Consider the following 57671-nt stretch of genomic DNA (forward strand, 5'->3'; position numbering starts at 1 on the left):
GCACCGCTGAGGTCCAGCTCCACGGCCAGGTTTTGGTGACGCAGTTTTTGGGCGAGCTGGAGGGCGTTGGCTTCGGCCGCTTCCCCCCGGGAAACCAGGTAGAGATCCGGGGTTGTGGGAGCGGAGGGCTGGAGGGTCTCCAGCAGCAGGGTGAGGCGCTCCAGGCCGATCGCCCAGCCCACGGCTGGGGTAGCGGGGCCGCCCAGTTCCTCCACCAGGCTGTCGTAGCGACCGCCGCCGCATACGGTCGCCTGCGCCCCCAGGTCCTGGGACTGAATTTCAAAGGCGGTGTGGGTGTAGTAGTCTAGCCCCCGCACCAGGCGCGGGTTGAGTTCAAAGGCGATGCCCAGGGCGCTGAGCTGAGCCAACACCTGATCGAAGTGACGCTTCGACTCGGGGCCAAGGTAGTCCAGAATGCTGGGTGCGGAGGCGGTAATGGCCTGGGTTTGCTCGTCTTTGCTGTCGAGAATGCGCAGGGGGTTACGGCTGAGGCGATCGCGCGAGTCGGCATCCAGATCTGCCGCGTAGGGAGTCAGGTAGTTGACCAGGGCTTCGCGGTAGCGGGCGCGATCGCCCCTGTCGCCCACCGAGTTCAGGTAAAAGGTCAGGTTCTGGAGGCCCAGGGCCTGCAAAATGTCGGTGGCCAGGGCAATCACCTCCACATCGGCGCGGGGGTCGGCGCTGCCCAGCACCTCCACCCCAAGCTGGTGAAACTGCCGCTGGCGGCCCTTTTGGGGGCGCTCGTAGCGAAACATGGGCCCGGTGTACCAGAGCCGCTGCACGCCGCCCTGGGCATAGAGGCTGTGCTGAACGTAGGCCCGCACCACCCCGGCGGTGTTCTCGGGTCGCAGGGTGCAGCCGCGATCGCCCTTGTCTTTGAAGCTGTACATCTCCTTGCCCACCACGTCGGTGGCCTCGCCGATGCCCCGCTCAAACAGGGCGGTGGCCTCAAAGGTGGGGGTGCGGATTTCGCGGTAGGCGGCTCGGCCCAGTAGCTCGCGCGCCGCCGCCTCCACCCGCTGCCAGGTGTGAATGTCGGCCACCTTGATGTCCTGGCCCACAAACTGCGCCTTGGGCAAAATGTCTTCGGTTCCGGGTAGGGATTGAATTGGCTCCATAGCTGAACAGGCGCTCTCAGTGGGCAATTACAGAATCCCCATCATAGCCCCTGTTGGGGGCAGGCCTCAGGCCTCCTGGCTTTCGGGTTTGGCTTCGGGCAGCACGCAGCAGTTGACCTCATCGATGCAGACCTTGCCCGACTGCAGGGCCCAGCGAAACAGCGCCACCCGATTGCCCGTCGCGGTCTTGGTCAAAATGTTGCTGATGTGGTTGTCCACCGTGCGCTTGCTGATCTCAAGCTGTTCAGAAATTTCCTGGTTGGTTAGCCCCGATGCCACTAGCTCCACGATCTGTAGCTCCCGATCAGAAAGGCTTCCCTGACCGGGCACCGGAGACATCTCATCGCTTGCCATGGCGGTCTATGTCCTTTGTCGTTATGTATATATGCCTATGTCTACTACCACTATAGGCGATCTGGTTTCGGGTAGGCTCTTAGAACGCGTTCTTGGCAGGGCTGTTATGAATTACGGTTGGACGGCGATCGCGGCCCGTCTGTTGCGGCGGTGGCAACAGGGTTTGATTGGCGGCCTGGTGGCAATTCTGCTGCTGACTGGCCTTCCCGCCGCGGCCGTAGCCGTTCCCATACCCGACGAGCCTGTCCCCCTCACCACCCCGGCCGCCCCCGATGCCAGCGACATTCCCTCGGAGACCGTCAGCCGCTTTGTCAGAGCCTATATCGCCGTAGTTAAGCTAATCGAATCCCGCGAGCTGAGTCTCCAGCGGGTCGAAACCGATACTGAATCGCGCCAGATGCAGCAGGAAATTCAGGCCGCTGCCCTGGAGTTAATTCAGGCCAACGGGCTGACCCTGTCGGCCTACTGGGAACTGCTGGGACTGGCCAACAGTGACCCAGAATTTCGCGATCGCGTCCTGGCCCAGATCGACGAAGCCAGTACCTAATCCCAAGCCCTTACGGCTGCACAAACTCCGACGGTCGGCGGAAGTTCTCCACCGGCACATTGACGAGCGCCCGCTGCATGAAGTCCTTCCACACCGGGGCTGCGTAGGTTCCCCCCGTGGTTCCCCCCCGCATCGGTCTGTAGTTGTCGTTGCCGATCCACACCGCCGTCGAGAGCTGGGGCACATAACCCACAAACCACACGTCCCGCTGGGAGTCGGTGGTGCCGGTTTTACCGGCAGCGGGGCGGCCAATCTGGGCGGCGGTACCCGTACCTCGGGCAATCACCCCCTGCATGACGTCGGTCAGCGAAGCCGCAGCCCAGGGATCCAGCACCAGCTGGGGCTGGGGCGTATTGTCCAGCAGCACGTTGCCGCTGCTGTCGCTCACCTGCACAATAAAGGTCGGCTCAGAGTACCAGCCATTGCTGGCAAAGGTGGCATAGGCTCCGGCCATCTCCATCGGCGTCAGGTCTACCGCGCCCAGGGGCAGTGAGGTGACGGGCTGCATGGGGCTCTTGATGCCCAGGGTGCGGCACAACTCAATAATTTGGTTGACCCCGACGGCCTGGCCCAGCTTCACCGCCGGCACATTGCGCGACACCTCCAGGGCGGTGCGAATGGGAATGTTGCCCATAAAACCACCGTCGTAGTTTCTGGGGCTGTAGTAGCGATAGCCGTCAGGATAGCTCACGGGTGTATCGGCAATGGAGCTGGCGGGCGTGTAGCGACCGGTGGCAAACGCGACGTAGTAGACAAAAGGCTTAAAGGCCGATCCCGGCTGCCGATAGGCCTGAATAGCCCGATTGAACTGGCTTTGCTGGTAGTCGACCCCGCCCACCATCGCCTTCACGAAGTGGGTGCGGGGGTCAATGGCCACCAGGGCCATCTGGTCGGCCACGTGGCGGATGCGGGCATTGTGCCGCTGCACGGTTTCCTCGGCCATCTGCTGCATGGCCAGGTCAACGGTGGTCTGCACGCGCATACCGCCCTTCAACACTGCCTCGTTGCCGAAGCGCTGCTTCAGCTCCTGCACCGCCGCATCTGTCACGTAGGGGGAGATGCTGTTGCGGAACGATTTGACCTCACCGATCAGCAGGGGAGCCTCGCGGGCCGCCAGCTCCTCCTCAGGGGAAATCCAGCCCAGCTGCCGCATCCGGTTGAGCACAATCGCCTGGCGCTCTTTGGTGGCCTGGTAGTTTTGGAAGGGGCTGTAGTTCTCCGGTGCCTGAATCAGCCCTGCGATCATGGCCGCCTCGGGCAGGGTCAGGTCTTTGGCCGACTTGTTGAAGTAGCTCTGGGCCGCGGTTTCGGCCCCATAGTTGTTGTGCCCCCAGTACACCTGGTTGAGGTACATCTCCAGAATTTCGTCTTTGCTGAAGATCTGCTCCAGGCGCAGGGCCAGCACCGCTTCGGCCACCTTGCGGCTAATGGCGCGCTCGGGGGTCAAAAACAGGTTTTTCACCAGCTGCATGGTGATGGTGGAGCCCCCTTCCACCGTCGAGCCCGCCGCAACGTTGGCCAGCATAGCCCGGCCCACGCTGCTGGGGTTAATGCCGTTGTGGGAGTAGAAATAGCTGTCCTCCACCGCCAGTACGGCCCGCTTCAGGTGGGGAGACATGTCATCAATATCGATGACTTCGCGATTGGCCTCATCGTGGAGGCTGTGGAGCAGGGTGCCGTTGATGTCGTAGATGTAGCTGGTTTCGCTGGGGACGTAATTGCGCAACACCCGCACATCGGGCAGGTTACGAAAGCTGATGGCCAGTCCCACCAGTCCGCCCGCCAGCACGGAACTGGCGATCATGGTAGTGCCCAGGAGCGCCGCGGCGGCTACCTGGCCCACATCCTGCACGTACTTGAGCACGTGGGGAGCCTGGCGCAGGGGCTGCGGCTGAGATCGGCTTTTGTGGCTTTTATGGCGAAGGGTGTTGGTTGACACGTCGGCTATTCAGGTCTGCTAAAGATGATTGGGCTGCGTAATGATAGATGCTGGAAGCGACTTTTTAACGGGACTGCTTTTAAAGCGTGGGTAGGCAGCGGCTGGTGACAGTTAGGCCATTATAATGACCCTCTAGGCAAGTGAACCTGCCTCTGGGCTGACGCTCTATATTAAATGGCCTACGACAGACGGCTGGGGGGAATCGGCTGAGGGCGATAACCCAGGCCGTCAGCCGGCAGCGATGCCGAGGACGGGCTCGGCGGTCGGGCTCAAAGCGTCGTTTACCCTATTACCCGTTGCCCAGAGTTAGCGATCGCAGGCACGCTTATCCTAGCCTCGCAGGTGGTTATAAGGAGAAGCTAAGGGCCAGTTTTGCCAAAATCTATAACATTTGGCCGCGATCGCCCCACCTCTGCCCCAACTGTCCAGCTCACCCACCCTTCTGCCCACCGATCAACTCGTCTGTACTCACCATGCCCCAGGCCCACCCCAACCTTCCCCCGGCTCAGTTTGAGAGCATCTACCGGGGCATTAGCGAGGTCTTCCCGGATCAGCCCAGATCCAGCGACCCTGAGCAAAACCTGGTTCAGCGGCTGCTCCAGAGCGATCGCCCGCTGCGGGTCAAGCTGGGCATCGATCCCACCGGGGCCGAAATCCACCTGGGCCACAGCATTCCGGTGCGCAAGCTGCGAGCTTTCCAGGATGCGGGCCACACCGCTGTGCTGATCATCGGCGACTTTACCGCCCGCATTGGGGACCCCACCGGCAAGTCGGAGGTGCGCCGCCAGCTCAGCGAAGCCGACGTCCAGGCCAATGCCAAAACCTACCTGGAGCAGGTGCGCCCCATTCTCGATTTTGATACCCCAGGGCGGCTGGAGGTGCGCTACAACTCCGAGTGGCTTTCGAGCCTGGATCTGGGCAAAATTCTGGAGCTGCTCAGCACCATGACCGTAGGGCAGATGCTGGCCAAGGAGGGGTTTTCCGAGCGCTACGGCAAGGGCGACCCGGTGTTCCTCCACGAGTTTCTCTATCCCCTCATGCAGGGCTACGACTCGGTGGCGGTGCAGTCGGATGTTGAGCTGGGCGGCACCGACCAGAAATTTAACATTGCCGTTGGCCGCGATCTACAGCGGCACTTTGGCCTGCGGCCCCAGTTTGGCCTGCTGCTGCCCCTGCTGCTGGGCACCGACGGCAGCCAAAAAATGTCAAAGTCCCTGGGCAACTACGTGGGCCTACAGGAAGACCCGCTCAGCATGTACTCCAAGCTCGAAAAAGTGCCCGATGCCCTGATTGGCGACTACGTTGAGCTGCTGACCGCCTTTGACCTCGCCACGCTGCCCGAAAATCCGCGCGATCGCCAAAAGATGCTGGCCCTGGAGGTCACTCGTCAGTTCCACGGGGCGGCGGCGGCCCAGCAGGCCCAGCAGGCCGCCATCAGCCTGGTGCAGGGAACCGGCGAAACAGCAACCGGCGTACCCGAGTTTTCCCTGGCCGGGATCAACTTCCCGGCCAAGCTGTTTTACCTGGTGGGGGCCACCGGGCTGTGTGCCAGCAGCAGCGAGGCCCGCCGCCAAATTCAGGGAGGGGCGGTCAAACTGGATGGGGAAAAGGTGACCGACCCCAACCAGGAACTGGCCGACCCCGAGGCCCTGGTGGGCAAAGTGGTGCAGGTGGGCAAGAAAAAGTTTGCCCGGCTGGTTCCCTAGGGGCTGTCATCAATTGGCTTTGAGAAGTCCCAGCACTAACCGTTACAGCCCCTAGCGGGCGGGCTGCATCAGCAGATGGCGGAGCTTGTCGCGATCGGCGACGGAGAGCGTGGAGGCAAATTTTTCTAAGTCCTGGGGTCCCATGGTGCTCAGCACCTGGTGCAGCGCGTCTAGCCCCGGAGTCGCTGCCGAGGACGCAGCAGTGGAGCCAGGTAAACTACAGCTGCCGCCATCGCAGTTCAGCCTCAGATCGTGCCAGATCATCGTGGGGACAATCCAGCCCCGCCGTCCGTGCAGCTCGTGGAGCAACACTTCGGTTTCCCAGAAGGTTTTGGGTGAGGGATAGCTTTCCTCGGCCCAGGCGTGGGGCACCGTGAAGCAGCCGAAGTGGCGCAGGTAATCCTCAGAATCGAGCAGGGCCGTAATCATGGCTTTTACGCCCTGGCGCATCAAAATGTCGCAGTAATCGTGCATTTCATTCTGGCCGCTGGGAGCACGGCCAATAAAGTGTTTGAAGCAAAGCTCGATAAATTTAGGGTTTGAAGAGTTGTAGTAAAACTCGTTGAGATAGACCTCGGAATGGCCCAGTTCGCGCAGAAACCGCTTGACGCCAATTTTATTGCGCAGAAATTCCGATTCAATTTTGGCCAACTGCTTACGCTCAAATCCGTAGGGCTGCCGTTCTAAAACCTGGGCGTAGATCTGGTGCAGAGCCGCCTGGCGTTCTTCCCCCGCAGACTGCCGACTCACCGTAATTTCTCTAATTGAAAACTCATCGTTAGACGTCATGGCAAACCTTCCTGCAACAGAAAAACATCAACCAACCTGTGGCTTACTCCCAGACTGCCCAGGTATAAAATCATGCCAAAGGTTTTGATGTTTTTCTTAACTAAAGCCTGAAGGCTGATACCGCTGGGGCAGAATACAAAACGTAAAAATCTTAGCCGTTCAGGGTCTCAAGCGTCCTGAACGGCAGGCTTCTCTCCACCGTGCGGCCCTGGTTCGCTTTGGCCGACGGGCCGAGTCTGCGCTGGGCGGTGGAGGACAGGGCGGGCGATCGCAGCCGTTCCGGACGTTTACAGAAATGCGGCCTGCTGGGCCGCCAGCAGTTGTTTTACGCCTCGTTCACCCACCTCTAAAATCTGGTTCATCTGCTGACGGCTAAAGCTGCCTTCCTCGGCGGTGCCCTGCACTTCAATGATGCTGAGGTTCTCGTTCAGCACCAGGTTGAAGTCCACTGCCGCCGCCACGTCTTCGTCGTACTGCAGGTCGAGAAAGACCTCGTCTTCAATCAGGCCTACAGAAACGGCGGCGACGCCGTGCACCAGGGGCGATCGCGCCAGGGTTCCCTGGGCGACCAGGCTCTCTACGGCGTCCTTGAGCGCTACGTAACCGCCGGTAATGGAAGCGGTGCGGGTGCCCGCATCGGCCTGAATCACGTCGGCATCCACCAGCAGCGTCCGCTCGCCCAGCAGCTCAAAATCCAGGGTCGATCGCAGGCTGCGCCCGATCAGCCGCTGAATTTCCTGGGTGCGGCCTGACAGTTTGATCAGCTCACGGGGCTGGCGCTGGGGGGTAGCACCGGGCAGCATGCGGTACTCCGCCGTCAGCCAGCCCCGGCCCGACCCCTGCAAAAAGCGCGGTACGCCCTCTTCGATGGCAACGGTACACAGCACCTGGGTATGGCCGCACCGGGTCAGCACCGACCCTGCTGAAAAGGTCGTAAACTGGCGCTCAAAGCTCACAGGCCGCAGTTGCTGCGGGTGCCGACCGTCTGGACGTTGCCAAGCCATACAAGGTGCCTAACATAGATACTGAGGTGCCCGGTTGCCAACCCCGTGTGCCACCAGAATACAGCAACCGACTGCGGCTGGCCTGGTTTTTCAGCTTCCCTCCAGATTGATCCCGGGGGCAGGGCGCGATCGCCTTCCCGCTCGAAGTACGCCCGTACTCTGCAATACATATAGAGTAATTTGACGATTCATCTCCGGGAAATCACGCTATATTTAGCCCAGCCATCACGGCTGCCCAACATCCTTGCTCTGCTCCAGGCTATTCCCATGCGGGTAGTTTAGGGCGGTCACCTTTCCTGGCCTCTGCTGTAATTGCCCATGGTCTCTCAGCTCAAACCCGTTTCCCTCAGCTCAGCTCCTGCCTCCCTTGTGCGCCATCCCCTACTGCAAACGGTGGAGGGGACGGTCCAGGTCTTTACCGCCGTCCACCGCAATTTTTTTACCAACGTCATGGTGCAGGCCCTGCGCATTGCCGATCAGGGAAAAGCCGTGCTGATTGTGCAGTTTCTCAAGGGGGGCATTCACCAGGGGCCGAATCAGCCCATGCAGTTTGGCCAGAACCTGGACTGGATTCGGGCCGACATGCCCCGCTGCATCCACGACCCGGCGGTGAGCCCCAGCGAGGGGGAGGCGATTCGAGAACTGTGGGCTCATACCAAAGGGGCGATCGCGCGGGGGCGCTACGGTCTAGTGGTTTTAGATGAACTCAGTCTGGCCGTCAACTACGGCCTCATCCCCACCCAGGAGGTGGTGGAGTTTATTCAGCAGCGCCCGCCCCAGGTGGATGTGATTCTGACTGGGCCTGATATGCCCGACGCGCTGCTCAACGTGGCCGACCAGGTGACCGAATTTCGTCGTAATATTTTGCCCTAACTCCTCAAGCACCCACTGCCATGATTAAAAACGACGCCTGGATTGCCAAAATGGCCGACGCGGGCATGATTGAGCCCTTTCAGCCCTCCCTGGTGCGCCAGCTAGAGCCCGGCGAAAAGGGGCTGGGGCAGCCGGTCATCAGCTACGGGCTATCATCCTACGGCTACGACATTCGCCTCTCTCCGGCCGAGTTTAGAATTTTTCGCCACATCCCTGGTACCGTGGTCGACCCCAAAAACTTCAGCCCCGCCAACCTGGAGCGCACGGAGATCAAGACCGACGATAGCGGCAGCTACTTCATTCTGCCGGCTCACTCCTACGGGCTGGGGGTTGCCCTGGAAAAAATTTCGGTGCCCAACAACATCAGCGTGATCTGTATTGGCAAGTCCACCTACGCCCGCTGTGGCATCATTGCCAACCTCACCCCCGCCGAGGCCGGCTGGCGAGGGCACCTCACCCTGGAGTTTTCCAACTCCTCCAGCGCCGACTGCCGCATCTACGCTGGCGAAGGCGTCGTGCAGCTGATCTTCTTTGAGGGCGAGCCCTGTCAGGTCAGCTACGAAGCCCGGCGTGGTAAGTACCAGGACCAGGCCGAACAGGTTACCCTGGCCCGAGTCTAGGTGGGGGAAGGCTGGGTTTTCCCCAGGCAGGTCAAGCGGCCAGATCGCTGTCGTTTAGGCTGAGGTAAATCAGCACCAGGCCGACGCAGCCGATGAAGCGAAAGGCGGGCTGCTGCCCGTTCCAGTCCAGGGACTGCCACATGGTAAACCACTCGCCAGCCACCACCATAAAGCCCACAAACCAGAACAAAAAGGCTAGGGTCAGCCCATAGATCGCGGTGGCCTTGGCCCGGTTGAAGGCGTCCCCACTGCTCCCCAGATCCTGAGCTAGCCGCACCGCCCCCAGCAGGCACAGGAGCGCGATAGCAAATTCTGTGGAGATGATAATGGCGTAGACCGCCCTTTGCAGCGGGGAGGAGGTGATCGCCCGCCAGGTCAGTTGGCTATCGGCAAACACCGTATCCATGCTCATCACGTGCTGAATGTACTGGAAGTTGGCGTTGTAGTCCGTCAGGTTGTTGAGCACAATCACCAGCGCCAGCAGGCCAATGGAGCCCACCAGCAGGGTTTTCGAGATCCGTACCGCCATAGAATGAGATCAGATTTGGGTCAACGCTCAGGTGAGCACTACTGTAGGAGCACTTTCCATTGAAAACGATTCTGAAGGCGTTGCAGGGTGGACTGGTGGTGTCCTGTCAGGCACCGGCAAATTCCCCCCTGCACGATGCCGAGGTGATCGCGGCGATCGCCGCTGCCACCCTCAATCGAGGAGCCGTTGGGGTGCGCATCGACAGCCCTGGGCATATTCTGGCGGTGCGATCGCGCTGTAGCAGCCCCATCATCGGCCTGTGGAAACAGGTCATGCCGCCCTCACCCGTCTACATCACTCCGCAGTTTCACCACGCCGAAGCCGTGGCCCAGGCCGGTGCCGACATCATTGCCGTCGATGCCACCCAGCGGCCCCGCCCCGGCGACGAAACCCTTTCCCTGCTTATCCACCGCATTCGCGAACAATTGGGAAAACCGGTCATGGCCGACGTTGATACCCTCGATAACGCTCGCCAGGCCGTAGCGGCCGGGGCAGACTGCGTCGGGACCACCCTGTTCGGCTACACCGAAGCCACCGAGAACCAAACCCCACCAGGGTTTGACCTACTCCGAGCCATGGTCGCCGAATGCCCGGTTCCCGTCATTTGCGAAGGGGGCATTGCCTCCCCCGCCCAGGCCCGGCAGGCGCTGGATCTAGGGGCCTACGCCGTGGTGGTGGGAACGGCCATTACCGGCATCGATAGCCTGGTCATGAGCTACCTGCAGGCCGTTAAAACGTCTGACACTTGACCCCTTAATAAAAATAGGGGTAACCCAGGTCAACCGGCTTACCCCCACTGTTCAAACCTGAGTGCTGCAACCGCACTACATGGCCGAGCCTACGCCCGCATAGGCCCCGTAGAAAAATAGGCCAACCACCACCAGCACACCGGTACCAGCAACGGTAGCGACAATCCACAGCGGAATCCGTCCACTCTGAAGCATGATCTCAACCTCCTACTAATCTGGTAAAGAACTCAACACAGCCTGAGCACACGGCTAGCGCCGCTTCAGCAAAATGCCCAGCTTAGTTAAAGAAGTAGCTAGAAAACAGCAGACCCAGCACAAAAACGCAAAGCAGGCCCAGGTATAGGGACGTGCGATTGAGTTCTACGGGCTGCTTATTGGGATTTGGAGTACGGTCCATGGGTTTCTCTTATCGTTGAATAAACTGCATTGCCGCGATCGCCCCTAGGAAAAACACGCTGGGCACTCCCAGGGTATGGACAGCCAGCCAGCGCACGGTGAAGATCGGGTAGGTAATCTGCTCGTTAGGAGAATTGCTTTGCATAGGTTCAATCAAACGTTGGAATAACTAAAGCCTTATCGATTGGAGAACATGTCGATCTGATCCTTCGCCTCAAAGCGATCGGTCACAATCGGCAGCTGCATTTGGTTATCGGGATAATAATCGTTGGGTCGGGGCGTCCCAAAGGCATCGTAGGCCAGACCGGTACTGACAAACAGCCAGCCCGCAATGAACAACATGGGAATAGTGATGCTGTGAATAATCCAGTAGCGAATACTGGTGACAATGTCGCCGAAGGGGCGCTCCCCTGTAGTACCTGCCATATCAACGTCTCCTCTCTGAACACGAAGAATCTAATTCAATCATAGAGAACCCCGGAAACCCTAACAAGCTATTTCAGCCAAGATCTCCGATTTTTCTTAGGCAGTTTCAGGCCTGTATCTGAGAATAGTGCCCTGCTGCCCTAGAATGAAGCCCTTCTCAGGACCGACAAACTTCACTTTATAGAAGTTAGACGGCACATCCTCCACAGCCTTGTCCTTGTACCAGGTCTGACCACCGTCAAAGCTACAGAGCAGATTGCCCCCGCCCCCAGTCACCCAAACCTCATCGGCGGTGCGGAAAGCCATATCCAGCAGCCCCCAACTGGTCCCAAACTCAGGGTTGAGCGCCTCAGTGAAGTCGTCAGAAGCCCGGGAGTTAGAAAACCGTACCTGGCCACCTCGAGCAATCACCCAGAGCTTCCCATCCTTGTCAAAGCCCATGTTTTGAAGGCGTCTGGAGTTCTGGCGATTGTGGGGGATCCACTGATCCTGGCCCAGAGCCCAGGTCGAGTAAAAGTTGCCTCGCGAAGACACCGCCACATAGCGGCCATCCTCAGAGCGCACCATATTTCGCACCACCCCCACAGCCCCCTGCACGAGAGCTTTCCAGGTTCGTCCACCATCCTCAGTACGATAGATCGCGCCAATGTCAGTGGCGAGTTCAGCTGCATTAGAGCCAGTTGCCGTAATCAAAAAGGGCGAACCTGGCAATTCCTTGCTCAAAGGCACATTTTCCCAAGTCTTACCCCCATCACCGGTGTGCAAAAGCAAGGTCGGAATACCCGTCACCCAACCCTCATTGCCTGCAAAGTCAATGGAGGTAAAGGTATAGGGCTGATCCCCTAGCGCCAGCTCTCGCACTTGCCACGTATCGCCGCCATCCTGAGTCTCCAGAAGTGTATTGCGGCTGCCCACGATCCAACCGTGACTGGGGTCCTGGGTAAAGGCCACGTCCGATAGGGTAGACTCAACCGGCACCTGGATGGTCTCCCAGGGATGCACCTCTGCGTCCGCCAAAAAATAACCAGAACAACTGGTTGCCAGGGCCATGACCACCAGCATCACCAGTCCTCGCTTTAACCAGTCAAACGCAGCATGCATAGGTTACTCAAATCCGTACTTGCAAAACAACACTACAAATCCTAAAAGACCAATGGGATGGTCAGATCGGGAATAGGCCAAGGGCAGCGCAGCAATCCCTACCTCAAGCCTCGGTACCTCAAGCCTCGGTGTGCCTGGCCTGAGCACTATACCCCTACTTCAGCCCATACAGACTGATGAAAAACAAGAAGCCAAGACCTAGGGCGCTAAAAATCAAAATATTCTTTTGAGCAGGCGTTAAACGATTAACCCCTAAGCCGTAGTTCAAGTTTTCCTTAAATCCCGAAGGAGCCCCGGCAGGCCCAATATTGCTAAACCGCTTCTTCGGGGCACTACACACCGGACAACGCCAATTGACAGGCAAATCTTCAAAAGCAACCCCCACAGGAATCCTGGCCTGGCTATCTCCTTTGGTCGGTTCGTAGGAGTAGCCACAGGCCAGACACTCGTATCGATCCATCTCTTGAGGCGTTAGCTCTACTACCTCAGTAGATTCGCCCTCAGACGCTACATCTGAGCCTTGAGCAATCCTTGCATCCACTGGCTCCGGCGAGTTAGCTGTAGGCTCCGATTCAGCGCTCATAGACTTAAAGCCCCTAAAATCATCAAACAAACATCAGGGCAATCAGCACTAACCCCGTAGATCCAAGCAGCCCTTACCCTAACGGGAATGGAAAGCTTGTTGTAAATAATTATGACACAGTCAGGTCATCACTCTCATATTCCACGTCTACGCGCCTGAAATGCTGCTGGCCTCCTTTGCTATGCCCAATCCCTCCCCTTGCACCAGTTTTTCCGTTAAAGTGACGTAAGATAACACCTGTAAACTTGACTGCTCGGGTTAATACCCGTGTACCAGCCTTTCCCGGAGTCAGCTTGTGTTCGTTTTATCCGGCTATGAGTACTTTCTAGTCTTCCTGTTGGTGTCCTGTCTGGTGCCAGTAGCTGCCTTGACAGCCTCTAAGCTGCTGCGTCCAGTTACTCGGGGTCCAGCTCGTAGAACCACTTACGAGTCGGGCATGGAGCCCATCGGCGGAGCCTGGATTCAGTTCAACATTCGCTACTACATGTTCGCGCTGGTCTTTGTTATTTTTGACGTAGAGACCGTATTTTTGTACCCCTGGGCAGTAGCTTTTAATCAACTGGGCCTGTTAGCTTTTGTTGAGGCGCTGATCTTTATTGGCATCCTGGTGGTTGGTCTTGTGTACGCTTGGCGTAAAGGAGCCCTGGAATGGTCGTAAACCCCGCTACAGCTAGCGATAAATTTTCCCTGGCACCTGGAGAAAAACTGCTCCATCCCTCAGCCCCTCCTGCCGTTACCCATGGGCTGTCGGAAAATGTCATCTTGACAACCGTAGACGATCTTTATAACTGGTGTCGCCTGTCCAGCTTGTTTCCTTTGCTGTACGGTACCGCCTGCTGCTTTATCGAGTTCGCTGCACTAATTGGTTCTCGATTCGATTTTGACCGCTTTGGTCTGTTACCCAGGGCTAGTCCTAGGCAAGCCGATCTGATTATTACGGCTGGCACGATCACGATGAAGATGGCTCCAGCCCTGGTACGCCTCTACGAACAGATGCCTGACCCCAAGTACGTCATCGCCATGGGTGCCTGCACCATTACTGGCGGTATGTTTAGTAGCGACTCCCCCTCTGCTGTGCGGGGGGTTGATAAGCTAATTCCCGTAGATGTTTACATCCCTGGCTGTCCACCTCGGCCTGAAGCCATCATTGATGCCATCATCAAGTTGCGCAAAAAGGTTTCTACAGAATCCATGCAGGATAGGGCTTACACGCTGCAGACCCATCGCTTTTATGAGCGCAGCCATGCCCTTAAGACAGTACCCCCGATTCTAACTGGGCAGTACCTGCAAACTGGAGCCCACGTCTCCCCACCCAAAGAACTGATGGAGGCTATGGGAATACCAGTTTCAGAAACGGTTGCCGAACTTGCACCTGAAGAGAAGGAAGTTTAGCCATGTCAGAAGCAGACTCTAAGCCTTCTCCCGATCAAGAGCCGATGTCAGATGCAGAAACTGGTGCCTCCTTGGCAGAAGCCGGAGCTGTGTCAACTTGGCTGACAGAGAATGGGTTCGACCACCAATTGGAACCCCGCGATCACCTGGGTGTCGAGATTATCTCCGTGGCGCCGCAGTTTCTGATTCCGATTTGTACAGCCCTGTATGCCTACGGATTCAATTATCTCCAGTGTCAGGGTGCCTACGACGACGGACCAGGCAAAGATCTGGTGAGCTTTTACCATCTGATCAAGCTGGACGACAACGTCGATAGGCCAGAAGAGGTTAGGGTAAAAGTCTCTCTGCCCCGCGCCAACCCTCGCGTGCCCTCCGTTTACTGGATCTGGAAAGCGGCTGACTGGCAGGAGCGGGAAAGCTACGATATGTATGGCATCATCTACGAAGGGCACCCCAACCTTAAGCGTCTGCTGATGCCGGAGGACTGGGTGGGTTGGCCCCTCCGCAAAGACTACATTTCCCCCGACTTTTACGAACTCCAGGACGCCTATTGACACTGATCTGTCGTCCTACCTGGTGAAAAGCTAACCAAATGAGTTGACCATGTATAGTTGACTTGTCTGGTTAGCTTTTCTTTTAAGGGATTGGCTTTCCTGGGACGGGGTTTATCATGGAGTCGAGCATTATGCCGAGCCAGGCCTGGGATTTGCGAGTGCGATCGCAACATCCAGCAGACGCTTACTGCTGCTGAGCTATCTCCTACACAGCCAGTGCGGGAACGCTCCGCTGCATCCACCCAGCAAGAATCCTAAGTTTTGGGTTGCTGCTGCACCAAAAAGTTTCTTTCAGCTGCTGTGTATGGCTGCTGTCCTCACCTGGGTACCCTGGTGTTTTAAGGAGCGCTTCTTTCAAATATCACAGAAACGTCATTATTGTTAAGACAAGGCTAGGTGATTCCACGAGCTTCCCCTGCTCTCGCGTTCATAAGATATGCTGACCTAAAGGTTGTGCATCTACATTAAATTAGACAGACAGTACACAAGTCTTTGACTCATATTTGATCTCTACCTGCCATTCACCTATTTGCAACGGGGAAATCTGGTCAAGGCTTACCCACTGATGCTTTCGAGCAAGCTTCGGGGCACTGCCAGAGCAGACCTAGGCAAGTTGGACCTCCCAACCCCGCCGTCGTAAGCAGACAGACCGTTCTCAGGCGTATTTCATTTCTACCCGTCTATGACTAACAAGACCTACCAAGACTACGTTGAAGAAATTGACCTGCAACGCTACTGGCTGGTACTCAAACGGCGGTGGCTGCCAGCGACTCTTGTGCTAGGTACCTGTGTAGCAGGTTCGGTATTATATGCCATAGCACGGACGCCATCCTTTGGCGCTACAGGTACTCTACTAGTCAGGCCAGACCTGACGCCAACGCTCACTGGAGTCGGTAGAGACCTGCGCGAATTACCGATCTCCATAAACAATCTGCAAAACCAAAGCTCCGTTGTATTGTCAACCGCAGTTATGCAATCTGCCATTGACAATCTAAACCTTACCGATGATGACGGCTTGCCGCTTAAGCCATCAGCACTAAGTAGCATGATAGAAGTAGAACCTGCGGAGCAGGCAGATATTTTACAGGTTTCTTACCGCTCAAATAATCCAGAAGAAGCTGCGGCCATTGTCAATGCGGTAATGGATTCCTATCTAGCTAGGGATGTTCTCAGCAACCGTCTGAAGGCGGCCACAGCCCGCGAATTTATTGAGCGGCAGCTTCCTATTGCTGAGGCCGACCTCGATCGGGCCGCTGCTGCACTTCAGCAATTTAAGGATGCTAATGGAATTGTTGCGCTTGAGAATGAAGCAAGTGTTGCAGTTGAGGAGATTGCTTTGCTAGATTCTCAAATTCGCACCGTGTCTTCAAATCTTGCCAGTGCTACCACTCAGACCAGTGAATTGCAAGGACAACTGGCCATTCCTTTACCTCAAGCTAGACAAATTGAGACATTAAGTCAATCTACGGCTGTTCAACAGGCTTTGGCAGACCTGCAGTTAGCCCAGGCCGAGTTGGCCACCCAACGTAGCCTCTACCGGGAGACTCACCCTACGGTTATGAACCTGGAGCGCCGGGTTGAGTCGCTGCAAAACCTCCTTAATACCCGAGTCGAGGAGGTTATTGGTACATCTGCTTTGGCCAGCATTGGCAACCTGCAGATGAGTCCCCTAGGGCAGCAGTTGACGACGGAGTTGGCTACCGCAGAAGTCAACCGCTCCAGTTTGGCCAGTCAACTTCAGAGCTTGGTTGAGTCGCGGAACCGTTATGCTGAAAGGATTCAAGCTTTCCCTGCCCTTGAAAAACGCCAGTTGGAGTTAACTCAAAGGCTACAGGCTGCTCAGTTGAACTATGACAACCTTCTAGCTGCCCTGCAACAAACTCAACTGGCTGAAAATCAGACTGTTGGTAGTGCTGAAATTCTGGAACGGGCAGAACCGGCTGGGGATGCTGGAAGTTTGCTAATCCCTGCTCTCATAGGTGGTATTTTTGTTGGGACTCTCCTTGGTGTTGCCTGTGCATTCTTCCTAGATCTAGTTGATAGATCCGTCAAGACAGCCAAAGACGGTGAGATGTTGCTTGGTTACACGCTGCTCGGTTTAGTACCTAAGTTTCGACCAAGAATGAGTAGTGACAGTCCTTTGTATCTATCAGATAGGCTGTCTTCTTCGGGTTTCTCTAGCTACATTCCTTCTCTAGATCGAGATCAACCCATGGTGTCTGCTGCTTTCCAGATGTTGCAGGCAAATTTAAAGTTCACTAGCCCAGACATTTCTCATCGCATTATTGCTATCACTAGTTCTGTCTCTGAGGAGGGCAAGTCCGAGGTATCGGCTAATCTAGCAGCGACCTTGGCCTACTCAGGCAAAAAAGTTTTGCTGATAGATGCTGATTTACGATCGCCATCTCAGCACCATCTGTGGAATGTAGTCAATCGAGCTGGACTGAGCCAGGTTCTTATTCGAGAGGAAACTCAGCAGGACGCAACTCATCAGGTCTTCGAAAATCTTACCGTGATGACGGCAGGGGCTCTGCCACCTAATCCTCTGGCCATTTTGGATTCTGAAAGGATGGCCGATCTGCTTCAGCAGCTAAAGCGACAGTACGATTACATCCTCATTGACACTCCTCCTCTTTTAGGAGCAGCAGATGCAGCGGTAGTCGGACGGATGTCAGATGGCGTTCTGCTTGTTTTACGGCCAAGAAAAGTAGACTCGTCTAGTGCTTTAGCCGCCAAGTCATTCCTAGAACGCTCCCAGGCAAATGTCTTGGGACTAGTTGCCAACGGAGTAGATATCAACAACGAACACGGCGACTATGTATCGCGTATTCGAGCGGGTGAGTATGGCAAAGCCTCTATCTCAGAAATGCAAACAACGGCCCGGTAGGATTATCTAAAGACTATGAAACTAGATAAATGCTCGGTTGCAATTGTCTCGCTCTCAATTGCATTGACTCAACAGTCCTGGTTGGGTTTAGATATAGCAAAAGCACAACAAAGTGCTCCACTGAATGCTCCATCGGCAACTGAAGTTCCACTAAGTACTCAAACGGCTGGGAACTATATCTTAGGTGCTGGTGATCAAGTTGCGGTTATTGTTTTTGGCTATGAGGAATTTACCGGCGCAAGAGTAATTCTGCCCGATGGCACCATTCCCTTCCCGTTCTTAGGGTCTATCCAAGCTGCCGGTAAGACCGTAGATACTTTGTCTAATGAAATTACCCAGGGGTTGGATGCCTTCTTGGTGAATCCAGTTGTAAATGTAAGCTTAACTGCTCTACGCCCAGTGGTGGTAGATGTGGCAGGGGAAGTTTATCGCCCCGGTCCCGTGCAGCTAAGTAGTTTAACCACAGCTGAAACACAACTTAATGTCAATGCAAGAATCACACAGGCCACAACTACGCCAACCCTTTCTGCAGCTTTAATTGCGGCAGGTGGGATAAGGCGTTCAGCAGACATTCGCTCGGTTGTTGTTAGACGACAGTTGCCCAATGGTGTGGTTCAAGATGTCTCTGTGAACCTTTGGGATGCTATCGCCAATGCTGGACAGGGCAATAATCTTGTACTCAGAGATGGCGATGCCATTTTTGTGCCTAGAGCATTACCAGATGCTGAGATTGATCCCACTTTAATCGCAAGTTCGAGCATTGCTCCTGACAATGTTCGAGTGCGTGTGATCGGAGAAGGTGTGGTTCGCCCTGGAGAAGTGCAAGTCCAGCCGAATAGTTCTGTGTCTAGCGCGATTGCTGCGGCAGGGGGGCCAAACTCTGACGCAGCCCTTGGCGAAGTTCGTCTCGTTCGACTTACAGAAACTGGACAAGTAGAAGAGCAAAGGGTTGATCTGTCCAGCTTGGTAGATAGCTACCAAATTCAAGATGGGGATGTAATCTTAGTGCCGAAGAAAGGCTATTTAGTAGGCATTGACAATATTGGGCGCGCTCTAACACCAATTCTTGGCCCGTTTGGAGCCATTCTCAACATCTTAGACGTTTTCAACATATTTGATAATAATTAGGATAGCCAGAAATTCCTTGGACCAATTATGTTTTCAGAAATTGGAGGTGAAATTGGATCAGTTTAACCCATGCTGCTTACTAGGCATGAAAGTAGATAAGAATAACGCTAGGGACTAGTGGCCTGTCAAGTTCGAATTTGTGAGTGCTTTGATCTTGTGATCGACTGCCAGCAATGCTCTCAAAAGTAAGTCATTTACACATAAAATCAAAGCTGACGAACCACTAGTAAACCAACTAAATTTGGCGATGTTTGAGCCTGTGAACCGCAGACTTGAATATAAGACAAAACAAATGCTGGAGATTTGAGCTAAGTGGTTTTAAAGTCTACTGATGGAGATTCCAAGGCTAAATATAGCCTTCCTTATCCAGTTAACTTTGTGCTTAAGTATCCAGAGAAATGGCCTGAGCTATTTTCTACGTCAATTATTCCAGACCCCGCTTTATTACACTCACGAATTAAGACGAATGAGGATTGTTGGATAGTCACTACTTACCTGTATCTGAAGAGAAAGGGCCTTAACGTTTCAATTTCTGATAAATTTGTACCGGGTCAAATCAATGTAGTTAGCTCGTTGGATTATAGTGCTAAAGATCTAGCCTTCAATTCTTTTGTAGTTGGGACTCGCAGTGATGGATTTCAACCACTTCTTTGCGATTTTGTAATAGTTCAAAACAGGTTCCAACTAGGTTCTGAGACGGACGCATTTATTCCCCACTGGCCTCAACCTGGCCTAATTCCTAGGAGGCAGGAAAGAGGCAATACAATTAGCAATATTGTTTTCAAAGGCAATGAAAAAAACTTGCATACCCCATTTCGTTCCTTTGAATTCAAAAAAGAATTAGAGAACGTTGGCCTAAAGTTTAGAATTAACATTGCTTCTGCAGAAGGGATTGTTGCTTGGAATGACTATAGTGCAGATGATCTGGTTTTGGCTGTTCGAAATCTTACTGAACAGGATATTTTGGTTAAACCTGCAAGCAAACTAGTTAACGCTTGGATCGCTGGGGTTCCGGCTTTACTTGGTCCCGAACCTGCTTTCCAGGATCTCAAATTGTCAGATCTTGATTACATTGAGGTTAGGTCTACGAAGGAGGCCATTGAAGCCATCCGACGACTTAAATCAAATCCTGAGCTGTACCGAAAGATGGTTGTCAATGGACTGAATCGGGCCGAAGACTTCACGGTAGAAAACATGATCAAAAGGTGGGTTGAAGTGCTGGCAGGCCCTGTAGTTAAACAGTACAGTCAGTGGAGGAAAAGAACAAAACTTGAACGTGCAGCTAGTTTTTCATTGAAATTTCCTCGGCATAAACTTTCGATGAAGAAAGCAGCTTTTCATCGTTCCAACGGGAAATATATTATTCCAGATCACCATACGTAACTTATTATGCAGCGTTGGAAGAAAGGAAGTTGAAATTCTAAAGTTGTTCGGCTCTACGGGATTCACTATGATAGGAAGCTGCTCAAACTGGTTGAACCTCTTGCTCAGAGAGGCTTTTAGCCATTTTCACGTGTGCCAGCATACTAGATCCGGTAGAGCCAGTTGTTTTCAAGTCTTTAACGGGCAATTACAATTGAGCAAAGTGCGCAGAACAGCCCAAGAAGGCACCACAGAGAATTAATATTAGCGCTACCTTAGCGGATTCGGCTCAAATACCCTATTGTTCAGCTATTGATGTTATCTCACAACCTCTGAAGACTCTTACCACGCCTGCTCAACTTAACTTGTGTTTATGGAAGCTCAAAATCTCGTCTTTGGCTTGGATAAAATTTCATCGCAAAGTAGGCTTGGCTTTGCAGAGAAATCTTTTACAGTTTTTGCACTGCTCTTCTATATGGGGGCATTTGGTTTTGGGTTCGATAATGCTGAAACTGGTGTTCTTCCTTCTCAAGTTATAACCCTCATCAGGTACAGCACTTATGCAATGGTTCTGCTGCTCCTAGCCTTTCGCCCAACTAGTACGTTGAAGACAGCCTTGAGCAACAAGTGGGTCTTATATTTAATCGCCTTCCTTAGCATTTCATTCTTGTGGTCTCAGGACCAATCTACAACATTGGATCACGTTTGGAAAGAACTCTTTCCAACGTTTTTGCTAAGTCTTTATATGGCATCTAGATTTACAATTGAACAGCAATTTAGCCTTACTGTTCAATCATTCATGATAGCTTTTCTTGTTAGTATGTTTTTGGCGTTTGCTATACCGGGTATAGGTATCGAACAATCTGGGGAAGCTGCAGGAAGTGTGATAGGGGTATTTGGTGATAAAAATAGATTCGGAGCAAGTGCTGCCACATTATTATTGACACTGTTTATGCTGGCAAATTATGCAGAGAAGAAGCAGAGGTGGGCGTTTATACTTTTGATATTTTGCTTCGCAACTCTAATAGCCAGTAGTTCTGTCACTGCCTTGGTTCTAGCTGTGGCAGGCCTAGTATTGATATTGCTTTTTCAAAAGTTTAAGTGGATTGGCAAAAAGAGCATGTTGTTGGTTAATCTTTCCATTCTAGTTGCAACATGTCTTTCCTATGTGCTCATAACCTATTGGATTGAAATTCTAACTTTTCTTGATAGAGATCCAACTTTGACTGCCCGAACCCTCATTTGGAATTACACTATAAATACTAAAATTCCACCTCATTTGTTCTTCGGATACGGTAAGGCAGCCTTTTGGAGCTCGGAAAAGTTGACTGCTGGTTATAGATATGCTGCCCTTCATATCCCGGCTCATGCACACAATGGTTTCCTGGACTTAATCCTAGAGGCCGGACTAATCGGCTTCGCACTTTTTGTTATTGTATGGTCAGTGGCTTATATTAGAGCAGTCAGGCTGGCTTATAATTTCAAGAAAGCATCTTATTTATGGCCATCAATTTTTTTGTCGATGCTAGTTCTTTTCAACCTTTTTGAAAGTTACTTGGTTTTAGTTCCCAATACAAATTGGGTTATATTTCTATCGATAACCCTTTCCCTGAGCCAAAAACCTTTTTGCTTAAGAGCGTCGCATTGAATATCGAATTTTACTAAAGAAGAATCCTGAAGTTGGCTTTGTTAGTAGTTTTGAGGGATGGATTGTGGCTCTCTTCCAAAAGTTTTTATATGTTTTTTCGGGTAATCGCCGTCAGCTAATTTTTTTGGTTTTCATTTTTTTGCTTACATCCATTCTGGAAGCTTTCGGAATAGGATTGCTTGGTCCTTTTCTGAATTTGGCGGGAAACCCCGAGAAAGTTGTTCGAGACAACTTCTTTTTCTCATGGGCCTATCAAGTTCTCGAACCGGCAATGCTTTCCAGTCTAGTGGTCTGGTTTGGGCTTTTTATCATTGTTATATTTATACTTAAGAGTATTATTTACTTCTTGAGTAAGCGTTACTCGTATAAAATTCTCTTTTTTCAAGTGGCTGCTATTCAAGAGCGCTTGTTTGATACATATATTCTTGCCCCTTACGATTTTCATCTATCTAGAAACTCAGCAGATTATACAAATAAGATTGCTGGTGAAGCGTCAAGATTCGGATTCATGTTTGCTTTTCCAATGGTGGAGTCTTTCTCTCACGTAATCTTGATTGCAACACTACTGGTGCTAATGGCAAGAACTAATATTCTGCTATTGGTTATTTCGATGCTTTCTCTCTTTCCTGCTTTCTTAGTCCTTTCTTTCCTAATGAAGCGGCTAAAAACATGGGGGCGTCTGTCCACAATAGCTCGGGAAGAGACTATTAAGGCCGTCAATCATGGATTGGGAGGTATAAAAGAAACTCGAGTGTTTGGCTGTGAAGATTACTTTCGGAAAGGCCTTAAGCAACACGTTTATCAAGAGGCAGAAGTCCAAGTTCTCTATCAAAGTGCCCAATTCGTTCCTCGAATTATGATCGAGGCTCTCTTGGTAATCGCAATTGTCGGCTTCGTATGTGCTTCGCAACTTACGCCAAATCAAGATTTTCAATCTACTCTTTCTAGCATGGGGGTTTTTGCTGTTGCATCATTGCGTTTGATTCCAGTCGCTAGTAATCTTGCCCAGTGCATTGGAAGTTTGCGCAACTCTTCCCATACCCTAGATATTGTTTATTTAGATCTCAAGGAGATTGAAGACGAGAACTGGAAGAAGCAAAAAGATTCCTTTGAAATTCGAAATCAGGTTGCTGATGCGTCAGGTCGGAATCGAACGCTAAGCTATTCCAAGGGTTTAGAGATCGCTGAAGTTTTTTATCAATATCCCAATTCCACAAAGCCTTCTTTAAAAGGTATTTCAATGGAAATCAAAAAGGGTGAGTCAATTGGTTTAATTGGAAAATCTGGAGCAGGAAAAACCACCCTGGTTGATGTCATCCTTGGTCTTCTGACTCCACAGCAGGGAGATATAAGAGTTGATGGTCAGTCTATCTACAAAAACCTCTCAGAATGGAGGAATTTGGTGGGCTACATCCCTCAAACTATTTTCTTGACCGATGATACTATTGAAAAGAATATTGCCTTTGGTGTACCTAGTGAAAAGATTGACCAGAGTCAATTATGGTACGCTATAAAGGCGGCTCAACTAGATTCTTTCATCGCAGATTTGCCCGACGGAATAAACACTAGCGTTGGAGAGCGCGGTGTACGATTGTCTGGGGGACAGCGACAACGCATTGGGATTGCCCGGGCTTTGTACCATCAAAGGGAAATTTTAGTATTAGATGAAGCAACATCCGCTTTGGATAACGAAACTGAGCAGTTAATTAGTAATTCGATTAGGGCATTGGCTGGATCTAAGACTCTGATTATTATCGCTCACCGGCTGTCTACCATTGAACATTGCGATCGCATTTACGTACTTGAGAAAGGCACCGTGGCTCGCTCTGGAACTTACGCTGATGTCGTCCTTGCTCCTCAAGCCTAACCTTGCTTAACCCTGGATGCTAATAGGTGCATAGACACTGGGCTTAGTCAAAGGATGGTTCGGAATAGCCGGGGATTGTGCTTTGGGTGCACAGTCTCCGGCTTTCGCTATTGCTAGAACCGCCTAGTACTCTGCGGCGTAAGTTGGTCAACCACTTCTGACACCTGGCACCCAATACCTACAGCAGGGGTTGTTATGTTTCTGCCCACCAATACTAGCAGTTTTGCGGCTGTCGACCCTTTATTCCGCTGGTTCTGCCAGTGGGTCTGATTCGGTGGTGCGAGACTGTAAAAGGGCTTCACGACTGAGGCAGTTTTGGCTGTTGTAGTTGATCTCAACAACAACCTGATACAGGGTGTTGCTTGCCAGTGAATTGTTCTCCCGATTGGCCCGTTGCTGAAAGTCCTGTAGAGCCTGCTCGGCTGCCTGGTTAAGGAAGGGATAGCCTGTGCTCTTCAGGACTGTGGTCCAGAGTTTAAGGCCTTCAGTTTCATCGGGAACTCCTACCATGCCGATGAGTCCATTAGAAGGCTCGGGGGCTAAACACAGGCGACCTGTATAGGGAACTTCAATGGTTAGGGGGGCTGGAGCCTCAGCGACGGTATCTCCTAGCTTGCTTCGCACGGTTTGCAGCCAGGCAGATTTCGCCGTTTCGACATCTGCAGCGCTGGTTTGCTCATCGCTAAACTCCACTCGAGCTAGCAACTCACTGGCTTGGTTTTGATTTGAAGCACTGGGGGCAGCCGAGCTGGAGGGATTTAATGGCGCGCTAGTGGCTGTGTTGTTCTGATTTCTATCCTGGCGCAGCTCCAGATCGGCGGCACTGGGTTGGTTGGTTCCATCTGGGGTTGAGGCTGTCGGGGTTGAGGCTGAGGGGGTGGAGTTTTCGGGAGTCGTTTCGGCCTGTTGCCCTAGGCTGCCGGTACTGGGTCTGCCGGGCAAGTTAGAGGTTCGGGGAGACAGCCTAATCGTTGAACTGCCAGGAGAAATGTATGGAGAAATTCTGCTTGAAAAAGAACTGGAGGGGAGTTGAGGAGTCGGGATTTTGATCGATGCGCCAAAGTCTGAGCCTGGCTCTAGGGGCAGACTGTTGCCTGAAGGTGGAAACAGGCTAAATAAATCGTCGTCGTTGCCTGGCAGCAGCGAGTAGTTAGGAGCAGAAAAATCTGGAATGCGGTTTTGCTCCTCGGCTGTCAGCTCAATGAGTGGCACCCGGCGCTCTTCCAATTCGGGAGTTTGACCGCCTAAGGCCGTCATATTGAGGCTCGAAAAAGAGGGACCAGCGGCAAAAAGAGCCCCATGAAAACCCAGGGACGCAATGGCGGCAATCCACTGAGGTTGACGAAGGGTGGTGAGCAACTGGCTGAGTTGGGGTGCAGTGAGTGGATTCATTGCGGGTACGCGGCCTGCGGTGGACGTGGTGTTTTGACTTAACCCTAGGGGCTTGGGTTCCTAGTTCTAGGGTAGCGGATTTGCCCCTGACCTAATGACCATGAGACTGAAGTAGGGAAGATTGAGATGGGGATGGGGCGTGAGGGGACGATAGATGCGTTGGTTGGGCTGAGTGGCGTTGACGATGACCCAACTCTGCTCTAACAACTGTCGCTGTTTCAGGAGTTGCCACACTTCGGAGTAGACCGACCCGACTTTCAGGAGTACAACGACATCGGCCCAGCCCAGAACCGTGTTAAGGTCGGCAACAGCGTAGATTGCGGGCAGCACGACCAGCTTGTCGGACTGGACGGTGAGGGGAAGGCCCAGGGCGCTAACGGCGGCCATGGGCGAGCAAATGCCGGGAACCCGATTGATGGATACCGTGGGATAGCGCCGTTCTAGGTCAAGGGCTAAATAGTTAAAGGTGCCGTAAAAACTCAGGTCTCCCTCGCAGGCAAAGACCACCTGCTGTCCCTGGTTCAGGTGCTGCCAGATGCGATCGCCGGCCTTTTGCCAGGCGCTGGCGAGTTCGTGCTGGTCTTGAACGTAGGGAAACTCCAGGGGCAGCAGTCGCTGGGTTCCCAGATGCGGCGTGACAATCTGCTGGGCCAGGCCAGGCTGCCCGTTGCGGCCCTGGGGAAAGGCAACCACATCGGCGGTTTGGAGGCATTTCAGAGCCTTGAGCGTCAGCAGATCAGGGTCGCCTGGACCAACACCAATCCCGGTGAGGGTGCCGAGGGGGTAGGCGTGGTCAGTGGGAGAGGGTGTAGACATAGATTGCGGTTGCAGCCAGACAATTTGCGATCGCCCCAGGCCAGCCACCCGAGTATGGCTGGGCAGAGGTGGAACTACCGGTATTGGGGTATCGGGTTCCAGGTTCCACGGATCAGAAATAACCGGTTGACTGATGCCATGAAGTACGAGTCTATTGGGACGGGGGGTGACGGTAGCGATCGCAGCCCAGCCTAAGCGTCGGGCGCAGTTTTGGCACTACCCTCAGACCGATCCTTACCATCCTTGGCGGCTGGCTCAGTCGCTGGCTCAGGGGTTCTCTTGATGGCGGCAGGGGCTGAACTGTTGGGCAGCACCGCGGCCAGATCCTCAGCCTCGGACGGTCGGCTTTGGGGGGGGCGGGGAATCGCCTCGACCAGGGGTACTGTTTCCAGGGTTAGGCGGGAGGGCTGAATGCCCCCGGCTAGCTGTTTGAGCAGTTTAGGCTTAGAGTCGTGCCACAGATAAATAATCCGATCGCCCACCTCCCAACCCTCGTGGTCTAGCACCACCCGCAGCCGGTCACCGCGTTCTACCAGCAGAGGCACCATGCTACCACTTTGCACAAGCGTGGCCAGATGCGTGATTTGCAGGTCGGTGTTCTCCGGCTGTAGACGGGTTTCGCCCAGGCGTACCTCGCCATCGCTGAGGTAAGTATTCCACTGTTTCAGGGAGACATATGGGGTTTGGGCCCCCTTGAGCTGGCCCTTGTTGGGCAGATCCCCCAGGCTCTTGTCCTGGGGGACTACGGCGATGACCCGGGCGGGTTGAAATTCCTCCAGGGCGCGCTGGGCGACCACTGCATTGACCTCGCCGTTTTTAGTGATGGCTAAGAAGGTGCCCGCCTTGTCTAAACCAGCTTTTTCTAAGGCATCGCGATCGAGGGCACTGCTGATCAACAGCTCAATACCTTCTTTCTCGGCCGCCTCGCCGGTTGACTCGTTGGTGTCGATCATCACCACCGGGTCGCCATACTCCTTGATCAGACGGGCAATCAGCAGACTCAAGGGGCTGCATCCCACAATTACCGCACCCACAGCGTCGGCTTTGGTAATGCCCAGCCAGCGCGCTACTAGCCGTGCGGTCAACCCCTGAACCAGCACCGTCAGAATGATGGTGAGAAAGACCAGCGCCTTGATGGCGTCCCCCCCGCTGATGCCGCGCTCGGTGAGCAAAATTGCAAACAGAGAAGCCACGGAGGCGGAGACAATACCCCGGGGAGCGACCCAGCCCAAAAATAGCTTTTGTCGCCAATTGAGGTCACTGGAGCGAGTACACAGCCAAACGTTGATGGGCCGCACGATGACCATCAGCACCAGCACCGTTAACACCGCACCTCGGCCCAGGGCAAACACACTGGCAATGGAGAGGTCGGCGGCCAACAAAATAAACAAGACCGACACGGCCAGCACAGTCAGCTGCCCCTTAAACCGGCGCAGTAGCCGTTCATCGGGAACCGACAGCCAGCGCACCATCATCCCGGCCACGACGGTGGCCATCAGCCCCGACTCACTGCGAATGCTCTGAGCCAGCCCAAACAGGCCCCACAGCCCTGCCAACACGACCAGATTGCGCAGATCTTCGCCCAAAAAACTGGCCCGCTTGAGCAGAAGACCGATCGCGCCACCGCCCACCACCCCAATCAGAGTGCCGATACCCAGCCGCAGAATCAGTCCGCCGACCACGGTGGTAGGATCGGCATCCCCATTGAGAATAATGTCTAGCACCACCACAGCCAGAATAGCCCCAACGGGATCGATCAGCACCCCCTCCCCTTCCAGGAGGGTGGCAACTCTGCGATCGACCTCCACCTGGCGCAGCAAAGGGCTGATCACCGTGGGGCCTGTAACGACGACCAGGGAGGCGTAGAGAAAGGCCAGGGACCAGGGAAATTCCCCCAGCCAGTGGGCGGCCATGCCACCTCCGATCAGGGTGATGAAAATGCCCACGGTCACCAGGTTCCGGAGGCTATTGGAGACCTGGCCCAGCTCGCTCAACTCCAGGCTCAGCCCTCCCTCAAAGAGGATCAGGGCAACACTGAGCGCCACAATGACCTCTAAACCCACCCCCAGATCCTGGGGATGGAGCAGCCCCAGGCCGTCCGGTCCCAGCCCAATACCAAACATCAGCAGGAAAATAATGCTGGGAACCCTGGCGATCTCCCCAATCACCTGGGCCGTAACTCCGGCCAACACCGTGAGTACGATCTGTAGGGTGAGGGCAAAGGAAGTGTCCATAGGCGTATAGGGTAACACCCCTACTGTGGCAGACCAGGGGGATTATCGCCAGGTCGCGGTGAGGGGGTTAAGGGCGCAGCAGCAGATAGTATAGGCGCCCCGGGGTGTTGATGCGCCCAGCCAGTTCTCCCGCCTGGGGGCCCGTGCCAATGAACATATCGACCCGGCCCGGGCCCAGGATCGCTCCGCCCGTATCCTGGTCGAGCACCAGGCGGGTAGTGGGCTGAGCGATCCAATCGCCCTGGGGCGTCGGCTGAGGAAGCGGCACCTGAATGATGGCGGCGGCTCCCGGAGGCAGTAGCGACTTGTCAGTGGCGATGGAGTAGCCTGCAGTTACCGGCACGCTGAGACTGCCTGTGGGCGGCCCACCGCTGCCCTCACGAAAGAAAATAAACCGCTCGTTCTGGGGCAGATACCGATCCAGATCCTCGGGATGGGCCTTAAAGTAGGCGATTAAGTTGGGCAGCGACAGCGTTTCTGGGTCGATTTTGCCGTCGTTTACCAGGGCGCGGCCAATGCTGGTGTAGGGATACTCGGTGCGGCCTGCGTAGCCCACCGACAGCTCCCGACCATCGGTGAGCTGTAGCCTGGCGGACCCCTGCACCTGAACCAAAAAGGCTTCTAGCCGGTCGGCCAGCCACACCAGCTCCAGCCCTGCCAGGGGACCTTGGCTACCCGCCAACCCATCGCCCCCTTCCAGCTCCAGGCGAGTGGGGTGGGGCTGGGGCCAGCTCTCCAGGCCGGGCGGGCGGCGGTAGAGGGGATAGCGAAACTCGGCGGTGGGGACGAGGTTGGCCCGGTACTGGGGTTCAAAGTACCCCGTATAGGCAACGGTGCCGTTGCCGTCGGTACCGATGGATTCGTAGAGGACAAATTCGCGTCGCAGGGCCGTTTGGAAGACCTGGCTGCTGGGACTGGTGGCGACCAGCTGGCGCAGGCGCTGTAGACTACGCCACACGCGATCGCGGGTAATGCCCGGCACGGGGTGGTTCTGATAGTCCTGGGCAGCCTTGGGCGTGGCCAGGTAGGCCAGGCTGTGGTTAATGGCCTGGAGGAACGCCTGGCGATCGCCGGGCAGCATGAGGGTGGGCCAGATGGCTTCCGCTGCGGTCGCCGCAACGGGGCGCAGGGGTACCTCGACTGGGGCCTGACTGGCCGCGATCGAGGTGTCCAGTGCGGACGGCTGATCTGCTCTAGCCAGGGCAGAGCGCGGCAGCACCCATCCGAGGGGGATCAGAGCTATGGCTGTGCCCAGGCCCACAGCCCAGGTCCACCCCCTGGCGCTAAGTTGAAATCTATTACCCATCAAAACCGTTCAACGCTGGAGCTAAACACGGGCTCGACCCGAATGGCGCTAATCCGAGAGGGGCGAACCACCATGTATTCGCCGGGATTAACTTTGGGCAGGGGCACCGTGATGAATTCGTCGGAGGTGGCTTTGGGCATGAGTTCACCGCTGTACCACTTCTGGAAATCCTGAATGGAGGAAAAGCGCACCTCTTCGTGGTGGCCGCCATCAAACAGCATGTGAATGATGTACTCACTGGGCGTTCTTGGCATGGGAGATTGCGATCCTTCAGTTCATCGCCCCTATTATGGGCTGTTTGCCTCCCAAAACTACCACGGGCCCAGGCAGAATTTTGGGTTTACCATCGGGGACTGGCCAGGGGCGCACCTAGGGAATGGGCGTGGCATTTAGCAGGTCAGCCACCAGCCGCTGGGGTTGGTGGTGCCCCGCCGGGATTAACCGGTGGGCCAGCACGTGGGGGGCCAGTTGTTTGGCGTCGTCGGGGATGGCATAACTGCGCCCTTCCAGGTAGGCCAGGGCCTGAACGGCCCGGTAGAAGGCCACCGACCCCCGCGGGCTGACCCCGAGGGTAATCTCGCTGTGGCTGCGGGTCGCTCTGACGAGATCCAGAATGTAGCGCTGTAGAGACCCTTCTACGGTTACCTGGCTGCACTCCTGGCGCAGGGCCATCACTTCGTCCAGGGTGATGCAGGGTTGAATGGTCTGGGGAGAGGCGCTGCCCATCAGCCGTTGGAGCATGCTCAGCTCTTCGTCTGGGGTAGGGTACCCGAGGCTAAAGGACAGCGCAAAGCGGTCCATCTGAGCCTCGGGCAGCGGAAACGTTCCCTGGTATTCCACCGGGTTTTGGGTTGCGATCACAAAAAAGGGGTCGGGCACCGGACGCGATCGCCCGTCCAGCGTGACCTGATGTTCTTCCATTACTTCCAGCAGCGCCGATTGGGTCCGGGGGGTGGCCCGGTTAATTTCGTCGGCCAGCAGAATGTTGGCAAACACAGGTCCCGGCAAAAACTGAAACTCACCGTTGCTGGGGTTCCAGATATTGGTGCCGGTCACATCGGTGGGCAGCAGGTCGGGGGTGCATTGAATGCGCTGAAATTTGCCGTCGATGCAGCGGGCGAGGGACTTGGCCAGGAGGGTTTTGCCTACCCCTGGCACGTCTTCTAGTAGGGCATGCCCCCCCGAAAACAGCGCCACCAGCACGAGCCGAATTGAATCTGACTTGCCAACGACGGTCTTATTTAAATTCTGGACTAGCGTTTCAATCCGCTCACGCATGCTGTTAATCCCTGCTATACCAAGTCCAAATCGAGGGTCATAGGTTTACAAACCATTCCAGACTATCGTTTACCCCTGGACTTGGCGGTGATCTGTGTAGGCTTATGATGCCCCGATCGCCCCCAGACTGCCTACAGGCGATCGCGCCAATTCTCCCAGAGCTTGCTGGCAGTCCTGTTGAATTTGAGATTTGAGGGCATCGAGGGACTCAAACCTTTGCTCTGGCCGCAAAAAGCTCTGTAAATGTACCTCCAGAGTTTTACCGTAGAGGTTTCCAGCCCAGTTCAGCAAATGGACCTCGGTGGTAAGGGCCACGCCTTTGACGGTGGGCCGCATGCCCAGGTTCATCACGCCGGGGACCAGATCGTAGGGGGTTTGGTTCGCCCCCTGCACCCAAACACTATAAACCCCTGTCTGAGGTAAAAACTTATCGGCTGGCAGCAGCAGGTTCGCCGTGGGAAAGCCCAGGGTGCGCCCCAGTTGCTCCCCCTGAACCACTCGGCCCACCAGGCTGTAGGGGCGGCCGAGCAGCGCCCTGACTGTTTTCAAGTCAGCGGTTGACAACGCCTGACGAATCTGAGAACTGCTGATGCGATCGGTTCCCCAACAGGTTAGCGGGGCGACATGAACCGCTACGCCGTAGCGAGCAGCCAGGGTTTTTAGATCGTCAACGGTGCCCTGACGCCTGCGGCCAAAGCAAAAGTCTTTGCCGACGCTAATGCTGGTAACCCGCAGTTGCTCAATCAGCAGCGATTCCACAAACTCCTGGGGGGAGAGGCTGGCCAGCGCCTGGTCGAAGGGGAGCAGCACGAGTTGACCAATGCCCAGGCGGGCGATCTGGGCCGCTTTTTCGGGCAGGGGGGTCAGCAGCGGACGAGCCTGCCCCGAAAAAAACTCCTGGGGGTGGGGGAAAAAGGTCATCACCGTGGGCATGGGGGTGACGGCTGCCCCGGCTGGCGGTCGGGCGATCTCAGCCCCGCCGCTCGGGTTCAGCCCCCGCTGGCGGGTGCTCAGGCCCTGTAGGGTGGCTTGGCTCCGGTTAGAGTCCGACGATGACGGCTGAACCGACGGCTCCACCACTGGAGCGATCGCGCCGATTACGGCCTGATGCCCCAGATGAACGCCGTCAAAGTTCCCCAAAGCAACGGCCGTTGGGGTAATCGCTGTCGTAAGAGAAGACGTAATCCACACGCTTTACATTTTTACACAGACTGCTGCCCTCGCGTGGGCAATCACGGCCTGGGCTACGGGACAGACCCCTGGCGCCTGGAGCACTATAACCGATCGCCAGCCTGGAGCGTGCTTAGCCGCTCGTGACCCGTGACGGCTGCGGCAGGTGGCTGGCAGCGGTCAAATTCAGCACCATGCCTTCGCGGGCAACCACAGCCCCAGGAAAAGCCGCAAGGGTTTCAGCGGCCACCTCATCCATAAAATCGTCGTCGTGGGCCGGGTCGTGGTGAAAAATCACCAGGGTTTTGACCCCAGCGGCCTGGGCCACCTTGACCGCCTCCTGCCAGGTGGAGTGGCCCCAGCCCACCTTGCTGGATTTCGGGTCGTAGTACTCCTCGTCGGTGTAGGTGGAGTCGTAGATCATGACGTCGGCATCGCGCGCCAGCCACAGGACGTTGTCGTCTAGCCGGTCGGGGTAGTGCTCGGTATCGGTGATGTAGGCGGCCACCTGATCCTGCCAGGTGACCCGATACCCAACCGCCTCGCCGGGGTGGTTAAGCAGGGCGTTTTGGATGGTGATGTCGCCGATGTGGAGAGTTTCGCCGACGTCAATGTCGCAGAACTTGAGGTCAGCGCCCATCACCTGCAGCGGCACCGGAAAGTTGGGATGCAGCATTTGGTCGTTGAGGCGCTGCTCAATGGTAGAGCCATTGGGCGCGATCGCACCGTAGATATTGAACCGATTGCCGCGGACGAAAGCGGGCACAAAGAAGGGAAAGCCCTGAATGTGGTCCCAGTGGGAGTGCGTAAAGAAAAGATTGGCTTCCACCGGCATTTCCTTGAGCAGGGAAAGACCCAGCTCGCGCAACCCTGTACCGCCGTCAAAAATGAGCCGATGTCCCCCCAGCAGCATCTCCACACAGGAGGTGTTGCCGCCGTAGCGTACGGTAGACGCCCCAGGACAGGCGATGCTTCCGCGAACGCCCCAGAACCGGACTAAAAACTGCTCGGTTAGCTCAGCCATGAATCTCTCGGGATTGGAAAAGCATGGAACATCGGTCTAAAAAATTACAGATGCGCCTCGGGGTAGAGCATTGACCTGAGATTCCTCTAATAGTAATGAACTCTCTTCGAAATCGTCACGATGGGTGGGCCACCTGATCTGCGGAATCTCGGCGTGGTACAAGCCGGAAGTAGCTTTAGTTTGCCCGGAAACGAGATCAGATTTCGCCTCCGACAATGTTCTTCGGTCTAAATTTTCCCTAGAGCGTGTCATCCATTACGGTCAAAAGCTCGGTATACCAAGCTTTGCCATGTCCGACCCAAACAACAGGCTAGGGGCTGTAGCCCTTAATTTTTGGGCATTTGGCAGCTAATTGATGACAGCCCCTAGTCTGAATTTCTGGGGCATGGACTACTCTGGCAGCAGAGAGCGTCGCCCCTCGGCCAAATCTAGCAGATCGCCCACGGCGGTCAGGTTGTATTGCAGGGGTGTAACCGAAATGTAGCGATCGTGAATGGCCTGGACGTCGGTGGGGATGGTGGCCAGGGACTGCTTGAGGGGCGGCGGCCAGCCCTGGTTAGGCAGGGGGTCTTCAATGTCGGCAATGGCCTCTCCGGCTAACCAGTAGTAGGTCTTACCCCGAGGGTCGAGGCGCTTTTCAAACTGATCAAAGTAGCGACGAATGCCCTGACGGGTGATTTTTGCTCCCCGGATGTCGCTGGCGGCGACCGCTGGCACGTTGATGTTGAGCAGTAGGGGGGCCGTAGCGGGAAAGCGATCGCGATCGGCCAGCAGGGCGCAAATGAAGTCAGCGGCGGGGGTAAAGCTGCCCTGGGTAAAGCTGGTCAGGCTGACGGCGATGGACGGGATGCCCTCCATCACCCCCTCCATCGCCGCCGACACCGTGCCCGAATAGACCACGTCGGTACCCAGATTGGCTCCGTGGTTGATGCCCGATACCACCACGTCGGGCAGACTGGGCATCAGCGCCCCCAGGGCTAATTTGACGCAGTCAGCGGGCGTCCCAGAACAGCTCCAGGCTTGAATGTTGTGCTCAAACAGGGAGTCTATCAACTCGGCCCGAATCGGTTTGTGCATCGTCAGTCCGTGACCGGTGGCCGATCGCTCGCGATCGGGGCACACCACCGTGACCTGATGCCCGGCAGTCGCCAGAGCGGTAGCCAGAGTCCGCATACCCAGGGCAAAAATCCCGTCGTCGTTGCTGATCAGAATGTTCATGACTGTTCCCCCACCACACTAGAATAGTCAAAGTCTGGGGATGCCAAACGACCCGTTGGGACCAACCTCAGCGGTTATTCCCCACCCCACTGTTGTTGCACAATACACCTAGAATGACCTCCGCACCCACCCAGCTCGAAGCTGATTTGATCGCCATGAAGCAGGCGGCTCAGGGCGCGATCGCCGCGGCCACCACCCTCGACGAACTGGAACAGCTGCGGATTGGCTACCTGGGCAAAAAAGGCCAGCTTTCCAAGGTTCTGGGGGGAATGGGCAAGCTCTCCGCCGAAGACCGTCCCCGCATTGGCGGCCTGGCCAACGAGGTCAAAGACCTGATTCAAACCCAGCTAGACCAGGGCAAGGCCACCCTGGAAGCGGCCCGCATTGAGGCCCAGCTAGCGACTGAGACCCTGGATGTCACCATGCCGGGAATTTTTCAGCCCCAGGGGCGCGTTCACCCCATCAACAGCATCATCGATCGCATCGTCGATATCTTTGTGGGCTTGGGTTACACCGTGGCTGACGGTCCCGAAATTGAAACCGACTACTACAACTTCGAAGCCCTCAACTTTTTGCCCGATCACCCCGCCCGCGACATGCAGGATACCCTCTACCTGCCCAACGGCCACCTGATGCGGACCCACACTTCCAACACCCAAATTCGCTACATGCAGGCCAACGAGCCCCCTCTACGGGCGGTGGCGATTGGGCGCTGCTACCGGCGCGATACCGTCGATGCCACCCACGCCGCCGTGTTCCACCAGATTGAGTTCTTTGCGGTTGATACCGACATCACCTTCACCGACCTGCGCGGCACCATCAAGGTCTTTCTGGAGGCCCTCTACGGCGATATCCCGGTCCGGTTCCGTCCCAGCTATTTTCCCTTCACCGAGCCCTCCGCTGAGGTAGATGTGCAGTGGCAGGGCAAATGGCTGGAGGTCTTGGGCTGTGGCATGATTGACCCCAACGTGCTCAAGTCAGTAGGCTATGACCCCGAGGTTTATACCGGTTTTGCCGCTGGCCTGGGGGTGGAACGTCTGGCCATGGTGCAGCACCAAATTGACGATATTCGCCGCCTTTACACCAGTGATCTGCGGTTTTTACGCCAGTTTTAGCAGGCTTCGGGCGGTGTAGCAGCGGCAAAGGCATTGGGGCTAGTGCTGCTACTCGGCGTTCGCAACGAAACGTTCAGAGTAAAGAATCGTTAGTGCGCCAGTAAGCCCTGTGGGGTTTGCTGGCGCGCCACGCAATCTACCAGTCTAGGATTGGCAGACCAGGAATCGTTCCGGGATAAACTCTGCAGGACATCTAGCCCGTAGCCCTTAACCGCCCCAACTCAGGCGCGGTCGCTGACTGTGGATGGTAGCTCCAGTTAAACCTTTGGCAGCAATATAGCCATCGCCAGAACGGTTAGGACAGAACCAATGCCCCTGAAGCGATGGCTATACGCCATTGCGCCGCCCCAGTTTTTGCCTTTGGAAGAGGCCAATGTCCTAAGCGCAATGGCCATCGCTATAAATCTACAGCGGCACAGAAAGTTTTTTCGATACAAAATGCAGCCAAAACTCTGTATACAATGGACTGTATGCAGAGACATCACAGTTTATGATGGTCTGTAACGTTTTCTGGAGTCGACGTTTCATCTCTTCACTGTACTCCTCCTCAACTAAGCACCTATGGCTCTCCTTCAAACCCTTAGCATCAATGGCAAGCGACTCAACCAAAGTATTGACGACCTGGCCCAGATCGGGCGATTGGAAAACGGCGGTATCTGTCGGTTGGCCTTTAGCCCAGAAGATGTTCAGGGCCGAGAACTGGTGCGTCGGTGGATGGTAGAAGCGGGGTTGAGCACCTGTATTGATACCGCAGGCAACCTGATTGGCCGTCGTCCCGGCCGCCTTCATGCCCCGGCGATTGCCACTGGGTCCCATATCGATACAGTGCCCTGTGGCGGCAAATTCGACGGCAATCTGGGCGTGCTGGCTGGCATTGAGGTCGCCCGCACCCTACAGGAGAATAATGTCATCCTCGACCACCCGTTTGAGGTAATCGTCTTCGCCGATGAAGAGGACACCATGATTGGCGGGCGAGCCATGGCCGGAACGGCCTCCCTCAAGGCCAGCGACTACCATCGCAAAGATGGTCGCCCCATTGACGACTGTGTGAACGGGGCTGGCGGCAATTGGGACCAACTCGAGCTGTCTAGGCGCACCCGAGACGACATCTGTGCCTTTGTCGAACTCCATGTCGAGCAGGGCGGCGTGCTGGAAACGGCCAAAAAACAGATTGGTGTCGTGCAGGGCATCGTTGGTATGCAGCGGTACCAGATTCACATTACTGGGCGACCTAACCATGCCGGCACCACGCCGATGGGACAGCGCCAGGACGCACTGGTGGCTGCCGCCCAGATTGTTCTGGCGGTCAACCGCCTGGGCATCCGCCCCCCTGGGCAGCAGGTGGCCACCGTGGGCGCCCTACAGGTGTGGCCCAATGCCGCCAATATTGTGCCAGGTCAGGTGCAGTGCAGCCTTGACGTGCGCGACCTCAACCAAGCTGTGATCGATGACCTGGTTCACGACCTGAAAGAAGAACTGGTGCTGATCGCCCGGTCAACAGATACCACCATTGAAATTGTGCCGCAGCTCAACGTGGCTCCATGTCCTGCCGCCCCTCACATTCAGGCCATGATCGCGGAGGTGAGCGATCGCTTTGGCCTCAGCCATATGCCCATGCCCAGTCGAGCGGGCCACGACGCCCTGGAAATGGGCCGCTTCACCGATATGGGGATGATTTTTGTGCCCAGCGAGGGGGGCTTCAGCCATTCGGAGGTCGAGTACACCACTCCCGAGGAGTGTGTGAACGGGGCCAACGTCCTGCTGGAGACCGTTTTGCGCCTCGATCGCCACTACTGAGTCACGACTGGCGATCGCTGATCTGGTAGGGGTATCCTCCCTGGGAATGGTTAGGGGGGTAGCGCTATATTTAGACAGTGCTCCTATACATATCGCAATCATCCTATGGTCTTCTTTGGTTTAGGCAAAGGTAAAAAGTCAGAGATGCCCGCTGCTAGCGAGGCTCTGCCCGGGCGGGCTACGGCCATGTCCGTGCCCGATAAACACTACGTCAACGGCAATCCGCTCACGCCCCCTTTCCCTGACGGTATGGAACGGGCTCTCTTTGGCATGGGCTGTTTTTGGGGAGCGGAACGCAAGTTTTGGCAGCTAGACGGCGTGTACTCTACGGCCGTAGGCTATGCCGCTGGCTACACTCCTAACCCAACCTATCAGGAGGTTTGTTCCGGTCTAACTGGCCACAATGAAGTGGTTCTGGTCCTTTTTGACCCGGCGGTGGTTACCTACGACCAACTGCTCAAAACCTTTTGGGAAAACCACAACCCTACCCAGGGCATGCGCCAAGGCAACGACGTTGGGACTCAGTACCGATCGGGCATATACACCTACTCCCAAGCCCAGCATCAGGCCGCAGAAGCTTCCCGTCGGGCCTACCAGGAAGCCCTCAACCAGGCGGGCTATGGTTCTATTACTACTGAAATTCTAGACGCTTCAGAGTTTTACTACGCGGAGGCGTACCACCAGCAGTACCTGGCCAAAAACCCCGGCGGCTATTGTGGTCTAGGCGGCACCAACGTGGCCTGCCCGGTAGGGTTGTCGGTAGAACATTAACCAACGGTAACCTGCTCTGGCAAAGCAGGTGTCTGATCACCAATTGCTTGAAAGAACGCGTAGTATTGCTTGGCCAGAGCTAGCCAAGAATAGCGGCGATTGACCAAGTCCCGCCGTTTCTGAACATCGTCTGATGTTTGATACTTAAGGGCGGCGGACAGCGCATTCGCTACGGCGGCTTCATCGGTGGTATCAACTAGATAAGCTTGATCCTCTAAGGTCCAGCGGGTGACGCGACGATCATGAGTAACAATGGGCAGACCCGTGGCCAATGCCTCGATGTAGACATTGGCTGACGGCTCGTCAAGGCTCATGTGCAAAAACGTATCAGCACAGCGATACAGCTCTGGCATATTCTCTCTTGGCAGCTTTAGCAAATGAAAGCGATCGCCTAAAAGCTCATGCCCCAATGCCTGCACCTGATCCCGCAGTTCACCGTCTCCAGCAATAGCCAGGTGTAACCCTTCGACTTTCCCAACACAACGAATGCCCTCCAGCACTCGCTTGCTAGGAATGAGAGCGCTTACCATTACCGCCAGTGGCACATTACTCGGAAGGTTGAATCTGCTGCGATCTCCCTCACCGGGGGCAAAAACTTCAGGATCTACACCGTTAGGGATCAACACCGTTGGAAAATTATCTTTGTTGTTGTCAAAATATTCAGGGTTAGTACAGACCAGGCCGTCGCAGGAAAAGTGCTTATACTCTGAATTTTTTTTCGTGCACATCCAATCTCCGTTTTGAGTAACGAAAATGTGTTTCGGCCTTGTTTTTTGGCTCTTTGCCCGTAGAGTCCAGTTTGTGTAGGGGTAACTGCACGTAACCGTTACATCATATTTTTCGGGCTGATAGGTCCGCATCAATCCCGGTAGAAACGTTAGTTCTTCATAGACATAGTGCCCACGCAGATACGGAAACGCAGGCCATTTTTCAAACTTTTCGCGAGCAATACAGGGTACATGAAGAAAATTATAGGGAGAATCAACCTTGGGATGACCTGAGCCCATGAGCGTCACCTCGCACCCAGGCATTAGCGCAAGTTTCTTTGCCAACTCTTCAAATGCTACCTCTGCTCCCCTTAAAACCCTATGCAAGCCGGGCAGTACGATTAGAATGCGCATAATCAAAACACGAAGATCTTTGAAGAACTGAAAAAACTGAACTTAGTTTTGAATAAAAAGGCTAGCTTTACCCAGTACTTAAATTACATAAAATTGAGCGTTCAGAAGCTCGAAATTCTTTGGGCTTAAAATTAAAACACTGAATCAAGCTTGTTTTAAGAAATTATTGTCAAATAACTATTTAGCATGACTTGACATTTTGTTCACGGATTAATGTATTGATCTTGCTGAATCCTTTCAGAGCTTATTAACCTCTTGTTAACCCTAAGACCTGATATTTGTCTCAAGATTTAAGAGCTGGATAGTGATAGTCAGCATATCATGAACTTAAGGGCGAAGAAAAGCAGACTTATTCCAGTGATGCCGCTCTCACCCCAGCCCTCTTATTCCCTAAGAGAAAGCTGTCTGGGAATAAGGATTTTGCGGCTTCGACTCCTCTTCTTTGTTGGAAAGAAGAGTCTCGACAATACAGCTCGCTTCTCGGTGGTCAAAATACAAGTTAGCTCTTCAGGCATCAATGCAACCGAAAATATACTAAGATACGCTAATTATTCTTATCACTTGCATATAAACGTACCCGAAGCGGTGCTCTTTGGGCTGACCTAGGCCCCAAAAAACTTCTGGCCTAAATGTTTGGTGGTCTTTGTGTAAAGCTTTTATAAAAATCAAGGTAGCTTGTTCAATTGAAAAACTGTCGGACAACTGGCGGTCCTGGTGCTGACTGCAATCTTACTTCAGACCCTGCAAAGGTAAACCTATGTTCCCACCTGGCAGGGTAGATTTTGGCTTGGTGGCAACCAGCTTTAGGCTTGGTTAAGCCTTGGCAAACAAACTAGAATGATGCATATTAGTTGCTTTAAGGTCTAAATATTTAACCCTGGAGCCTTAAGCTGAAAAGTAGTTAGGAACTTAAGCGAGCCATGGATCAGATTGGCGTTGTGACGATAGGCCGCAATGAAGGAGAGCGTCTTATTCGCTGTCTAAGGTCTTTACAGGAACACGTACCTGCAGGTAGCCCTATCGTCTATGTAGACTCGGGTTCCACCGATGGCAGTGTGGCTCAAGCCCGCGCCATGGGCATTCATGTCGTAGAACTTGATATGTCTGTGCCTTTTACAATGGCCAGAGGGCGCAACACAGGGTTTCAATACCTGGTTGATAATTTCCCTGATCTGACCTACGTGCAGTTTGTCGACGGCGACTGTGAACTGCTGCCTGGCTGGATCGATCGCGCCATCACGGCGCTCAGCCAGTCGGAGGCCCTGGCGATTGTGTGTGGACGGCGGCGAGAGCGGTTCCCCGATGCGTCTCCCTACAACCGCCTGGCCGACATGGAGTGGAATACTCCAGTGGGAGAGGCTAAGGCCTGCGGAGGCGATATGATGGCTCGCGTCGAGGCGATCAAAGCCGTCGGTGGCTTTAATCCCAGTATGATCTGCGGAGAAGAGCCGGAGATGTGCATTCGCCTGCGGCAGAAAGGTTGGAAAATAGAGCGCATTGAGGCTGATATGACCCTTCACGATGCCGCCATGACTCGCTTTGGCCAGTGGTGGAAGCGTTCGATTCGAGGGGGATGGGCCGTTGCAGAGGGCAAGGCGATGTACGGCGAGCCGCCGGAGTCTTATATGGTGAAGGAAAATAAGAGCGGTTGGCTTTGGGGGGTGCTTATTCCTTTAGTCGCCTTGACCTTCGCCTGGCCAACCCGTGGCTTGAGCCTGCTGCTGCTGTTGGGCTATATGCTGTTGGGATGGCGAATTTACAAGTATCGCCAGGGCCGGGGGGATGTGCCGGGGCATGCCCGCCTCTATGCCTTTTTCTGTACGTTGTCAAAACTGCCCCAGGCGCTGGGTCAGGGACGCTACTGGATCAATCGCTGGCGGAATAAGCCCCCTGAGCTAATCGAATATAAGCTGGTTCAGTGATGTCCTGTCAGGGTTGAGGTGAGTCAGGATGTTGGAGATTTGCCCCAGTTCCAATTTGGCTCGAGAATGCTACCTTGCTCTCGATGTGATAGCTGTAATGGGGTCTATCACCGCATAGCAGGTTAGGAAACAGCAATATCACACCTCGATCAAAGGTTTCCTAGCTCTGCTCTCCTGGGAGTGGATGAGTACCGGAAGCATTTCCCTCATCACTATGAACCCCTCACCATGAAAATTACCCTTCATATTCCAGATGAGATCAGCCAGGAGCCTACCTTTTCTAGGGCTAACTGGCTCCGGGAGATTGCCATCGCTCTATTTGAGCAGGAGCACGTCACCCTAGAGGGTGCCAGCCAAATTGCTGATATGCACCTGATGGAGTTCCAGAAATGCCTGGGCAATCGTGGCAACTGTATTCATTACGACATGCAAGAGTTTGACGAAGATATTCAAAATCTGCGCAGCCGGGGTTGGCTATGATTTTGGTAAGCGATGCCTCGTCATTAGGCAGTTTCGCGTTGATTGATCATCTTTGGTTGCTGGAGTCCATCTACAGTGCCGGGATTATTTCAGAGGTGGCCGCCAGGGATTTAGCCACCGCTAAAAGTGCCCGTATTCAAGCAGTGCTCTCCTCTGGCTGGATTCACGTGCAGGCTCCGACAGCGTCGGCGATCGCCAGAGTTGTGCAGTCGGGCAAGCAGCTGGATCTGGGTGACACCCATGCGATCGCCCTGGCGTTGCAGCTCAAAGCCGACGAGCTACTGATGAATGAACGCCGGGGACGACAGTTGGCCCAGGAGCTGGAGCTATCGGTAATTGGCCTGTTTGGCGTCATTATTCTGGCTAAAAAAAGGGCGCTGATCCCCAGCGTACGGCGGTTGATGGATACTCTGGTGGAGCAGGCGGGCTTTCGGATCAGCAACCGGCTGTACCAAAAGATTCTGAGGTTTGCCGACGAAATTTAGACCGCTGGGCAATATCAACTAGCTTCTTCAGCTCATGGGTTAAGCCCAACAGGGAGCTGATCCTGAATCCTGTCTCATTCCCCCCGATTCCCCAGGGCTAATCATCGCTCGCCCCCACAGATTGAACCCCTGCCAACAACAAAAGCGCCCCCGGTCGGGGGCGCTTTTTCTCAATCAATGGACTAGCAGAGACTAGCCGATAATTTCAGGAGCCTCAGCAGCGGCCAGGTCCAGCGGGAAGTTGTGAGCATTGCGCTCGTGCATCACTTCCATACCCAGGTTGGCGCGGTTGATCACGTCCGCCCAGGTGCCAATCACTCGACCTTGGCTGTCAAGGATGGATTGGTTGAAGTTGAACCCGTTCAGGTTGAACGCCATCGTGCTGATGCCCAGGGCGGTGAACCAGATGCCGATCACAGGCCACGCACCCAGGAAGAAGTGCAGCGAACGGCTGTTGTTGAAGCTGGCGTATTGGAAGATCAGACGTCCGAAGTAGCCGTGGGCTGCAACGATGTTGTAGGTCTCTTCTTCCTGACCAAACTTGTAGCCGTAGTTCTGGGACTCAGTCTCGGTGGTCTCACGCACCAGAGACGAGGTCACCAGCGAACCGTGCATGGCCGAGAACAGCGAACCACCGAACACACCGGCTACACCCAGCATGTGGAAGGGGTGCATCAGAATGTTGTGCTCAGCCTGGAACACCAGCATGAAGTTGAAGGTACCGGAGATACCCAGGGGCATACCGTCCGAGAAGGAGCCCTGACCCAGGGGGTAAATCAGGAACACGGCGGTCGCAGCGGCCACGGGTGCGCTGTAAGCAACGCAGATCCAGGGTTTCAGGAGCCTCAGCAGCGGCCAGGTCCAGCGGGAAGTTGTGAGCATTGCGCTCGTGCATCACTTCCATACCCAGGTTGGCGCGGTTGATCACGTCCGCCCAGGTGCCAATCACTCGACCTTGGCTGTCAAGGATGGATTGGTTGAAGTTGAACCCGTTCAGGTTGAACGCCATCGTGCTGATGCCCAGGGCGGTGAACCAGATGCCGATCACAGGCCACGCACCCAGGAAGAAGTGCAGCGAACGGCTGTTGTTGAAGCTGGCGTATTGGAAGATCAGACGTCCGAAGTAGCCGTGGGCTGCAACGATGTTGTAGGTCTCTTCTTCCTGACCAAACTTGTAGCCGTAGTTCTGGGACTCAGTCTCGGTGGTCTCACGCACCAGAGACGAGGTCACCAGCGAACCGTGCATGGCCGAGAACAGCGAACCACCGAACACACCGGCTACACCCAGCATGTGGAAGGGGTGCATCAGAATGTTGTGCTCAGCCTGGAACACCAGCATGAAGTTGAAGGTACCGGAGATACCCAGGGGCATACCGTCCGAGAAGGAGCCCTGACCCAGGGGGTAAATCAGGAACACGGCGGTCGCAGCGGCCACGGGTGCGCTGTAAGCAACGCAGATCCAGGGGCGCATGCCCAGGCGGTAGCTCAGTTCCCACTCACGACCCATGTAGCAGAAGACGCCGATGAGGAAGTGGAAGATGACCAGCTGGTAGGGGCCACCGTTGTACAGCCACTCATCGAGGGAAGCGGCTTCCCAGATCGGGTAGAAGTGCAGACCGATGGCGTTGGAGGAGGGCACAACCGCACCGGAGATGATGTTGTTGCCGTACATCAGCGAGCCAGCCACGGGCTCACGGATGCCGTCGATGTCGACGGGAGGAGCAGCGATGAACGCTACGACGAAGCAGGTGGTGGCAGCAAGCAGGGTGGGAATCATCAGAACCCCGAACCAGCCCACGTACAGGCGGTTCTCGGTGCTGGTGACCCACTGGCAAAACTGCTCCCACAGGGAGGCAGATTGTTGACGTTGTAACGACATCTGTGCCTTTGTCGAACTCCATGTCGAGCAGGGCGGCGTGCTGGAAACGGCCAAAAAACAGATTGGTGTCGTGCAGGGCATCGTTGGTATGCAGCGGTACCAGATTCACATTACTGGGCGACCTAACCATGCCGGCACCACGCCGATGGGACAGCGCCAGGACGCACTGGTGGCTGCCGCCCAGATTGTTCTGGCGGTCAACCGCCTGGGCATCCGCCCGTGGTTAATGGCCTGGAGGAACGCCTGGCGATCGCCGGGCAGCATGAGGGTGGGCCAGATGGCTTCCGCTGCGGTCGCCGCAACGGGGCGCAGGGGTACCTCGACTGGGGCCTGACTGGCCGCGATCGAGGTGTCCAGTGCGGACGGCTGATCTGCTCTAGCCAGGGCAGAGCGCGGCAGCACCCCGAACCAGCCCACGTACAGGCGGTTCTCGGTGCTGGTGACCCACTGGCAAAACTGCTCCCACAGGGAGGCAGATTGTTGACGTTGTAAGGTCGTAGTCATGATGGAAATAAGTGCAACTAGGTTTACTAGGTGCTCATCCCCAAGGGGTGAGCGGGTATGTATGTCATTACATTAACCGCAATATTTCGTTTTGTAAACCTTTCTTGGAGCAGAGATGCCGAGTTTGGAGTTCAGGGATCAGCGGCTGCGATCGCCTGCTGCCAAATATTTTGGATTCTAACGATCTGCTGAGGGGCGGGGATAGCCCGAAACAGGTCCAGGGCTTTGTAAAGATAAGTCTCGGCCTCGGCGGCCTGCTCAGGCTGACTGGCCAGGGTGAGGGCGGATTGCAGGTAGGCGGTCGCCAGGTCCCCCTGGGCACCGACTTCATTCAGCAGGGCGATCGCCTGGCGATAGTCCAGAGCGGCCTCGGTCATGTCCCCCCGCTGGTGCTTGAGCCGTCCCAGGCCCACCAAAGCATTGGCTTTAATTTGCAGATAGTGGCCCGCTTCCGCCGCCTGAATAGCCTCAGTTAATAGAGCAGCGGCGGTATCCGGTTCTCCCACATTGAGGTAGGTGTGCCCCAACAGCTGCACAAAGAAGGCGTAGCGACCGCTCTGTCCGCCGGTCTGCATCTGCCTCAGGGCCTTGTCTGCAAGGTCTTTAGCTGTTTCGCGATCGCCCTGATGGGAGCGCACCAGGGCCAGGCAGATGGTCGCTTTGTCGGCCCATGGCTGGTGGCGGGTGCCAGCGGCGGTGGCCATCACCTGGCTAAACCCAATGGCGGCCGTCTCCAGGTTCCAGAGATCTAGATGGTAGAGGCCGAGACTGAGCTGGGAGTCAACCGCCAGCATGGTGAGGTAGTACCAGCGGTGGGTGGTTGGGGCAGGCACTTCGGCTTCTAGGTGGGTGAGGGCAATGGTGAGGGCATTCTGCTGACAGGCGGTCGCCTCCGTCAGGCGGCCCTGAATCCAGTACAGGTCGCCGAGAATATTGGATAGCTCACTAACGTCGACGTTGGTGGGCGAGAGGTGGGTGAGGATGGCGGTGATGGCATCGGTAAGCGGCTGCACCAGCCCCATGCGGTAGAGGGTGCTGCCCAGGGGCAAAAACTGCTGCCACTGGTTGTCTCGGCTGTGCAAAATGACCCGGGCGGCGGCGGCGAAATCCTGGATGGCGACGTAGTGGTAGTAGGCTTCGAGCGCCTGGAGGGCGTCGTCAAGGCTGCAAATACGCTGGATGCTGTCGCTCCAGCAGCGGGCGGCGGCGCGGTGGGCCGACTCCCAATCGGCGGCACCCTCTGGGTGAGCGGCAAGCTGAGCCAGAGCCCCGGCTCGCACCGCCGAGTGCAGCCAGTAGCGACCCTGGCTGCACTCCAGCAGCGATCGGTTGCGCAGGGAGGTGACGATCGCCTGGTGACGCTGGGGAGGGATATCGGCCATCAGGCCGTGGACGGCCTCCCAGGGAATGGTGGGCACGTCCTGGTAGCGGTAGACGCCGAGGCGACAGAAGAGGCGATAGGCGTCTGGGTCAAGGGACCGCAGGCGATGAATCTGGCTTTCGACCAGGTTTTTGAGATCCACGGGCCTGAGTAGATCCTGGCTGTGGGCCTGCCAGTAGGGGCCGAGGTGGCCCTCAAAGTCGGCCTGAACCACCCCGGCTAAAATTTCCATCGCTTTGGCGTTGCCGCCGTAGGCACTGTGCATGGCGGCCAGCCCATCGCCGCCATCAACGATGCCCCGATGGGCGAAGTAGGTGGCCCAGGCGGGGAGCCCCAACCCCGGCAGGCGGTAGTGGGTGAGGGGCAGGCCAGGTTCGCAGAGGCGATCGCGGCTGGTGATCAGCGTCAGCGTCTGCCCCCGGCTGTGGGCCAAAACCCTGAGCAATTCGCCGTAGCGGCGGTGGGGGCCAAGGAACTGGCCCTGGGCATCGAGGGCGGGTTCCAGGTTGTCGATCAGGACGGCGACGCGACGCTGGCGCAAATGTCGACGCAGGCGATCGAGGGTGACGCCAAACTCGCGCCCCGGCTCCACGCCGAAGTCCTGGCGCAGCCATTCTTCGACCACCCACTCCACCGGGGTAATGTCGGCAGGATCTTTTGCCATCAGCAGTTCGAGGGTGAGATCGACCCGCTGTTGAGCGATAAAGTGCTGGGCTAGGGTAGTTTTGCCCAGGCCCCCTTCTCCCTGAATAACGAGGGTGCGGTGGCCCTGGGCGATCAGACCAGTGAGGTGTGCGATCGCCTCCTGACGCCCCACGAACTGCGGGTTGAGCGGGGGACTGAAGGCCAGGGATGCCCCTGGTCTGCGATGCCCTAAATCCTCCCGACCTGGGGACCCTTGAGGGTTCGTAGAACCCCAGTTGTGAGAGGCTAGGGAGGGCTCCGGCCGCCCCGCTCCGCCCCCAATCCCCAGATCAGCGGTGGCGGCCGAGACATCGATACCGAGCTGGAGCAGCGATCGCTTCAGGACTGACTTGAGGGTCGATTTGGTCACCTTCTCCCCGGTCACCTTCGACAGCAGTCGCCATAGCTGGTAGGCCACGTCCTTGATGTGGCCCTCGGTGTAGCCAGCGGCGGTGGCAATGTCGAGATACTTTTGGCCCTGCCACACCTGCTGGAGGATGGTGCGCTGCAAATCGTTCAGATGCCGTCCGGTGACGGTGAAGACAAGCTTGTCTGCCAGTTCTACCGCATCTGGTGCCATGCCTTTGGAATGCTCCTTCGGCCAACTACTCTAGCCGAGATTAAGGGGAGATACATCCCCAAAGCTGCGGATTCCGACTTTTTCCGCCCGCTGGGACTCACCGGGGTTGCCCCAGACCCGACTTTGCCCGGCTGACCCCAGTCCTCGGAAAAACTACAGTGAATTTACTCGACCGTGCGCATTCAGAGCATACCAACTATGACAGCTACTTCCGTTCATTTACCCGCCGCCGGAGACGACCTGGCGGGACCGTGGTGGCCTGCCCCAGGTTTAGTTCAAACGAACCACCGCATTGCAACCCTAACCCGGCGGTATGTGACGGCGGAGCACCTGTGCGATCGCCTCAACGACCTGCCCCGTCAGTTCCAAACCCCCCAGCCTCGCCGCTGGCCCCGGATCGCCTGGGGCACCCTGCACCCGGACCAGGTGAGCGGCATTTGCCTCGATACTTTCTGCGCCATTCTGCTCGGCACCATCAACACTGAGGCCCCGATTCGCGGCTACACCCAGGCCAGTCGCCAGTACCTGGAGCAGTTCTATCCCCAGATGGCGCAGTTTGTGGGGGGCACGGTGAATGCCGATGGCCAGGTGCTCGCCCCTGGCCTCTGGGAGCGCGAAGAAAAGCGTCACACCCCTGTACTGAGCCTGCTCTACCAGCGCCTGAGCGGGGAACCGCCCCAATCCGTACCCCACACCGCCCGGCCCTACACGCCCAGCGACGACCCCAGAGCCGACCTCTACCGCCACGGGCTGCACCGCATCGCCACTGAGTACGGGGCCGCCTGCCTCTACCTGTGGATGATGGCCTACACCACGGGCCCGCTTCAGGCCGTACTGGGGGAACTGCTGATTGACGAGATTAACCACATGACTAAATTTTGGGGCTTTGGCCGCTGGGCCTATGGGGAAACCAATGTGGGGATGATAGCCAGCACCCTGGCCCAGGCAATGGTGCAAAAGTGGCGACAGCCGAATCTCCAGGGCAGCTTGATTCACACCCTGCGGCGCATGACGGCGGAACTGGCCTGGGACCAGTGGCATCTCCGCCATCGGCTCACCTTGCTCTACGCCTTTGATCAGGTGATGCGGGTGCTGTGGCGATGGGATCAAACCCTGACACCGACCTACCTGACCAACCTATTTGGCCCCAACCCGCCCACAGGTAGGGGCGATCGCAGCCCCAGCCGTTAGATGGTAATTCTGGTCGCAAATGCAACCCGCCGAAGTCTTTATAGGAGTTTGACCTATGGTTCAGTCTAACCATGCTTCCCCCCTGCCTGCCGATCTGCACCCCGAGGCTTTGCCTGCCCACGTGGCGGTGATCATGGATGGCAACGGCCGCTGGGCCACCCGGCGGGGGCTGCCCCGGGTGGCGGGCCATCGCCAGGGCGCCAAAACGGTGAAGGACCTGCTGCGCTGCTGCAAAGACTGGGGCATTGGGGCGCTGACGGTCTACGCCTTTTCGACGGAGAACTGGCGGCGACCGCTGGAAGAAGTCACCTTTTTACTGCGCCTGTTTGACCGACTGCTGCACCGCGAACTGGCCGAAATGCAACGAGAGGGCGTGCGAATTCAGTTTTTGGGTGATCTGTCGCCCCTGCCCGAGCGGCTACGGTTGCTAATGCAGGAGGCGATGGCTGTGACCGACGCCAACCAGCGGGTGCATTTCAATGTGGCGGTGAACTACGGCGGCCGGCAGGAACTGGTGGCGGCCACCCGCCAGATTGCCCGGCAGGTGGCCGCCGGCGCTATCTCCATTGATGAGGTAGACGAAGCCGCTCTGTCTCGCGTACTGCGGACGTATCCCCTGCCTGATCCGGACTTGCTGATTCGCACCAGTGGCGAGCAGCGGCTGAGCAACTTTCTGCCCTGGCAGCTAGCCTACACGGAACTGTACTTTACCGATGTGCTCTGGCCTGAGTTCGATCGCGCGGCGTTTCACCAGGCCTTGCAGTGGTACCAACAGCGCCAGAGACGGTTTGGCGGGCTGACGCCAGCGCCTGTGGCCCAGGGCCTCTAGGTTTCCGCTGCCCCTAAAACCGGGCACACTGGTCTTCTTTGTTGCCGCGCACCATGTTGCCGTTGCCGCTGGGGGTGGGGCTGTTCTCTTTGCACTGCAGGTTGCCATTGATGCGGTTGCTGACCACCCGCAGACCGCCGTCGTTTTCAAAGGCCTGGAGGTTGCCGCCAATGGTGTTACCCTGGCTGAGCAGCGATCGCCGATTTTCCTCAAACTGCAGGTCGCCACCGATGCGCGAGTCGGCCACCATCGCCCCACCGGACTGCTTGATCTGAATATTGCCATCCACCGTAGAGCGGGCGTTGACCGTCACCTGCGCCGCATTCTCCGCCTGAATATTGCCCTCGACGCGGATACTGCGAGCGATCAGGGTGGCTCCCGACTCGACCTTGATGTTGCCCTCGACGCGGGTGCCATTGAGGGTGCAGGTGGCCCCGCTGGGCACGCGCAAATTGTCTACGGTGACGTTGCTCAGGTTGCCCCGGCAGGTGAACTCGTCAGCTCGGCCTGGAGTCGGGAGGGCGATCGCGCCAGATAGCCCCACCACCCCCGCCCAAAAAATCGTTGCCACTCTCATCGGTGCCCGCCCTCTCAGTAGTTTCATGCAAACTACTTCGAAAGACGTACGGAGTGAACCATTTGTTGCGGAGACCGACGGGGTTAACAGGTTGGAGTGTCGGCCAAATCAGCCTTGGGAAACGTCGATTCAAGACGGGAACCTTGTAGGGGCGTAGCAGGCTACGCCTCTACAAGAGGATAGCAGGCAGGATTAAGTATAAAAACCTGCCCACCGCCAGGGCTAACCGCTGCTCGGCTTAGCCCTAGGCCGCCTCGGCCAGGGCGGGGTAGTCGGTGTAGCCTTCGGCCCCGCCGCCGTAGAAGGTGTCGGGGTTGGGCTCGTTCAGCGGCGCATTTTGGGCAAAGCGCTGGGGCAGGTCGGGGTTGGCGATGAACAGCTTGCCGTAGGAGACCAGATCGGCATTGCCGCTGGCGATCGCCCGATTCCCCGATTCCTGGTCGTAATCCCAGTTCACCATCAGCAGACCGTCGTAGAGCGGGCGAAACTCTTTCGTAGGGATGGCGGTACCGCCGTGGCGCAGGTCAGATTCGCTGGGTTCGAGCAGGTGCAGGTAGGCCAGGTTGAACTGATTCAGCGCCTGAATGGCGTAGCCAAAAGTGGCCCTGGGGTCAGAGTCGCTCATGTCGTTGAAGGTGCTGCTGGGGGACAGACGCACGCCGACGCGATCGCCGCCCAGCACCTCCACCACCGCCTCAGTCACCTCCAGCAGCAGGCGGGCGCGGTTTTCGACCGGGCCACCGTAGGCATCGGTGCGGTGGTTGCTGCCGTCGCGCAGAAACTGGTCGAGCAGGTAGCCGTTCGCCCCGTGCACCTCCACCCCGTCAAAGCCTGCCTCCAAAGCGTTTTTGGCCGCCTGGCGATACTGGTCCACAATGCCGGGGATTTCCTCTAGCTCCAGGGCCCTGGGAGTGACAAAGCGCTGCATGCCCTCGTAGGTCATGGCGTCGCCCTGGGGCTGAATTGCGCTGGGGGCCACGGGGGTTGCCCCATCGGGCTGCAGGGACGGGTGCGAAATGCGGCCCACGTGCCACAGCTGCAAAAAGATGCGGCCCCCTTTGGCGTGGACGGCCTCGGTCACCTGCTGCCACCCGGCGATCTGCTCGGCGCTGTGGATGCCGGGGGTGGCGGGGTAGCCCATGCCCTGGGGTGAAATCTGGCTGGCCTCTGTGATGATCAGCCCTGCCGAGGCCCGCTGCTCGTAGTAGGTCACGTTCAGCGGCTGCGGCACGTTGCCTTCCCCGGCCCGGTTGCGGGTGAGGGGAGCCATGGCAATGCGGTTGGGCAGTTCGTAGGCACCCAGCTTGATCGGCGTAAACAGGTTCTTTTCAGTGGACATGAGGGTTTCCTTTAGGTTGGTTAGGACTAAGTAATTCCGTAGAGGCGCACGGTTCCCACAGGGGCAAGTAGCATTCGCCCATGGGGGATCAGGCTGGCTTCGGAATGACCGAACAACAACGTGGATCGTACAGGGATAAACCGCCTCTGCTTTCTCCCCAATGGGTGGTGGGCAGTGCCCCTCCTACGATGGCTGTAGGGGCAAACGACATTGCCCTCAGAGAATTGAGCTAGGGGAAATCTATATAACGGTATGGATTGGGTAAGGGCAAACAACCGTTTGCCCCTACGAACGGCTATAACGGGTTAGCTCAGAAAGGGCTCGACGGCGTTAGCAAGGGTGGTCTTAGACACCGCCCCCACCATCTGCTCCATTTTTTCGCCGCCCATAAACACCATCAGCGTGGGAATGCTGCGAATGCCGTAGTGGGAGGCAATGCCGGGCTGCTCGTCGGTATTGACCTTGACCACCTTGAGCTGCCCGGCGTACTGCTGGGCCACCTCATCGACAACGCTGGCGACCATGCGGCAGGGGCCGCACCAGGGTGCCCAAAAATCGACCAGCACAGGCACGTCACTTTGCAGCACTTCGGTTTGAAATGTTTCTTGGGTAATACTTGCGACTGCAGACATCGGAATACCTCCGCCAACCAGGCGAATTTCAATTATTCGAAAAAGTCGAACAATTAAACTATAGCGTCTGCCGTGGCATAATGCAACTATGCGACCTATTCATCATCCCAACTGTCAAGACATTGCCCTGGAAGGGGTTTTGTACGCCCTGGGCGACCCGGTGCGGCTCGAAATTGTGCAGCGGCTGGCCAGTAACGATGAGCTATCCTGCTCGGATCTCGATTTGGGGGTGGCGAAGTCAACCCTCTCCCACCACTTCAAAATTTTGCGGGAGGCCGGGGTGCTGCACTGCCGCAAGCAGGGCACCCAGCACATGAATTCCCTGCGCCGCGACGATCTGGAGGCAGCGTTCCCCGGCCTGCTCGACAGCATTTTGAAGGCAGCTCGGGCAAAGGTCTAGGGCCAGTGCTGAAGGCTGGATAGCTAAGACGGCTGTCCCATTTGGCTAAAGCGGCTCATGCCCCAGAACACTCTCTTGAAGGGCCTCGATCGCAGGTTCAGGCCTCGGTTCGCGCAGGGAGTCGGCGATCTTTTTGATGAAGCTGGCGGTGGGTACGGCCAGCAGCAGGCCCAGAAACCCGGCGAACTTGGCCCCAATCAGCAGCGCCAGGATGATGATCGCGGGGTTCAGGCCGGTGATGCCCCCCATCAGGCGTGGGGCCACCAGGTTGTCGTTGATTTGGCCCAGCACGATCGCTACCCCCAGCACCTTGAGCCCCAGCCAGACATTCTGGAACGCCAGCAGGGTGCTCACCCCCAGCACCGCCGCCGTGCCCCCAAAGGGAATGATGCTGACCAGGCCAATTACCAGACCAAACAGCAGGCCAAAGGGCACGTTGAGCAACATCAGAGCGGTGGATTGAGCGATCGCCAGGATTAGTGCCAGGGTGGCCTGGCCCGAAAAGTAGCCCTGGAAGCTGGGCCGCAGCGACCTGCGGATCTGCGATCGCCAGGGGGGCGGCAGCCAGCTCAGCAGCCCTTCCCACAGCGGGTCGCCGTTGATCACCAGCAGAATGGCCAGGACGACGGTGACGAGCAGGTTAAGGGCGCTGTCAAGGGTGCTGAGGGTGACGCTGATCGCCTGGGTCGTGGTCGCTTGCAGAGCGTTGGTGATCTGGTTGGCGGCCTCTACCGTGAGCTGGTCGAGGTTGACGGGCAGGTTTTGAAAGAAGGGCCTTTCTTCTAGCAGCAGTAGCTGGGTGGTGGCGCGATCGATCCAGCCGGGCAGCCGCTCGGCAAAGTCGTTGAGCTGCTGCCACACCTGCGGCCCCAAAAAGATCACCAACACCGTGGTGAGGACAACGGCCACCAGTACCACCAGCGCCACCGCCAGGCTCCTGGCCAGGCCTCGCTTCTCTAGCCAGTCGATGGGGTAGTCGAGCAGAAAGGCGATCAGGCTGGCGGTGATCACAATGCTGGTGGCGGGCTGAAAAATGCCCGCCAGCCGATACAGCAGCCAGCCGTTGAGGCAGATGAGGGGGAAGGCCAGACCCGCGATCGCCCAGCGGGGCAGTTTTGAGAACGTGACCATAGACGCCTACCCCTTCAACGCCGAAATATCCAGCTCGGTCAGAGTCGCCAGAAAGACGCTCAGACGTTCGGTGATCTTAGCCACCCCACCCGCCACATTCGACTCGACATTGAGCGGCAGCACCGGGTCGTGCAGCGACATCCGCACCATAAACCAGCCGTTTTCGTCAGGATTGGAACAGCTGACCCGCACCCCCTCGTAGCTGGGCTCGATTGCCCAGTCGGCCTGGGTAGCGACGAAACCCTTGAGCTGGTTCATCACCTCAGCGCCGTAGACCTGGGGCTCGGGGGCCAGAATTTTGAGCCGATACTCCTGGCTGGTGTGGGGGTCTTGTAGGGATGCGATCAGGTCGGTGAGGCGCTTGCCCGAGCGGCGGGCTTTGGCCAGTTCAATCAGTAGTTTGCTGACCAGGTAAGCGCCATCGTCTAAAAAGTAGTTTTCTTTCATTGCCCCGTGGCCCGAGGCTTCGATCGCCAGCCAGCTGGGCTGGCCCGCCTCATTCAGGCGAATCGCTTCGTTGATCACGTTTTTGTAGCCCCGCCGAAAGCGGTGGTGAATGCCGCCCAGATCACCCTCAATAAACCGGGTCAGCCCGTCGGAGGTAGTCGAGTCGGTGACGATGGTGGTGCCGGGGTGCTCTTGCAGCACGATCGCCGAGATCAGCGCGATCAGCCGATTGCGGTTGAGTTCGCGCCCATCGGTGTCGACCGCAGCGCCGCGATCGACATCGGTATCAAAAATCAGGCCAAAGTCGGCCCCCTGGTTTACCACGGCCTGGCAGATCGAGGCGATCGCCACTGCATCCTCCGGGTTGGGCACGTGGTTAGGAAAGGTGCCGTCGGGGTCAAGGAACTGGCTGCCGCTGGTATTTGCCCCCAGGGGTTCCAGCACCTGGCTGGCGAAAAAGCCGCCCGCCCCATTGCCCGCATCGACAATGATTTTCAGCCCCCGCAGCGGCTGCTCAAAGTGGTCGGGGTGGTTGACCGCCTGGCGAATCTGCTGCACCAGCCCCGCCGCGTAGGCCCCAATCAGGTCGCGGCGCTCCACCGGGACAGGAGTCGTAGTGGCAAAGTGCCCCTGCTCGGCCAGCTCCAGAATGCGCGAAATATCCCCCTTGCCCAGCCCGCCCCGGCGAGTGAAAAACTTGAGCCCGTTGCGGTTGAAGGGCAGGTGGCTGGCGGTCATCATAATCGCGCCCTGGCAGCCAAACTCGGGCAGCACCGTACTCATAAACATGGCCGGGGTCGAGGCCATACCCACATCCAGCACCTGACAACCCAAAGCGGCCATGCCCTCGATTACCGCCTGCATCAGGGTGGGGCCAGAGAGGCGGCTGTCGCGCCCCACAGCGATCGCCAATGCATCCACAGGTAGGTCCAATTCTGCCGCGAGCCAGGTGGCAAAGGCTTTGCCCAGGGTATTGACCACTTCAGGAGTGAGGTTCACGGCCTGGTCCGGGACGCCTTCTAGGGCGACGCCGCGAATGTCAGAGCCGTTCTGCAATGCGGCCCAGTTGATGGTGGTGGATGGGGGCATGGGGGCGATCGCTCCTGCTGTCGTCCCCTTCACCATAGAAGCCGCTCCCGGCTTCGGCCGATTTCTTCAGCTTTTTTGCGCCTGAGGCACGGGGCTCTACTTTGCTTTGGCCTCCAAAGTTTCTAGACGGCTCTTGAGTTCTTGATTAGATTTTTTGAGATCATCCAACTCCTGGCGCAGTTTTTCCACCGCTTTGTCTTTGCCGATCGCCTTTTGCACCTGCTGCACGGCTTCCTCGGCACGGCGGCGCACGCGACCGTCGGGGGTGTGGTCGGCTAAACTTTGCAGAACGCCGATCGCCCGCCCGGTCTCGATGCCGCTGAGAGCCGCCACTGCCGAGACCTGGGTGAGGAAGAACGACTCGCTGGCGATGGTCTCTAACCTGTCCAAGATGCGCTCTACGTTGGGCTTGCTCTGAGCCTTGGAGATCGCCCCCAGGGCGCGAATCGCCGCCAGCCGCAGGGCCTGGGGGGTGCCGGGTTCGGTGTACTTGAGCAGTAGGTCGAGCGCATCTTCAGACGATTTGAACTGGCTGAGGGCGGCGATCGCCCCTGACCGGATCACTTCGTTCCAGCCCTGGCGCTCTTCCAGGATGTTCTCCAGCAGCTTCAGGGTTTTTTTGTCCTGCGCTTTGCCATCGACATCGGCAGCGCCGACCTTGCCCAGGGACCGAATGGCGGCAGCTTCGACGTAGTAGCTGGGGTCGCCGTTCTCCGCAATGCCCTTGAGCGCCTTGTAGCTGGCGGCGGTTTTGATGTCGCCCAGGGACTCCACCACGGCGCGGCGCACCCGAGCCTCGGGGTCTTGCAGCCCCTTTAGCAGCCCCTCAACCGCCTGATTGAGCTTGACCGAGGCCAGCTGTTCCGCCACCTCGGCCCGCACGCCCCAGAAGGGTTCGTTCACCAGGGATGCTGACAGAGCGGTGACGGCTTCCAGGTTGCCCTTTTTGGCCAGGGCGATCGCCGCCTCAATCCGCGACAGGGGGTCGGGGTCGTGCTGGAGCTGGGCCTTGAGTTCGGCTATGGGGTATTCCAGTTCCACGGTTTTGAGCACATGGTTGCCCACGTCAAAGCTGATCAAGTCAGGCTTTTTCTCCAGGGGAAAGAACAGCGCCTGCTCCCGTTCGTGAATGCGCACGGTGAAGGATTTAACCTCGACCTGGGCAGAGTCTTCCGAACTCAGGTAGCCAAAGCCGATAGGGATTCTTAAATCAAACAGGCCGCTGCTGCTGCTGGTGTCGCCGTCTTTGGCCTGGGTTTGGGTAATGGTGAGCTTGGCCAGGTTGCTGTCGCCGTCCCAGCTGTAGGCGACTTTGTAGTCGGGGTGGCCGCCGCGCAGCACGTACTGATCAAACAGGGGCCGCAGGTTGCGCCCGGTAGCCTTGTCGATCGCCCGCAGCAGGTCGATGGTCTCCACGGTGCTGTGGGCGTTGTCCTGAACAAAGGTGTGGATCGCCTTCCAGAACAGGGCATCCCCCAGTTCGGCGCGGATCATGTGGTAGACGCAAGCGCCTTTTTCGTAGATGTGGCGGTCATACAGTTCAATCGCTTCGCGATAGACGTGCGTTACCATCGGTCGCCGGTAGCGGCTCTTGTCTTCGTCCAGGTAGCTGCGGGCCTCCCCCAGGCGATAGTAGGCGGCCTCGTCCGCGCCGTACTCCTGCTCGGTCCACATCACCTCGGAGTAGGTGGCCATGCCCTCCTTCACCCAGGCATGGCTCCAGTGGTTGATCACCAGCAGATCGCCAAACCACTGGTGGGCCAGCTCGTGGACGACCAGGGATTCAGAGCCGCGATTGTCCAGAGCGGCGCGCTCGTCCAGCAGACAGCGATCGGTGAGAATCGTCACCGAGGTATTTTCCATGCCGCCAAAGATAAAGTCGGCGGCGCACACCTGGGCGTACTTGGGGAAGGCGTAGCGGTAGCCGTACTTTTCGCTCAAGAATTCCACCATGCGGGGCGTTTTGCCCATGGTGATCTGGCCCTGGTCTTTGCGGCCTTTCTCCACATAGTAGGTGACGGGGATGTTCTGCCACTGGTCTTGAATGACGTCGAACTCGCCTACGGCCAGGGCCATCAGGTAGGTGGGGTGCACTTGCTTTTGGTGCCAGTGGAAGATCTTGTGGTCGCCATCTGCCTGGGTGTCCACCAGCTCGCCGTTGGAGACGACCTGGTACATTCCCGGCACCCGCACTCGGATCTCCGACGTGGAGAGCATACCCGGATAGTCGAAGCAGGGAAACCAGAAGCGGGAGTCTTCGTCTTCCCCCTGGGTCCACACCTGGACGGGTTTGTCGGGGTAGTGCTGGTCGGGGCCGACGAAGTAGAGGCCGCGCTCGGGCTGCACCAGGCGATAGGCGATCGCAACGGTAAAGCGCTGTCCCGCCACCGTAGAGGTATTCAGTCGAATGTGAAGCTGCTCGCCGTCGTAGCCAAAGGGCTGACTGTCGCCGTCTACCGTCACGGATTCAATCTGCTGGTTGACCGCATCCAGCGTCAGGCTCTCCACGCCGTCGCGCACCGGGTTGATGGAAATTTTGCAGGTGCCCGCGCAGATTTGGTTCTCCAGATCCAGGCTCAGATTCAGGGCAATGTGTTCGACCTGGCCGGGGCGATCCGGGTTGTAGTGGGGTTTTGCCCCCGGCATTTCAAACGACTTGTGACCGTTGTTGTCGTCCAGGCTCTCGATTTGAAAAGCGCGGTGTGCGTTGGGCATGGGAACAGTAAACCTTTGCGTGACGTTTTCGCTCCAGAACCAGGGGTGGGGCCAGTGGACTCGACGGCCCCCGGCCTACCCTGACTGACCTAGAGCCATCCTACTCTGAATTCCCTAAAGCGTAGTCGCATTGACATTGCTTAAGCAAGGGGCTGCTGGGATTGGGCGGTTGGCGTTGGCCTTGGCTGGTGAGCAGCGGCGTGATCAAAGCCAGCAAAAAAGTAGAGAGAGCAGGAAATTCCCGGCATCCTGCCGCCGCGGCATCTTGGTTCTTCACAGGACCCCATCACGGCGTAAAATACAGACGACTGATGTAGAGAGCGCAAAAGGTAACTATGGGACGCTTTAGACCTGTTTTGGGAATTTTGCTGGCGATCGTGGCCACCTGCCTGGTGGCCTGCGGTGGCCCGGCGGCTAAAATCCCCACCACCTACACACCGGAAATTTTGCAGCAGGTAGAGCTGTATTCCCCCGGCGTGGCCTCTCTGCGCGATCGCTTCCCCGAGCTAGAGGGCTACATTCAGACCAAAGACTGGGTCAACGTGCAGAGCTTTATTCACGGTCCCATGGGCGAACTGCGGGCGCGGATGAA

The 57671-nt window shown here is 56.6% G+C and carries 53 protein-coding genes and 2 pseudogenes (2 of these 55 cut by a window edge); 23 read left to right on the forward strand and 32 right to left on the reverse strand.

Annotated elements, in window-relative coordinates; translation table 11 throughout:
* On the reverse strand, positions 1–1118 hold the 5' portion of the coding sequence (hisS, locus tag NF78_RS20025) for a histidine--tRNA ligase (protein ID WP_035991148.1). 196 nt of this gene lie to the left of the window's left edge; 1118 of the gene's 1314 nt are visible here — the first part of the coding sequence; it begins with the start codon at positions 1116–1118; its stop codon lies beyond the left edge, outside the window.
* A 66-nt stretch (positions 1119–1184) separates the two neighbouring features.
* Positions 1185–1472: a helix-turn-helix domain-containing protein gene (locus NF78_RS20030; RefSeq protein ID WP_035991151.1), complete on the reverse strand. Its 288-nt coding sequence runs from the start codon at positions 1470–1472 to the stop codon at positions 1185–1187.
* 106 nt (positions 1473–1578) lie between these two features.
* On the opposite strand from NF78_RS20030, the gene NF78_RS20035 reads away from it, so the two are divergent.
* Complete coding sequence (locus NF78_RS20035) at positions 1579–2019, forward strand: DUF4168 domain-containing protein (protein WP_081972781.1); 441 nt, start codon at positions 1579–1581, stop codon at positions 2017–2019.
* Positions 2020–2029: 10 nt separating this feature from the next.
* On the opposite strand, the gene NF78_RS20040 is transcribed toward NF78_RS20035, so the two are convergent.
* Positions 2030–3958: a transglycosylase domain-containing protein gene (locus tag NF78_RS20040; RefSeq protein WP_035991154.1), complete on the reverse strand. Its 1929-nt coding sequence runs from the start codon at positions 3956–3958 to the stop codon at positions 2030–2032.
* A 473-nt stretch (positions 3959–4431) separates the two neighbouring features.
* Here NF78_RS20040 and tyrS point away from each other — a divergent pair, with 473 nt between their 5' ends.
* Positions 4432–5664, forward strand: a complete 1233-nt coding sequence (gene tyrS / locus NF78_RS20045) for a tyrosine--tRNA ligase (protein WP_052050777.1) — start codon at positions 4432–4434, stop codon at positions 5662–5664.
* 51 nt (positions 5665–5715) lie between these two features.
* Here the strand turns inward: tyrS and NF78_RS20050 are convergent, their stop codons facing one another.
* Together NF78_RS20050 and rph are read right to left on the reverse strand one after the other, a co-directional pair.
* Positions 5716–6453 (reverse strand): phycobilisome rod-core linker polypeptide, encoded by a 738-nt coding sequence (locus NF78_RS20050; RefSeq protein WP_035991156.1) that lies wholly within the window; start codon positions 6451–6453, stop codon positions 5716–5718.
* 287 nt (positions 6454–6740) lie between these two features.
* Complete coding sequence (rph, locus tag NF78_RS20055) at positions 6741–7457, reverse strand: ribonuclease PH (RefSeq protein WP_035991158.1); 717 nt, start codon at positions 7455–7457, stop codon at positions 6741–6743.
* A gap of 318 nt (positions 7458–7775) precedes the next feature.
* On the opposite strand from rph, the gene NF78_RS20060 reads away from it, so the two are divergent.
* The gene (locus tag NF78_RS20060; protein WP_035991159.1) at positions 7776–8330 is read left to right on the forward strand and encodes a P-loop NTPase family protein; all 555 of its coding nucleotides are present in this window, start codon (positions 7776–7778) and stop codon (positions 8328–8330) included.
* A gap of 20 nt (positions 8331–8350) precedes the next feature.
* Entirely contained in the window at positions 8351–8950 is a 600-nt protein-coding gene (gene dcd / locus NF78_RS20065) for a dCTP deaminase (RefSeq protein WP_035991162.1), read from the forward strand.
* Positions 8951–8981: 31 nt separating this feature from the next.
* On the opposite strand, the gene NF78_RS20070 is transcribed toward dcd, so the two are convergent.
* Positions 8982–9479: a DUF2165 family protein gene (locus NF78_RS20070; RefSeq protein ID WP_035991163.1), complete on the reverse strand. Its 498-nt coding sequence runs from the start codon at positions 9477–9479 to the stop codon at positions 8982–8984.
* 59 nt (positions 9480–9538) lie between these two features.
* Between NF78_RS20070 and NF78_RS20075 the strand changes: the two genes are divergently transcribed.
* On the forward strand, positions 9539–10228 hold the full coding sequence (locus NF78_RS20075; protein ID WP_035991165.1) for an N-acetylmannosamine-6-phosphate 2-epimerase: 690 nt from the start codon (positions 9539–9541) through the stop codon (positions 10226–10228).
* Between the two features lie 75 nt (positions 10229–10303).
* Here the strand turns inward: NF78_RS20075 and NF78_RS29830 are convergent, their stop codons facing one another.
* From NF78_RS29830 to NF78_RS20095, 6 genes are all read right to left on the reverse strand, one after another.
* Positions 10304–10423: a photosystem II reaction center protein J gene (locus NF78_RS29830; protein WP_071527210.1), complete on the reverse strand. Its 120-nt coding sequence runs from the start codon at positions 10421–10423 to the stop codon at positions 10304–10306.
* An 82-nt stretch (positions 10424–10505) separates the two neighbouring features.
* The gene (locus NF78_RS29835) at positions 10506–10625 is read right to left on the reverse strand and encodes a photosystem II reaction center protein L (protein WP_072016203.1); all 120 of its coding nucleotides are present in this window, start codon (positions 10623–10625) and stop codon (positions 10506–10508) included.
* A 9-nt stretch (positions 10626–10634) separates the two neighbouring features.
* Positions 10635–10769, reverse strand: a complete 135-nt coding sequence (gene psbF, locus NF78_RS20080) for a cytochrome b559 subunit beta (RefSeq protein WP_035991167.1) — start codon at positions 10767–10769, stop codon at positions 10635–10637.
* A 32-nt stretch (positions 10770–10801) separates the two neighbouring features.
* Positions 10802–11050 (reverse strand): cytochrome b559 subunit alpha, encoded by a 249-nt coding sequence (gene psbE / locus NF78_RS20085; protein WP_035991169.1) that lies wholly within the window; start codon positions 11048–11050, stop codon positions 10802–10804.
* A 96-nt stretch (positions 11051–11146) separates the two neighbouring features.
* On the reverse strand, positions 11147–12151 hold the full coding sequence (locus tag NF78_RS20090) for a photosynthesis system II assembly factor Ycf48 (protein WP_035991171.1): 1005 nt from the start codon (positions 12149–12151) through the stop codon (positions 11147–11149).
* A 154-nt stretch (positions 12152–12305) separates the two neighbouring features.
* Positions 12306–12734: a rubredoxin gene (locus NF78_RS20095; RefSeq protein ID WP_081972968.1), complete on the reverse strand. Its 429-nt coding sequence runs from the start codon at positions 12732–12734 to the stop codon at positions 12306–12308.
* Positions 12735–13029: 295 nt separating this feature from the next.
* Here NF78_RS20095 and ndhC point away from each other — a divergent pair, with 295 nt between their 5' ends.
* The 8 genes from ndhC to NF78_RS20130 all read left to right on the forward strand — a co-directional run bounded on the left by ndhC (position 13030) and on the right by NF78_RS20130 (position 23572).
* Positions 13030–13392 carry a photosynthetic/respiratory NAD(P)H-quinone oxidoreductase subunit C gene (gene ndhC / locus NF78_RS20100; RefSeq protein ID WP_035991173.1) on the forward strand — a complete coding sequence of 121 codons (363 nt, stop codon included), beginning with the start codon at positions 13030–13032 and terminating at the stop codon, positions 13390–13392.
* Entirely contained in the window at positions 13383–14126 is a 744-nt protein-coding gene (locus NF78_RS20105) for an NADH dehydrogenase subunit K (RefSeq protein ID WP_035991175.1), read from the forward strand. Before ndhC ends, NF78_RS20105 begins: the two co-directional genes overlap by 10 nt.
* A gap of 44 nt (positions 14127–14170) precedes the next feature.
* Complete coding sequence (locus NF78_RS20110) at positions 14171–14680, forward strand: NAD(P)H-quinone oxidoreductase subunit J (protein WP_035991177.1); 510 nt, start codon at positions 14171–14173, stop codon at positions 14678–14680.
* Between the two features lie 682 nt (positions 14681–15362).
* Positions 15363–17567 (forward strand): GumC family protein, encoded by a 2205-nt coding sequence (locus tag NF78_RS20115; protein WP_035991178.1) that lies wholly within the window; start codon positions 15363–15365, stop codon positions 17565–17567.
* Between the two features lie 15 nt (positions 17568–17582).
* Positions 17583–18695 (forward strand): polysaccharide biosynthesis/export family protein, encoded by a 1113-nt coding sequence (locus NF78_RS29840; protein WP_072016204.1) that lies wholly within the window; start codon positions 17583–17585, stop codon positions 18693–18695.
* Between the two features lie 312 nt (positions 18696–19007).
* Positions 19008–20078, forward strand: coding sequence for a glycosyltransferase (locus NF78_RS20120; RefSeq protein WP_035991180.1), 1071 nt, complete (start codon positions 19008–19010; stop codon positions 20076–20078).
* Between the two features lie 352 nt (positions 20079–20430).
* Entirely contained in the window at positions 20431–21705 is a 1275-nt protein-coding gene (locus NF78_RS20125) for an O-antigen ligase family protein (protein ID WP_156119894.1), read from the forward strand.
* Between the two features lie 64 nt (positions 21706–21769).
* Positions 21770–23572 carry an ABC transporter ATP-binding protein gene (locus NF78_RS20130; RefSeq protein ID WP_225885381.1) on the forward strand — a complete coding sequence of 601 codons (1803 nt, stop codon included), beginning with the start codon at positions 21770–21772 and terminating at the stop codon, positions 23570–23572.
* 240 nt (positions 23573–23812) lie between these two features.
* Here NF78_RS20130 and NF78_RS20135 read toward each other — a convergent pair whose 3' ends face one another.
* From NF78_RS20135 to surE, 9 genes are all read right to left on the reverse strand, one after another.
* Positions 23813–24931: a hypothetical protein gene (locus tag NF78_RS20135; RefSeq protein WP_156119895.1), complete on the reverse strand. Its 1119-nt coding sequence runs from the start codon at positions 24929–24931 to the stop codon at positions 23813–23815.
* Positions 24932–25030: 99 nt separating this feature from the next.
* Entirely contained in the window at positions 25031–25780 is a 750-nt protein-coding gene (locus NF78_RS20140; protein WP_052051001.1) for a precorrin-2 C(20)-methyltransferase, read from the reverse strand.
* Positions 25781–25971: 191 nt separating this feature from the next.
* Positions 25972–28014, reverse strand: a complete 2043-nt coding sequence (locus tag NF78_RS20145) for a cation:proton antiporter (protein WP_081972783.1) — start codon at positions 28012–28014, stop codon at positions 25972–25974.
* A 67-nt stretch (positions 28015–28081) separates the two neighbouring features.
* Entirely contained in the window at positions 28082–29233 is a 1152-nt protein-coding gene (locus NF78_RS20150) for a murein transglycosylase A (protein ID WP_225885382.1), read from the reverse strand.
* A gap of 86 nt (positions 29234–29319) precedes the next feature.
* Entirely contained in the window at positions 29320–29574 is a 255-nt protein-coding gene (locus NF78_RS20155; RefSeq protein WP_035991187.1) for a hypothetical protein, read from the reverse strand.
* A gap of 115 nt (positions 29575–29689) precedes the next feature.
* Complete coding sequence (locus NF78_RS20160; protein ID WP_035991189.1) at positions 29690–30598, reverse strand: AAA family ATPase; 909 nt, start codon at positions 30596–30598, stop codon at positions 29690–29692.
* A gap of 102 nt (positions 30599–30700) precedes the next feature.
* A complete protein-coding gene (locus NF78_RS20165; protein WP_035991190.1) occupies positions 30701–31789 on the reverse strand; it encodes a bifunctional riboflavin kinase/FAD synthetase in 1089 nt (362 codons plus the stop codon).
* Positions 31790–31901: 112 nt separating this feature from the next.
* Complete coding sequence (locus tag NF78_RS20170; RefSeq protein WP_035991192.1) at positions 31902–32792, reverse strand: MBL fold metallo-hydrolase; 891 nt, start codon at positions 32790–32792, stop codon at positions 31902–31904.
* Positions 32793–33182: 390 nt separating this feature from the next.
* Positions 33183–34010, reverse strand: coding sequence for a 5'/3'-nucleotidase SurE (gene surE / locus NF78_RS20175; protein ID WP_035991194.1), 828 nt, complete (start codon positions 34008–34010; stop codon positions 33183–33185).
* Between the two features lie 113 nt (positions 34011–34123).
* Between surE and pheS the strand changes: the two genes are divergently transcribed.
* The 3 genes from pheS to msrA all read left to right on the forward strand — a co-directional run bounded on the left by pheS (position 34124) and on the right by msrA (position 37693).
* On the forward strand, positions 34124–35125 hold the full coding sequence (gene pheS / locus NF78_RS20180; RefSeq protein ID WP_035991196.1) for a phenylalanine--tRNA ligase subunit alpha: 1002 nt from the start codon (positions 34124–34126) through the stop codon (positions 35123–35125).
* Positions 35126–35686: 561 nt separating this feature from the next.
* Positions 35687–36922, forward strand: a complete 1236-nt coding sequence (locus NF78_RS20185) for a Zn-dependent hydrolase (RefSeq protein ID WP_035991198.1) — start codon at positions 35687–35689, stop codon at positions 36920–36922.
* 144 nt (positions 36923–37066) lie between these two features.
* Positions 37067–37693 (forward strand): peptide-methionine (S)-S-oxide reductase MsrA, encoded by a 627-nt coding sequence (msrA, locus tag NF78_RS20190; RefSeq protein WP_318655494.1) that lies wholly within the window; start codon positions 37067–37069, stop codon positions 37691–37693.
* Here the strand turns inward: msrA and NF78_RS20195 are convergent.
* On the reverse strand, positions 37690–38814 hold the full coding sequence (locus NF78_RS20195) for a glycosyltransferase family 4 protein (protein ID WP_035991202.1): 1125 nt from the start codon (positions 38812–38814) through the stop codon (positions 37690–37692). The two genes, msrA and NF78_RS20195, sit on opposite strands and share 4 nt — an antisense overlap.
* Before the next feature lie 920 nt (positions 38815–39734).
* Here NF78_RS20195 and NF78_RS20200 point away from each other — a divergent pair.
* The 3 genes from NF78_RS20200 (at position 39735) to NF78_RS20210 (ending at position 41701) form a co-directional block, all read left to right on the forward strand.
* Positions 39735–40736 carry a glycosyltransferase family 2 protein gene (locus NF78_RS20200; protein ID WP_035991204.1) on the forward strand — a complete coding sequence of 334 codons (1002 nt, stop codon included), beginning with the start codon at positions 39735–39737 and terminating at the stop codon, positions 40734–40736.
* 228 nt (positions 40737–40964) lie between these two features.
* Positions 40965–41216: a UPF0175 family protein gene (locus tag NF78_RS20205; RefSeq protein WP_035991206.1), complete on the forward strand. Its 252-nt coding sequence runs from the start codon at positions 40965–40967 to the stop codon at positions 41214–41216.
* 38 nt (positions 41217–41254) lie between these two features.
* Positions 41255–41701, forward strand: coding sequence for a DUF3368 domain-containing protein (locus tag NF78_RS20210; RefSeq protein WP_225885383.1), 447 nt, complete (start codon positions 41255–41257; stop codon positions 41699–41701).
* Between the two features lie 192 nt (positions 41702–41893).
* Here NF78_RS20210 and NF78_RS20215 read toward each other — a convergent pair.
* From NF78_RS20215 to NF78_RS20230, 4 genes and pseudogenes are all read right to left on the reverse strand, one after another.
* Positions 41894–42541 (reverse strand): annotated as a pseudogene (locus tag NF78_RS20215) (photosystem II q(b) protein); the annotation flags it as partial.
* Positions 42531–43580: pseudogene (gene psbA / locus NF78_RS20220) on the reverse strand (photosystem II q(b) protein); the annotation flags it as partial. The pseudogenes psbA and NF78_RS20215, both read right to left, overlap by 11 nt.
* Positions 43581–43685: 105 nt before the next feature.
* A complete protein-coding gene (locus tag NF78_RS33560; protein ID WP_035991211.1) occupies positions 43686–44084 on the reverse strand; it encodes a hypothetical protein in 399 nt (132 codons plus the stop codon).
* A gap of 131 nt (positions 44085–44215) precedes the next feature.
* On the reverse strand, positions 44216–46729 hold the full coding sequence (locus tag NF78_RS20230) for a tetratricopeptide repeat protein (RefSeq protein WP_035991213.1): 2514 nt from the start codon (positions 46727–46729) through the stop codon (positions 44216–44218).
* Positions 46730–46927: 198 nt separating this feature from the next.
* Between NF78_RS20230 and NF78_RS20235 the strand changes: the two genes are divergently transcribed.
* Positions 46928–47920 (forward strand): ferritin-like domain-containing protein, encoded by a 993-nt coding sequence (locus tag NF78_RS20235; RefSeq protein ID WP_052050780.1) that lies wholly within the window; start codon positions 46928–46930, stop codon positions 47918–47920.
* A gap of 55 nt (positions 47921–47975) precedes the next feature.
* Positions 47976–48749, forward strand: coding sequence for an isoprenyl transferase (locus NF78_RS20240; protein ID WP_035991215.1), 774 nt, complete (start codon positions 47976–47978; stop codon positions 48747–48749).
* A 13-nt stretch (positions 48750–48762) separates the two neighbouring features.
* On the opposite strand, the gene NF78_RS20245 is transcribed toward NF78_RS20240, so the two are convergent.
* The 3 genes from NF78_RS20245 to trxA form a co-directional block, all read right to left on the reverse strand.
* A complete protein-coding gene (locus NF78_RS20245; RefSeq protein WP_035991217.1) occupies positions 48763–49326 on the reverse strand; it encodes a hypothetical protein in 564 nt (187 codons plus the stop codon).
* Between the two features lie 244 nt (positions 49327–49570).
* Complete coding sequence (locus tag NF78_RS20250) at positions 49571–50665, reverse strand: alkene reductase (RefSeq protein WP_035991219.1); 1095 nt, start codon at positions 50663–50665, stop codon at positions 49571–49573.
* Positions 50666–50970: 305 nt separating this feature from the next.
* Positions 50971–51297, reverse strand: coding sequence for a thioredoxin (gene trxA, locus NF78_RS20255; protein WP_035991220.1), 327 nt, complete (start codon positions 51295–51297; stop codon positions 50971–50973).
* An 88-nt stretch (positions 51298–51385) separates the two neighbouring features.
* Here trxA and NF78_RS20260 point away from each other — a divergent pair, with 88 nt between their 5' ends.
* Positions 51386–51697: an ArsR/SmtB family transcription factor gene (locus NF78_RS20260; RefSeq protein WP_035991222.1), complete on the forward strand. Its 312-nt coding sequence runs from the start codon at positions 51386–51388 to the stop codon at positions 51695–51697.
* 45 nt (positions 51698–51742) lie between these two features.
* Here the strand turns inward: NF78_RS20260 and NF78_RS20265 are convergent, their stop codons facing one another.
* The 3 genes from NF78_RS20265 to NF78_RS20275 are packed head-to-tail and all read right to left on the reverse strand — an operon-like array spanning position 51743 to position 57079.
* A complete protein-coding gene (locus NF78_RS20265; protein WP_035991224.1) occupies positions 51743–52828 on the reverse strand; it encodes an AI-2E family transporter in 1086 nt (361 codons plus the stop codon).
* 6 nt (positions 52829–52834) lie between these two features.
* Positions 52835–54400, reverse strand: coding sequence for a phosphomannomutase/phosphoglucomutase (locus tag NF78_RS20270; RefSeq protein WP_081972788.1), 1566 nt, complete (start codon positions 54398–54400; stop codon positions 52835–52837).
* A 60-nt stretch (positions 54401–54460) separates the two neighbouring features.
* Complete coding sequence (locus NF78_RS20275) at positions 54461–57079, reverse strand: M1 family metallopeptidase (RefSeq protein WP_052050781.1); 2619 nt, start codon at positions 57077–57079, stop codon at positions 54461–54463.
* 335 nt (positions 57080–57414) lie between these two features.
* Here NF78_RS20275 and psbQ point away from each other — a divergent pair, with 335 nt between their 5' ends.
* A protein-coding gene (gene psbQ, locus NF78_RS20280) for a photosystem II protein PsbQ (protein WP_035991228.1) crosses the window boundary here: on the forward strand, positions 57415–57671 show its 5' portion. The gene runs 190 nt beyond the window's last position; only the first 257 of its 447 coding nucleotides appear in the window; the start codon lies at positions 57415–57417; the stop codon falls past the right edge of the window.

The organism is Leptolyngbya sp. KIOST-1 (assembly GCF_000763385.1).
Taxonomy (GTDB): domain Bacteria; phylum Cyanobacteriota; class Cyanobacteriia; order Phormidesmidales; family Phormidesmidaceae; genus Nodosilinea.

Excerpts from the sequence above, each read along its gene's own strand:
- NF78_RS20030 (WP_035991151.1), bottom strand. The coding sequence starts at position 1,472 with ATGGCAAGCGATGAGATGTCTCCGGTGCCCGGTCAGGGAAGCCTTTCT.
- NF78_RS20035 (WP_081972781.1), top strand. The coding sequence starts at position 1,579 with ATGAATTACGGTTGGACGGCGATCGCGGCCCGTCTGTTGCGGCGGTGG.
- tyrS (WP_052050777.1), top strand. The coding sequence starts at position 4,432 with ATGCCCCAGGCCCACCCCAACCTTCCCCCGGCTCAGTTTGAGAGCATC.
- NF78_RS20050 (WP_035991156.1), bottom strand. The coding sequence starts at position 6,453 with ATGACGTCTAACGATGAGTTTTCAATTAGAGAAATTACGGTGAGTCGG.
- rph (WP_035991158.1), bottom strand. The coding sequence starts at position 7,457 with ATGGCTTGGCAACGTCCAGACGGTCGGCACCCGCAGCAACTGCGGCCT.
- NF78_RS20060 (WP_035991159.1), top strand. The coding sequence starts at position 7,776 with ATGGTCTCTCAGCTCAAACCCGTTTCCCTCAGCTCAGCTCCTGCCTCC.
- dcd (WP_035991162.1), top strand. The coding sequence starts at position 8,351 with ATGATTAAAAACGACGCCTGGATTGCCAAAATGGCCGACGCGGGCATG.
- NF78_RS20070 (WP_035991163.1), bottom strand. The coding sequence starts at position 9,479 with ATGGCGGTACGGATCTCGAAAACCCTGCTGGTGGGCTCCATTGGCCTG.
- NF78_RS29830 (WP_071527210.1), bottom strand. The coding sequence starts at position 10,423 with ATGCTTCAGAGTGGACGGATTCCGCTGTGGATTGTCGCTACCGTTGCT.
- NF78_RS29835 (WP_072016203.1), bottom strand. The coding sequence starts at position 10,625 with ATGGACCGTACTCCAAATCCCAATAAGCAGCCCGTAGAACTCAATCGC.
- psbF (WP_035991167.1), bottom strand. The coding sequence starts at position 10,769 with ATGCAAAGCAATTCTCCTAACGAGCAGATTACCTACCCGATCTTCACC.
- psbE (WP_035991169.1), bottom strand. The coding sequence starts at position 11,050 with ATGGCAGGTACTACAGGGGAGCGCCCCTTCGGCGACATTGTCACCAGT.
- NF78_RS20090 (WP_035991171.1), bottom strand. The coding sequence starts at position 12,151 with ATGCATGCTGCGTTTGACTGGTTAAAGCGAGGACTGGTGATGCTGGTG.
- NF78_RS20095 (WP_081972968.1), bottom strand. The coding sequence starts at position 12,734 with ATGAGCGCTGAATCGGAGCCTACAGCTAACTCGCCGGAGCCAGTGGAT.
- NF78_RS20105 (WP_035991175.1), top strand. The coding sequence starts at position 13,383 with ATGGTCGTAAACCCCGCTACAGCTAGCGATAAATTTTCCCTGGCACCT.
- NF78_RS20110 (WP_035991177.1), top strand. The coding sequence starts at position 14,171 with ATGTCAGATGCAGAAACTGGTGCCTCCTTGGCAGAAGCCGGAGCTGTG.
- NF78_RS20115 (WP_035991178.1), top strand. The coding sequence starts at position 15,363 with ATGACTAACAAGACCTACCAAGACTACGTTGAAGAAATTGACCTGCAA.
- NF78_RS29840 (WP_072016204.1), top strand. The coding sequence starts at position 17,583 with ATGAAACTAGATAAATGCTCGGTTGCAATTGTCTCGCTCTCAATTGCA.
- NF78_RS20125 (WP_156119894.1), top strand. The coding sequence starts at position 20,431 with ATGGAAGCTCAAAATCTCGTCTTTGGCTTGGATAAAATTTCATCGCAA.
- NF78_RS20140 (WP_052051001.1), bottom strand. The coding sequence starts at position 25,780 with ATGTCTACACCCTCTCCCACTGACCACGCCTACCCCCTCGGCACCCTC.
- NF78_RS20145 (WP_081972783.1), bottom strand. The coding sequence starts at position 28,014 with ATGGACACTTCCTTTGCCCTCACCCTACAGATCGTACTCACGGTGTTG.
- NF78_RS20155 (WP_035991187.1), bottom strand. The coding sequence starts at position 29,574 with ATGCCAAGAACGCCCAGTGAGTACATCATTCACATGCTGTTTGATGGC.
- NF78_RS20160 (WP_035991189.1), bottom strand. The coding sequence starts at position 30,598 with ATGCGTGAGCGGATTGAAACGCTAGTCCAGAATTTAAATAAGACCGTC.
- NF78_RS20170 (WP_035991192.1), bottom strand. The coding sequence starts at position 32,792 with ATGGCTGAGCTAACCGAGCAGTTTTTAGTCCGGTTCTGGGGCGTTCGC.
- surE (WP_035991194.1), bottom strand. The coding sequence starts at position 34,010 with ATGAACATTCTGATCAGCAACGACGACGGGATTTTTGCCCTGGGTATG.
- pheS (WP_035991196.1), top strand. The coding sequence starts at position 34,124 with ATGACCTCCGCACCCACCCAGCTCGAAGCTGATTTGATCGCCATGAAG.
- NF78_RS20185 (WP_035991198.1), top strand. The coding sequence starts at position 35,687 with ATGGCTCTCCTTCAAACCCTTAGCATCAATGGCAAGCGACTCAACCAA.
- msrA (WP_318655494.1), top strand. The coding sequence starts at position 37,067 with ATGCCCGCTGCTAGCGAGGCTCTGCCCGGGCGGGCTACGGCCATGTCC.
- NF78_RS20195 (WP_035991202.1), bottom strand. The coding sequence starts at position 38,814 with ATGCGCATTCTAATCGTACTGCCCGGCTTGCATAGGGTTTTAAGGGGA.
- NF78_RS20200 (WP_035991204.1), top strand. The coding sequence starts at position 39,735 with ATGGATCAGATTGGCGTTGTGACGATAGGCCGCAATGAAGGAGAGCGT.
- NF78_RS20205 (WP_035991206.1), top strand. The coding sequence starts at position 40,965 with ATGAAAATTACCCTTCATATTCCAGATGAGATCAGCCAGGAGCCTACC.
- NF78_RS33560 (WP_035991211.1), bottom strand. The coding sequence starts at position 44,084 with ATGACTACGACCTTACAACGTCAACAATCTGCCTCCCTGTGGGAGCAG.
- NF78_RS20230 (WP_035991213.1), bottom strand. The coding sequence starts at position 46,729 with ATGGCACCAGATGCGGTAGAACTGGCAGACAAGCTTGTCTTCACCGTC.
- NF78_RS20235 (WP_052050780.1), top strand. The coding sequence starts at position 46,928 with ATGACAGCTACTTCCGTTCATTTACCCGCCGCCGGAGACGACCTGGCG.
- NF78_RS20240 (WP_035991215.1), top strand. The coding sequence starts at position 47,976 with ATGGTTCAGTCTAACCATGCTTCCCCCCTGCCTGCCGATCTGCACCCC.
- NF78_RS20245 (WP_035991217.1), bottom strand. The coding sequence starts at position 49,326 with ATGAGAGTGGCAACGATTTTTTGGGCGGGGGTGGTGGGGCTATCTGGC.
- NF78_RS20250 (WP_035991219.1), bottom strand. The coding sequence starts at position 50,665 with ATGTCCACTGAAAAGAACCTGTTTACGCCGATCAAGCTGGGTGCCTAC.
- trxA (WP_035991220.1), bottom strand. The coding sequence starts at position 51,297 with ATGTCTGCAGTCGCAAGTATTACCCAAGAAACATTTCAAACCGAAGTG.
- NF78_RS20260 (WP_035991222.1), top strand. The coding sequence starts at position 51,386 with ATGCGACCTATTCATCATCCCAACTGTCAAGACATTGCCCTGGAAGGG.
- NF78_RS20265 (WP_035991224.1), bottom strand. The coding sequence starts at position 52,828 with ATGGTCACGTTCTCAAAACTGCCCCGCTGGGCGATCGCGGGTCTGGCC.
- NF78_RS20270 (WP_081972788.1), bottom strand. The coding sequence starts at position 54,400 with ATGGTGAAGGGGACGACAGCAGGAGCGATCGCCCCCATGCCCCCATCC.
- NF78_RS20275 (WP_052050781.1), bottom strand. The coding sequence starts at position 57,079 with ATGCCCAACGCACACCGCGCTTTTCAAATCGAGAGCCTGGACGACAAC.